The organism is Phaeovulum molybdatiresistens, assembly GCF_023544865.1.
Taxonomy (GTDB): Bacteria; Pseudomonadota; Alphaproteobacteria; order Rhodobacterales; family Rhodobacteraceae; genus Pontitalea.
The window spans coordinates 1-53,842 of sequence record NZ_JAMJFX010000004.1 but is presented as its reverse complement, the minus strand read 5'-3'; the positions used below and the strand labels follow the sequence as shown (position 1 = coordinate 53,842).

The 53,842-nt window shown below is 66.2% G+C and carries 59 protein-coding genes (1 of these 59 cut by a window edge); 31 read left to right on the top strand and 28 right to left on the bottom strand.

From position 1 onward, the window contains the following. A protein-coding gene (gene rpoH / locus MXB90_RS04675) for an RNA polymerase sigma factor RpoH (protein ID WP_250041676.1) crosses the window boundary here: on the top strand, positions 1-222 show its 3' end. The gene continues 678 nt to the left of window position 1, outside the view; 222 of the gene's 900 nt are visible here — the last part of the coding sequence; the start codon falls outside the window, past its left edge; the stop codon is at positions 220-222. Positions 223-447: 225 nt separating this feature from the next. On the opposite strand, the gene MXB90_RS04670 is transcribed toward rpoH, so the two are convergent. Then, positions 448-948, bottom strand: coding sequence for an Lrp/AsnC family transcriptional regulator (locus tag MXB90_RS04670; protein ID WP_250041675.1), 501 nt, complete (start codon positions 946-948; stop codon positions 448-450). A 182-nt stretch (positions 949-1,130) separates the two neighbouring features. On the opposite strand from MXB90_RS04670, the gene trxB reads away from it, so the two are divergent. Together trxB and MXB90_RS04660 are read left to right on the top strand one after the other, a co-directional pair. Next, positions 1,131-2,072: a thioredoxin-disulfide reductase gene (gene trxB / locus MXB90_RS04665; RefSeq protein WP_250041667.1), complete on the top strand. Its 942-nt coding sequence runs from the start codon at positions 1,131-1,133 to the stop codon at positions 2,070-2,072. Positions 2,073-2,174: 102 nt separating this feature from the next. Next, on the top strand, positions 2,175-3,203 hold the full coding sequence (locus tag MXB90_RS04660; protein ID WP_250041665.1) for a Hint domain-containing protein: 1,029 nt from the start codon (positions 2,175-2,177) through the stop codon (positions 3,201-3,203). Positions 3,204-3,298: 95 nt separating this feature from the next. Here MXB90_RS04660 and MXB90_RS04655 read toward each other — a convergent pair whose 3' ends face one another. After that, entirely contained in the window at positions 3,299-3,526 is a 228-nt protein-coding gene (locus MXB90_RS04655; RefSeq protein WP_250041663.1) for a DUF1150 family protein, read from the bottom strand. A gap of 15 nt (positions 3,527-3,541) precedes the next feature. Continuing rightward, complete coding sequence (locus MXB90_RS04650; RefSeq protein WP_250041661.1) at positions 3,542-3,955, bottom strand: Hsp20 family protein; 414 nt, start codon at positions 3,953-3,955, stop codon at positions 3,542-3,544. 237 nt (positions 3,956-4,192) lie between these two features. Between MXB90_RS04650 and MXB90_RS04645 the strand changes: the two genes are divergently transcribed. From MXB90_RS04645 to MXB90_RS04630, 4 genes are all read left to right on the top strand, one after another. Then, on the top strand, positions 4,193-4,411 hold the full coding sequence (locus tag MXB90_RS04645) for a YdcH family protein (protein WP_250041659.1): 219 nt from the start codon (positions 4,193-4,195) through the stop codon (positions 4,409-4,411). Positions 4,412-4,502: 91 nt separating this feature from the next. Further along, entirely contained in the window at positions 4,503-4,988 is a 486-nt protein-coding gene (purE, locus tag MXB90_RS04640) for a 5-(carboxyamino)imidazole ribonucleotide mutase (RefSeq protein WP_250041657.1), read from the top strand. Beyond that, positions 4,981-6,054: a 5-(carboxyamino)imidazole ribonucleotide synthase gene (locus MXB90_RS04635; protein ID WP_250041648.1), complete on the top strand. Its 1,074-nt coding sequence runs from the start codon at positions 4,981-4,983 to the stop codon at positions 6,052-6,054. The genes purE and MXB90_RS04635 overlap by 8 nt, the downstream gene beginning before the upstream one ends. A gap of 40 nt (positions 6,055-6,094) precedes the next feature. Beyond that, positions 6,095-6,544 (top strand): NUDIX domain-containing protein, encoded by a 450-nt coding sequence (locus MXB90_RS04630; RefSeq protein WP_250041646.1) that lies wholly within the window; start codon positions 6,095-6,097, stop codon positions 6,542-6,544. Here the strand turns inward: MXB90_RS04630 and MXB90_RS04625 are convergent, their stop codons facing one another. Beyond that, positions 6,545-7,564: a ribose-phosphate pyrophosphokinase gene (locus MXB90_RS04625; RefSeq protein WP_250041643.1), complete on the bottom strand. Its 1,020-nt coding sequence runs from the start codon at positions 7,562-7,564 to the stop codon at positions 6,545-6,547. 118 nt (positions 7,565-7,682) lie between these two features. Between MXB90_RS04625 and MXB90_RS04620 the strand changes: the two genes are divergently transcribed. Together MXB90_RS04620 and MXB90_RS04615 are read left to right on the top strand one after the other, a co-directional pair. Continuing rightward, positions 7,683-8,294 carry a 2-hydroxychromene-2-carboxylate isomerase gene (locus MXB90_RS04620; protein ID WP_250041632.1) on the top strand — a complete coding sequence of 204 codons (612 nt, stop codon included), beginning with the start codon at positions 7,683-7,685 and terminating at the stop codon, positions 8,292-8,294. Then, positions 8,294-9,088: an alpha/beta fold hydrolase gene (locus MXB90_RS04615; RefSeq protein ID WP_250041630.1), complete on the top strand. Its 795-nt coding sequence runs from the start codon at positions 8,294-8,296 to the stop codon at positions 9,086-9,088. Before MXB90_RS04620 ends, MXB90_RS04615 begins: the two co-directional genes overlap by 1 nt. Positions 9,089-9,231: 143 nt before the next feature. On the opposite strand, the gene MXB90_RS04610 is transcribed toward MXB90_RS04615, so the two are convergent. From MXB90_RS04610 to MXB90_RS04580, 7 genes are all read right to left on the bottom strand, one after another. After that, positions 9,232-10,284, bottom strand: coding sequence for a threonine aldolase family protein (locus MXB90_RS04610; RefSeq protein WP_250041629.1), 1,053 nt, complete (start codon positions 10,282-10,284; stop codon positions 9,232-9,234). Continuing rightward, the gene (locus MXB90_RS04605) at positions 10,281-10,730 is read right to left on the bottom strand and encodes a YcgN family cysteine cluster protein (protein ID WP_250041628.1); all 450 of its coding nucleotides are present in this window, start codon (positions 10,728-10,730) and stop codon (positions 10,281-10,283) included. The genes MXB90_RS04610 and MXB90_RS04605 overlap by 4 nt, the downstream gene beginning before the upstream one ends. A gap of 45 nt (positions 10,731-10,775) precedes the next feature. Further along, positions 10,776-11,699: a bifunctional riboflavin kinase/FAD synthetase gene (locus tag MXB90_RS04600; RefSeq protein ID WP_250041623.1), complete on the bottom strand. Its 924-nt coding sequence runs from the start codon at positions 11,697-11,699 to the stop codon at positions 10,776-10,778. 31 nt (positions 11,700-11,730) lie between these two features. Next, positions 11,731-12,174, bottom strand: coding sequence for a MaoC family dehydratase (locus tag MXB90_RS04595; RefSeq protein WP_250041915.1), 444 nt, complete (start codon positions 12,172-12,174; stop codon positions 11,731-11,733). A gap of 160 nt (positions 12,175-12,334) precedes the next feature. Next, entirely contained in the window at positions 12,335-13,213 is an 879-nt protein-coding gene (locus MXB90_RS04590) for a TIGR01459 family HAD-type hydrolase (protein WP_250041622.1), read from the bottom strand. Between the two features lie 96 nt (positions 13,214-13,309). Further along, the gene (locus MXB90_RS04585) at positions 13,310-14,230 is read right to left on the bottom strand and encodes a manganese-dependent inorganic pyrophosphatase (protein WP_250041614.1); all 921 of its coding nucleotides are present in this window, start codon (positions 14,228-14,230) and stop codon (positions 13,310-13,312) included. Positions 14,231-14,319: 89 nt separating this feature from the next. Beyond that, the gene (locus MXB90_RS04580; RefSeq protein ID WP_250041612.1) at positions 14,320-15,315 is read right to left on the bottom strand and encodes a TraB/GumN family protein; all 996 of its coding nucleotides are present in this window, start codon (positions 15,313-15,315) and stop codon (positions 14,320-14,322) included. Positions 15,316-15,494: 179 nt separating this feature from the next. Here MXB90_RS04580 and MXB90_RS04575 point away from each other — a divergent pair, with 179 nt between their 5' ends. Both MXB90_RS04575 and groL read left to right on the top strand, forming a co-directional pair. After that, positions 15,495-15,782, top strand: coding sequence for a co-chaperone GroES (locus tag MXB90_RS04575; protein WP_250041610.1), 288 nt, complete (start codon positions 15,495-15,497; stop codon positions 15,780-15,782). Positions 15,783-15,836: 54 nt separating this feature from the next. Next, positions 15,837-17,477 (top strand): chaperonin GroEL, encoded by a 1,641-nt coding sequence (groL, locus tag MXB90_RS04570; protein WP_250041607.1) that lies wholly within the window; start codon positions 15,837-15,839, stop codon positions 17,475-17,477. An 88-nt stretch (positions 17,478-17,565) separates the two neighbouring features. On the opposite strand, the gene MXB90_RS04565 is transcribed toward groL, so the two are convergent. From MXB90_RS04565 to MXB90_RS04535, 7 genes are all read right to left on the bottom strand, one after another. Further along, entirely contained in the window at positions 17,566-17,916 is a 351-nt protein-coding gene (locus tag MXB90_RS04565; protein ID WP_250041605.1) for an H-type lectin domain-containing protein, read from the bottom strand. Between the two features lie 100 nt (positions 17,917-18,016). Further along, positions 18,017-18,415 (bottom strand): F0F1 ATP synthase subunit epsilon, encoded by a 399-nt coding sequence (locus MXB90_RS04560; protein WP_250041602.1) that lies wholly within the window; start codon positions 18,413-18,415, stop codon positions 18,017-18,019. 10 nt (positions 18,416-18,425) lie between these two features. Continuing rightward, positions 18,426-19,847: a F0F1 ATP synthase subunit beta gene (atpD, locus tag MXB90_RS04555; protein ID WP_250041600.1), complete on the bottom strand. Its 1,422-nt coding sequence runs from the start codon at positions 19,845-19,847 to the stop codon at positions 18,426-18,428. Between the two features lie 18 nt (positions 19,848-19,865). Continuing rightward, positions 19,866-20,735 (bottom strand): F0F1 ATP synthase subunit gamma, encoded by an 870-nt coding sequence (locus MXB90_RS04550; protein ID WP_250041598.1) that lies wholly within the window; start codon positions 20,733-20,735, stop codon positions 19,866-19,868. A gap of 21 nt (positions 20,736-20,756) precedes the next feature. Further along, a complete protein-coding gene (atpA, locus tag MXB90_RS04545; RefSeq protein ID WP_250041596.1) occupies positions 20,757-22,286 on the bottom strand; it encodes a F0F1 ATP synthase subunit alpha in 1,530 nt (509 codons plus the stop codon). Beyond that, positions 22,286-22,846 carry a F0F1 ATP synthase subunit delta gene (locus tag MXB90_RS04540; RefSeq protein WP_250041594.1) on the bottom strand — a complete coding sequence of 187 codons (561 nt, stop codon included), beginning with the start codon at positions 22,844-22,846 and terminating at the stop codon, positions 22,286-22,288. The genes atpA and MXB90_RS04540 overlap by 1 nt, the downstream gene beginning before the upstream one ends. A 291-nt stretch (positions 22,847-23,137) precedes the next feature. Continuing rightward, entirely contained in the window at positions 23,138-23,896 is a 759-nt protein-coding gene (locus MXB90_RS04535) for a class I SAM-dependent methyltransferase (RefSeq protein WP_250041592.1), read from the bottom strand. A gap of 62 nt (positions 23,897-23,958) precedes the next feature. Here MXB90_RS04535 and gloB point away from each other — a divergent pair, with 62 nt between their 5' ends. From gloB to clpA, 3 genes are all read left to right on the top strand, one after another. Next, positions 23,959-24,726 carry a hydroxyacylglutathione hydrolase gene (gloB, locus tag MXB90_RS04530; protein WP_250041590.1) on the top strand — a complete coding sequence of 256 codons (768 nt, stop codon included), beginning with the start codon at positions 23,959-23,961 and terminating at the stop codon, positions 24,724-24,726. A 7-nt stretch (positions 24,727-24,733) separates the two neighbouring features. After that, positions 24,734-25,936 carry an HPP family protein gene (locus MXB90_RS04525; protein ID WP_250041588.1) on the top strand — a complete coding sequence of 401 codons (1,203 nt, stop codon included), beginning with the start codon at positions 24,734-24,736 and terminating at the stop codon, positions 25,934-25,936. 192 nt (positions 25,937-26,128) lie between these two features. After that, a complete protein-coding gene (gene clpA, locus MXB90_RS04520; RefSeq protein WP_250041586.1) occupies positions 26,129-28,444 on the top strand; it encodes an ATP-dependent Clp protease ATP-binding subunit ClpA in 2,316 nt (771 codons plus the stop codon). A 185-nt stretch (positions 28,445-28,629) separates the two neighbouring features. Here clpA and MXB90_RS04515 read toward each other — a convergent pair whose 3' ends face one another. From MXB90_RS04515 to MXB90_RS04505, 3 genes are all read right to left on the bottom strand, one after another. After that, positions 28,630-30,042: a peptidoglycan -binding protein gene (locus MXB90_RS04515; RefSeq protein WP_250041584.1), complete on the bottom strand. Its 1,413-nt coding sequence runs from the start codon at positions 30,040-30,042 to the stop codon at positions 28,630-28,632. A gap of 3 nt (positions 30,043-30,045) precedes the next feature. Beyond that, on the bottom strand, positions 30,046-31,242 hold the full coding sequence (locus tag MXB90_RS04510) for a biopolymer transporter ExbB (RefSeq protein ID WP_250041582.1): 1,197 nt from the start codon (positions 31,240-31,242) through the stop codon (positions 30,046-30,048). A gap of 63 nt (positions 31,243-31,305) precedes the next feature. Beyond that, complete coding sequence (locus MXB90_RS04505; RefSeq protein WP_250041580.1) at positions 31,306-31,842, bottom strand: gamma-glutamylcyclotransferase; 537 nt, start codon at positions 31,840-31,842, stop codon at positions 31,306-31,308. A gap of 62 nt (positions 31,843-31,904) precedes the next feature. On the opposite strand from MXB90_RS04505, the gene MXB90_RS04500 reads away from it, so the two are divergent. Then, positions 31,905-32,876 carry a DUF2125 domain-containing protein gene (locus MXB90_RS04500; protein ID WP_250041578.1) on the top strand — a complete coding sequence of 324 codons (972 nt, stop codon included), beginning with the start codon at positions 31,905-31,907 and terminating at the stop codon, positions 32,874-32,876. Between the two features lie 3 nt (positions 32,877-32,879). Here the strand turns inward: MXB90_RS04500 and MXB90_RS04495 are convergent, their stop codons facing one another. From MXB90_RS04495 to MXB90_RS04480, 4 genes are all read right to left on the bottom strand, one after another. Further along, complete coding sequence (locus MXB90_RS04495) at positions 32,880-33,812, bottom strand: prephenate/arogenate dehydrogenase family protein (RefSeq protein ID WP_250041576.1); 933 nt, start codon at positions 33,810-33,812, stop codon at positions 32,880-32,882. Then, positions 33,809-34,900 carry a histidinol-phosphate transaminase gene (gene hisC / locus MXB90_RS04490; RefSeq protein ID WP_250041574.1) on the bottom strand — a complete coding sequence of 364 codons (1,092 nt, stop codon included), beginning with the start codon at positions 34,898-34,900 and terminating at the stop codon, positions 33,809-33,811. The genes MXB90_RS04495 and hisC overlap by 4 nt, the downstream gene beginning before the upstream one ends. Positions 34,901-35,040: 140 nt before the next feature. Continuing rightward, the gene (gene rpsD / locus MXB90_RS04485; protein ID WP_250041572.1) at positions 35,041-35,661 is read right to left on the bottom strand and encodes a 30S ribosomal protein S4; all 621 of its coding nucleotides are present in this window, start codon (positions 35,659-35,661) and stop codon (positions 35,041-35,043) included. Between the two features lie 271 nt (positions 35,662-35,932). Further along, complete coding sequence (locus MXB90_RS04480; protein WP_250041569.1) at positions 35,933-36,439, bottom strand: DUF2478 domain-containing protein; 507 nt, start codon at positions 36,437-36,439, stop codon at positions 35,933-35,935. An 83-nt stretch (positions 36,440-36,522) separates the two neighbouring features. Here MXB90_RS04480 and mobA point away from each other — a divergent pair, with 83 nt between their 5' ends. Beyond that, entirely contained in the window at positions 36,523-37,176 is a 654-nt protein-coding gene (gene mobA, locus MXB90_RS04475) for a molybdenum cofactor guanylyltransferase MobA (protein ID WP_250041567.1), read from the top strand. Here the strand turns inward: mobA and MXB90_RS04470 are convergent. Further along, positions 37,173-37,412: a sulfurtransferase TusA family protein gene (locus MXB90_RS04470; RefSeq protein ID WP_250041565.1), complete on the bottom strand. Its 240-nt coding sequence runs from the start codon at positions 37,410-37,412 to the stop codon at positions 37,173-37,175. The genes mobA and MXB90_RS04470 overlap by 4 nt on opposite strands. A 324-nt stretch (positions 37,413-37,736) precedes the next feature. Between MXB90_RS04470 and MXB90_RS04465 the strand changes: the two genes are divergently transcribed. The 8 genes from MXB90_RS04465 to rarD all read left to right on the top strand — a co-directional run bounded on the left by MXB90_RS04465 (position 37,737) and on the right by rarD (position 45,934). Next, positions 37,737-38,876: a TRAP transporter substrate-binding protein gene (locus MXB90_RS04465; protein ID WP_250041563.1), complete on the top strand. Its 1,140-nt coding sequence runs from the start codon at positions 37,737-37,739 to the stop codon at positions 38,874-38,876. 81 nt (positions 38,877-38,957) lie between these two features. Then, on the top strand, positions 38,958-39,548 hold the full coding sequence (locus MXB90_RS04460; RefSeq protein WP_250041561.1) for a TRAP transporter small permease subunit: 591 nt from the start codon (positions 38,958-38,960) through the stop codon (positions 39,546-39,548). Further along, entirely contained in the window at positions 39,545-40,972 is a 1,428-nt protein-coding gene (locus tag MXB90_RS04455) for a TRAP transporter large permease (protein ID WP_250041558.1), read from the top strand. Before MXB90_RS04460 ends, MXB90_RS04455 begins: the two co-directional genes overlap by 4 nt. Continuing rightward, positions 40,953-42,314 (top strand): amidase, encoded by a 1,362-nt coding sequence (locus MXB90_RS04450; RefSeq protein ID WP_250041556.1) that lies wholly within the window; start codon positions 40,953-40,955, stop codon positions 42,312-42,314. Before MXB90_RS04455 ends, MXB90_RS04450 begins: the two co-directional genes overlap by 20 nt. Before the next feature lies 1 nt (position 42,315). Further along, positions 42,316-42,471: a hypothetical protein gene (locus tag MXB90_RS04445; RefSeq protein ID WP_250041555.1), complete on the top strand. Its 156-nt coding sequence runs from the start codon at positions 42,316-42,318 to the stop codon at positions 42,469-42,471. Between the two features lie 186 nt (positions 42,472-42,657). Then, entirely contained in the window at positions 42,658-43,044 is a 387-nt protein-coding gene (locus tag MXB90_RS04440; RefSeq protein ID WP_250041554.1) for a phasin family protein, read from the top strand. Between the two features lie 40 nt (positions 43,045-43,084). Further along, complete coding sequence (locus MXB90_RS04435; RefSeq protein WP_250041553.1) at positions 43,085-44,917, top strand: PHA/PHB synthase family protein; 1,833 nt, start codon at positions 43,085-43,087, stop codon at positions 44,915-44,917. Positions 44,918-45,007: 90 nt separating this feature from the next. Further along, a complete protein-coding gene (rarD, locus tag MXB90_RS04430) occupies positions 45,008-45,934 on the top strand; it encodes an EamA family transporter RarD (RefSeq protein WP_250041552.1) in 927 nt (308 codons plus the stop codon). Positions 45,935-45,938: 4 nt separating this feature from the next. On the opposite strand, the gene MXB90_RS04425 is transcribed toward rarD, so the two are convergent. Further along, on the bottom strand, positions 45,939-46,094 hold the full coding sequence (locus tag MXB90_RS04425) for a hypothetical protein (RefSeq protein WP_250041551.1): 156 nt from the start codon (positions 46,092-46,094) through the stop codon (positions 45,939-45,941). A 135-nt stretch (positions 46,095-46,229) separates the two neighbouring features. Further along, positions 46,230-47,357 carry an aminotransferase class V-fold PLP-dependent enzyme gene (locus MXB90_RS04420; protein ID WP_250041550.1) on the bottom strand — a complete coding sequence of 376 codons (1,128 nt, stop codon included), beginning with the start codon at positions 47,355-47,357 and terminating at the stop codon, positions 46,230-46,232. Positions 47,358-47,516: 159 nt separating this feature from the next. On the opposite strand from MXB90_RS04420, the gene MXB90_RS04415 reads away from it, so the two are divergent. From MXB90_RS04415 to MXB90_RS04385, 7 genes are all read left to right on the top strand, one after another. Next, complete coding sequence (locus MXB90_RS04415; protein WP_250041549.1) at positions 47,517-48,749, top strand: putative DNA modification/repair radical SAM protein; 1,233 nt, start codon at positions 47,517-47,519, stop codon at positions 48,747-48,749. After that, entirely contained in the window at positions 48,749-49,621 is an 873-nt protein-coding gene (locus MXB90_RS04410) for a TIGR03915 family putative DNA repair protein (protein WP_250041547.1), read from the top strand. Before MXB90_RS04415 ends, MXB90_RS04410 begins: the two co-directional genes overlap by 1 nt. 82 nt (positions 49,622-49,703) lie before the next feature. Further along, the gene (locus MXB90_RS04405; RefSeq protein ID WP_250041546.1) at positions 49,704-50,942 is read left to right on the top strand and encodes an FAD-binding domain-containing protein; all 1,239 of its coding nucleotides are present in this window, start codon (positions 49,704-49,706) and stop codon (positions 50,940-50,942) included. Next, entirely contained in the window at positions 50,939-51,289 is a 351-nt protein-coding gene (locus MXB90_RS04400; RefSeq protein ID WP_250041543.1) for a thiol-disulfide oxidoreductase DCC family protein, read from the top strand. Before MXB90_RS04405 ends, MXB90_RS04400 begins: the two co-directional genes overlap by 4 nt. After that, positions 51,286-52,605, top strand: coding sequence for an ABC1 kinase family protein (locus tag MXB90_RS04395; protein WP_250041541.1), 1,320 nt, complete (start codon positions 51,286-51,288; stop codon positions 52,603-52,605). Before MXB90_RS04400 ends, MXB90_RS04395 begins: the two co-directional genes overlap by 4 nt. Positions 52,606-52,787: 182 nt before the next feature. Beyond that, positions 52,788-53,210 carry a MobC family plasmid mobilization relaxosome protein gene (locus MXB90_RS04390; RefSeq protein ID WP_250041539.1) on the top strand — a complete coding sequence of 141 codons (423 nt, stop codon included), beginning with the start codon at positions 52,788-52,790 and terminating at the stop codon, positions 53,208-53,210. Further along, positions 53,207-53,788, top strand: coding sequence for a relaxase/mobilization nuclease domain-containing protein (locus MXB90_RS04385; RefSeq protein ID WP_250041538.1), 582 nt, complete (start codon positions 53,207-53,209; stop codon positions 53,786-53,788). The genes MXB90_RS04390 and MXB90_RS04385 overlap by 4 nt, the downstream gene beginning before the upstream one ends. The last annotated feature ends 54 nt before the right edge of the window (positions 53,789-53,842 follow it).

The following is a 53,842-nucleotide window of genomic DNA, read 5'->3' as shown; positions in this document are numbered from 1 at the left end:
CGGGCCATGCTGGTGGCGGCAATGGACGTGCTGAATGAACGCGAACGCGACATCCTGATGCAACGTCGGCTGCGCGACGAACCGGTCACGCTTGAAGATCTGTCCACGCAATATGACGTCAGCCGCGAACGCATTCGCCAGATCGAGGTGCGCGCCTTCGAAAAGCTGCAGGGCCGGATGCGGGTTCTGGCGCGTGAAAAGGGCATGGTGATCCCGGCCTGATGGGCGCAAGGCCATCGGCGTCGCGGTGAGTTCGGTGGCGCCTTCTTCTTGGCAAAAATACTCCCGCGCGGAGCGCAGACCCGGCGCTGCGCCGGATCATCGGGTGCAAGCGGGGCTCAGCCCCGCACCCCGTGATATTTCTGCAAAGCCGAAGGGGCAGGTGCAGACCCCGGGGCGAAGCCCCACAGCCGAGGGCCCCTAGAGGGGGCGCGCGGCCACCAGCGATCAGGCCAGGCGCGCGATCCGTTCTTCCAGCACGTCGAAGGGCACGCCGGGGTCGTCCTTGGCGCAGCGGATCACCAGGCTGGTCTTGACGCTTGCCACATTCTCAGCCGCCGTCAGCGCCCCGGTCAAAAACGCCTGGAAGGTTGACAGGTCCGGGGCCACGCATTTGAGCACGAAGTCGATTTCGCCATTCAGCATGTGGCATTCGCGCACCAGCGGCCAGGCGCGGCAGCGGGCCTCAAAGGCGGCCAGGTCGGCCTCGGCCTGACTGTGCAGACGCACCATGGCGAAGACCTGCACCTCAAAGCCCAGCTCGCGCGGGTTCACATCGGCATGATAGCCCCGGATAAAGCCCGCCTCTTCCAGCGTGCGCACGCGCCGCAGGCAGGGGGGCGCGGAAATGCCGACGCGCTTGGCCAGTTCGACATTCGTCATCCGGCCATCGGCCTGCAGCTCGGCCAGGATCTTGCGGTCGATCTCGTCAAGCTTGTTGCTGGCCATTCTATCCTCCGGAATTTTGCGAGAACTTATCTGCCCGACCGGGGATGCGCAATATTATTTCGTCAGATGGCGCAGCATCGCAACGCAAGGCCGGCGGCACGGGTCGCCCGAACCGGCCGATCAGGGCTTTTCCCGCCCTGCCCCGGGCCTTATATCCTTGGCCGACACAGAAGGAGGCAGAGATGGCCGAGACGAAAAAGACGAAGGTGCTGATCATCGGGTCGGGTCCCGCGGGCTACACGGCCGCGGTCTATTCGGCACGCGCCATGCTGCAACCGGTGCTTGTGCAAGGCATTCAGCCCGGCGGGCAGCTGACCATCACCACCGAGGTGGAGAACTGGCCGGGCGAAACCCACGTGCAGGGGCCCGATCTGATGGTAAAGATGGAGGAACACGCCCGCGCCATGGGCGCCGAGATCGTGGGCGATCACATTTCAAGCCTGGATCTGTCGCGACGCCCCTTCGTGGCCCAGGGCGACTCGGGTACGCGCTATGAGGCAGAGGCGGTGATCCTGGCCACCGGGGCGCAGGCGAAATGGATCGGCCTGCCGTCGGAAGAGAAGTTCAAGGGCTTCGGCGTTTCGGCCTGTGCGACCTGCGACGGGTTCTTCTACCGCGGCAAGCAGGTGGTGGTGATCGGTGGCGGCAACACCGCCGTGGAAGAGGCGCTGTTCCTGACCAATTTCGCCACCAAGGTCACATTGATCCACCGCCGCGACACGCTGCGCGCCGAAAAGATCATGCAGGACCGCCTGTTCAAGAACCCCAAGGTCGAGGTATTGTGGGACCACACCGTGGAAGAGGTGCTTGGCACCGAAGCGCCGCTGGGCGTGACGGGCGTGCGCGCGCGTCATGTCGACACGGGTGCCGAGACCATCGTGCCCTGCGATGGCTTCTTCGTGGCGATCGGCCATGCCCCTGCCTCGGAACTGGCCAAGGACCAGCTGGAACTGCACAACGGCGGCTATGTAAAGGTTGAGCCGGGATCCACCCGCACCTCGGTCCCCGGTGTCTTTGCCGCGGGCGATCTGACCGACCATGTCTACCGTCAGGCCGTGACCAGCGCCGGCATGGGCTGCATGGCCGCGCTGGATGCGGAACGGTTCCTGGCAGGCGAAGGCTGATCCTGATCCGGGCCGGTTAGCGCGTCGAATCGGCCCGGCATTTCCGGTTTGTTCACTTCTGTTGCGTATCCCGACCAGAACTGGTTGCGGAGCACGACAGCGATGGCAGACACGGAAAGCTGGCTTTGGTATTCGGGCAGCACGCTTTGGCCCGGGTTCACGTTGACATCACAGGACAATCTGGGCGCGAACGGAAATGGCCTGTCCGTTGACCCCTCGACATATACCGCCAGCATCCTGCGCGACGCCAATGATGACGGCATCATCAATGACGCCGATACCGATGACGAAAGCCTCACAACCGTGGACCGCGTGATCATCGGCGGCGTCGAAAAGACCGTTCTTGAAATCGCGCAATATATTAACAGCACGATTGTGATTGATGGCGTGACCTACACCGATGCCCGGCTTGGCGTCTCCCTGTTCACCGATGGCACCTATGCCGCGCGCTTGTTGGACATCAGCATCCCGATTGATGCCAAATATACCAAGGTCAGCAAGATCACGCTGGGGACATTCGACGGGGTCGAATACGTCGGCGCCTATGTGGCCACGTTCGACGCGCCCTTCGTCTGCTTCACCGCGGGTACGCCGATCGATACGGCGCGGGGGCCGGTCCCGATCGAACGGCTGCGTCCGGGGGATCTGGTGGCGACGCTGGATCACGGGCTGCAACCCCTGCGCTGGATCGGCATGCGGCGGGTGCGCGGCGATGGGGTTCATGCCCCCGTGCTGATCCGCGCGGGTGCGTTCGACAATGGGGTCGATATCCGGTTGTCGCCGCAGCACCGCGTGCTGGTGTCGGGCTGGCGGGCGGAATTGTGGTGTGGCACGCCCGAGGTTCTGGTGGCGGCCAAGGATCTGGTAAACGGGTCAGATGTTGTCCGGGCCCCCAGCGATTGGGTCACCTATGTCCATATCCTGTTCGACCGGCACGAAATCGTCGCCTCTGACGGGTTGCTGAGCGAAAGCTTCCACCCCGGGCCCCATTCCGCAACGCTGCTGGATGAAGACACCCGCGCCGAGGTGCTGGCGCTGTTCCCGGAACTGGGCCCAGGCTTTCAGGGCGGCGGCCCAACGGCGCGGATGTGCGCAACCGGGAAAGAGGCGCAGGCAATGATGTCGGCCTGATCGCCGCAATGGGAAGGGAAACAGACGGTCGGGGCCCAGCACCCGATCCCTTGGCGCCCGCAATGCGTTGGGCGGCGGGCCAAGGCAGCCTGACGTCAATGCACGTTGACGGGGGTGCGATCGTTCTGGCGCGCCAGCGCGAAGGCCATCCAGCGGTCCTTGACCAGGGCCAGCCGCTCGCCGCTTTCGTCATGCAGCGCGTAAAGCGTCTGCAGCCCCATGGCTTGGGCACGGATTTCCTCGGACAGGTCAGCCACGGCCACCGGGCGGACATAAACGATCCGCTCGCCGCTTTCGGTCCCGAAATCGAATTTTACATCCATGATGTCACCCCTTTCTCAACTGCGCCGGATCGGGATCCGCTGCACCACCGGCTCGGGCGCCGCGCGCTTGAGGTCGATGTGCAGCAAGCCATTTTCCAGCAGCGCCCCGGCCACCTCGACCCCGTCGGCCAAAACGAAGCTGCGCTGGAAGGCCCGCGCGGCGATGCCGCGATGCAGGAACACGCGGGCAGCACCATCTTCGGCCTGACGCCCGCGAATGACCAAGGCGCGATCTTCCATGGTGATCGCCAGATCAGGTTCGGCAAAGCCCGCAACGGCCAGCGTAATGCGGAAGGCATCCGCGCCGCATTGTTCGATATTGTATGGGGGATAGGCATCCGATCCGCCCTTCGCCGTCCGTTCCACCAGCCGTTCCAGCTGATCGAACCCCAGCAGATGGGGATGCGCGCCAAAGCTAAGTTTCGTCATCTGCAAGCCCTTTTCAAAGCGACATTGCCTTGGGAAGGCCCCGATCATCGGCAGCCCTTGGTGGAAATATGGGCAAGGCCAGGGGCCACTGCAAGGGGGCGTGACCGCGCGCGGGGCAGGAAAATTCCCCCCGCAAGGGCCGGAAATTGCTATACTAAATGAAAGGCCACCCCCATGCGAACGAATCACATGGGACGTTGTGCCTTGTTGCCCTGCCATCCTGTATTGGAACCGCACATGAACGCGCAGATCGAGATGAACCCCGAAGAGGTGCTTCGCGTGAAGCTGGAGGTGTTGCGCCGCGAGCATCGGGATCTGGACGATGCGATCCATGCGCTGACGGTATCAGGGCGTGGCGATCAACTGGCGCTGGTGCGCCTGAAAAAGCAGAAACTGCGGCTGAAAGATGAGATCGCCCGGCTGCAGGATCAGCTGACGCCCGATATCATCGCCTGACGCCCCTTGGGCGGCCACCGTAGGACCGGGCGGGCATTGCGCCCCGCCCCCCCTTGGCTATAGTGCCCCCAAGTTGACCAAGGGGCCGTGCATGGGCGTGAAAGTGGGAATCATCATGGGCAGCCAGTCGGACTGGCCCACGATGCAGGAGGCAGCCGCAATCCTGGATGAGCTGGGCGTCGCCTATGAGGCCAAGATCGTGTCAGCACATCGCACGCCTGACCGGCTTTGGGCCTATGGCAAGGCGGCGGTGGACCGCGGGCTGCAGGTGATCATCGCGGGCGCGGGCGGGGCGGCGCATCTGCCGGGCATGATGGCCTCGAAAACCCGGGTGCCGGTGATCGGTGTGCCGGTGCAGACCCGGGCGCTGTCGGGCGTCGACAGCCTGTATTCCATCGTCCAGATGCCCAAGGGCTATCCGGTCGCCACGATGGCGATCGGCGCGGCGGGGGCGGCCAATGCGGGCCTGATGGCCGCGGGCATCCTGGCGCTGAATGATCCCGCGCTGGCCGCCCGGCTGGATGCCTGGCGCGATGCGCTGTCTGCCTCGATCCCCGATGAGCCGACCGATGGCTGACGCCCTGCCCCCCGGTTCCACCATCGGCATTCTGGGCGGCGGCCAGCTGGGCCGGATGCTGTCGGTCGCTGCCTCGCGCCTTGGGCTTCGGACGCACATCTACGAACCCGCCGCGACCCCCCCTGCCGGCCATGTCGCCGATCGCGTGACCACCGCCGCCTATGACGACACCGTGGCGCTGGCGGAATTCGCGGCCTCGGTCGATGTGATTACCTATGAGTTTGAGAATATCCCCACCGCGGCACTGGATATCCTTGAGGCGACCCGCCCGATCCGCCCGGGCCGGCGCGCGCTGGCCGTCAGCCAGGACCGGATCGCGGAAAAGACCTTCCTGAACGAGATCGGCCTGCCGACCGCGCCCTGGGCCGTGGTCGCCGATGCCGACAGCTTGGCCGCCGCGATCGACCGGATCGGCACGCCCGCGATCCTGAAAACCACGCGGCTGGGCTATGACGGCAAGGGCCAGGCCCGGATCATGACGCCCGCCGATGCGCCCGCAGGTCTGGCGGCGATGGCGGGGGCCGAGGCGATCCTGGAGGGCTTTGTCGACTTCAGCCGCGAAATCTCGGTCATCGCCGCGCGCGGCGTGACGGGTGAGGTCGCCTGTTTCGATCCCGGCGAAAACATCCATCGCGCGGGCATCTTGCACACCACCACGGTGCCCGCCCGCATCACGCCCGCACAGCGCAGCGATGCGGTGCTGATCGCGGCCCGCATCCTGAACGCGCTGGACTATGTGGGCGTGTTGGGGGTGGAACTGTTCGTGACACCGCAGGGCCTTCTGGTCAATGAAATCGCGCCGCGGGTGCATAATTCGGGCCATTGGACCCAGCAGGGCTGCGCCGTGGATCAGTTCGAACAGCACATCCGCGCGGTGGCGGGCTGGCCCTTGGGCGACGGGTCGCGCTTTGCCGATGTGGAAATGACCAATCTGATCGGCGACGACGTGTTGCAGGTGCCGCAGCTGGCGCGCGAAAAGAACCTGTCGATCCATCTGTATGGCAAGGCCGAGGCCAAGCCGGGCCGCAAGATGGGCCATGTGAACCGGGTTCTGACCCGGGGCTGATCCCTCTTGACGGCGCGGGCGCGGGCGTCATCCTGCGCGCATGAAACCGCGCATCCCCCGGATCGGCGTCCGCGCGCTGATCCTGCATGAAAACCGTCTGCTGATCGTCAACGCCTGGCCCGGCGGCAGGCCCGTGCTGTGGTGCGCGCCCGGCGGCGGGGTGCATGCCGGCGCCTCACTGCCCGAAAACCTTGCGCGTGAGGTGCATGAGGAAACCGGCATCGCGATCACGGTGGGCGCGCCCGCGCTGGTCAATGAATTCCACGACCCCGACAGCGGATTTCATCAGATCGAGATCTTTTTTCGCGCGCAGCTGGCCGGGCCGATCCCCGCGCATTGGACCGACCCCGAGGGGATCGTGACCCATCGCCGCTTTGTCACCCGCGACGAACTGGCCCGCCTGCCACACAAGCCAGACAGCCTTGCGCCCGCGGCCTGGGGCGACGCGGGCGCATTGTCTTACGATCCGTTGGAACGCATCCTGCGCTGACTACAGCGCGGAATACATCCCCTCATAGATCGGCATCAGCGTGTCGGTTTCAAACAGCGAGGACACCGAGGTCCCGGACCAGGTGTTCAGGATCGCCTGCGCAAACATCGGCGCGGTCGGCACGATACGGATGTTCGGCGCGGCCTTTACCGCCGCCGTCGGCTCGATCGAATCGGTGATGACCAGAGATTTCATCACCGAATTGCTGACCCGCTCGACCGCCGGGCCCGACAGGACGCCGTGGGTGATATAGCTGTGCACCTCGGTCGCGCCGTTTTCCATCAGCACCTCGGCCGCCTTGCACAGCGTGCCGGCGGTGTCGCAGATGTCATCGACGATGATGCATTTCTTGCCCGCCACATCGCCGATCACCGTCATGCCCGCGACCTCGCCCGCCTTTTCGCGGCGCTTGTCCACGATCGACAGCGGCGCGCCGATGCGCTTGGCCAGTTCACGCGCCCGTGCAACGCCGCCCACGTCGGGCGAAACGACCATCACATCCTCCAGCTGGCCCTTGAAATGGTGCAGGATGTCCAGCGCGAAAATGGGCGAGGCGTAAAGGTTATCCACCGGAATGTCGAAGAAGCCCTGGATCTGCGCGGCATGCAGGTCCAGCGTCAGCACCCGGTCCACCCCCGCCTCGGTCAAAAGGTTCGCCACCAGCTTGGCCGAAATCGGCGTGCGCGCCTTGGCGCGGCGGTCTTGGCGGGCGTAACCGAAATAGGGGATCACCGCGGTGATGCGATCGGCCGAGGAGCGTTTCAGCGCATCGGTGATGATCAGCAGCTCCATCAGGTTGTCATTGGCCGGGTTCGAGGTCGGCTGGATGATGTACATATCCTCGCCGCGGACGTTTTCATAAACCTCGACAAAGATTTCCTGATCGTTGAACCGCTCGACCCGGGCATCGACCAGCCCCACGCTCATACCCCGATGCATGGACATCCGCCGCGCGATCGCGGTGGCCAGCGGGCGGTTCGCATTGCCGGAAATCAGCTTGGGTTCGGTCATGGCAGCCATTGACGGGCATCCTTTGCACGCAGCGCCGGGGCAGATCCGGCGGATTCGGGAAGATTGCGCCTGCCTTAACACCGGGCTAGCTTTCCCGCAAACATCCCAGGCACCAAGGACCGCCCGAATGGCCCATATCGACTATTTTTTCTCGCCCATCTCGCCCTGGTGCTACCTGGCGGGCCTGCGCCTTGAGGAAATCGCCGCCCGGCACGGGGCGACGATCACCTACAAGCCGATCGACATTCTGGCGCTGTTCGACCGGACGGGGGGCACCCGCCCCGCCGCACGCCATCCCAACCGGCTGGCCTATCGCGCCCAGGAACTGACCCGCTGGTCGGATCGGCTTGGCCTGCCGCTGACGCCTGCGCCCGCGCATTTCCCCACCAATCAGGCGCCTGCCGCCTATGCGATCATTGCCGCGCAAAAGGCGGTGGAACAGGGCGGGACGGGCGATCTGGGCGGCCTCGTCCATGCCATCCTGCGCGCCTGCTGGGCCGAGGATCGCAACATCGCCGAGGATGAGGTGATCCGCGACGCCCTCACGGCGAACGGCTTTGACGGTGGCCTCGTCACCTCTGGCCTGTTCACCGGCGCCGAAACCTATGAACGCAACCTGGAAGAGGCGGTGGAACGCGGCGTCTTCGGGGCACCCTTCTACATCGTGCGCGACACCGACCAGCGGTTCTGGGGCCAGGACCGGCTGGATTTCCTGGACGCGCATCTGGGGGGCCTGTGATGCCCGTTGATCTGCGCGCGGGCCAGTCGGTGCATTGGCAGACCTTCGGCACGGGCGATCGCCCCGCGATCGCGGTGCATTGCATGCTGGCATCGGGGCGCTACTGGGGAACGCTCTCCCCCTTCCTGCCGCAGCTGACGATGACCGCCTTCGACCTGCCCGGGCAAGGCAAAAGCGGCCCCTATGACGGCGCCGAGGGCTACCAGAAGCTATGCACCCAGATCCTGGCCAGCTTCATCACACGGCCCGTCGATCTGATCGGCCACAGCTTCGGCGCCACCATCGCCCTTCGGCTGGCCGTGGCCGCCCCCGAGGCGGTGCGCAGCCTGACCCTGATCGAACCGGTCCTGTTCCGCGCGGCAATGGACAGCGCCGAATGGACCCACGAATGCGCCGAACACGACACCCTCAGCCAGTTGCTGGCCAGCGGCGACACGACCGAGGCCGCCCGTCTGTTTGTCGGGCGCTGGGGCGCCAGCGCGTGGCAAGACATGCCGGCGCAGATGCAACAGGGCATGGCGGACCGGATGCACCTGATCGCAGCGGCAAGCCGGGACAATTTCGGCGACACCGGGGACATCCTGCGCGAAGGCGGGCTGGAATCCATCGACGCGCCGGTCATGCTGATGGAAGGCGCCGACAGCCCGCCGATCATCCACCGCGTTCATGAACGACTGGCTGCGCGTTTGGCCGATGTCGCGACCGCGCGCATCCCCGGCGCGGGTCACATGGCACCGATGACCCACGCCGCGCAGGTGGCCGGGCTGATCGCGATGAACCTCGACCGCAGCTAGGGGGGCGCTGCCCCCCCACGCGCGTTCCGCGCTCCCCCCGGGATATTTATGCAAATCCGAAGATGGCCTGCCTTCGGCTTTGTCGAAATATCCCGGGGGGTGAATTGGCACAGCCAAGAGGGGGGCAGCGCCCCCCTGCCCCGCTATCCGTTCAGCCTGGACAAAAAGGCTTCGATCGCCTCGGGTTGCGTGGACCAGGAACAGACCAGACGTGCGGACAAAAGTTCATCCTCGGGGCCGTCGAGCGACTGGTCGAAGGGCCAGAAGTAATAGTTGGCCCCGGCCTCCATTGCGGCACGGTGACAGCGGCGCGGGAAGCGGGCGAAGACGGCATTGGCCTGGGTCGGGTGATCCAGCTGCGCGCCCGGCACCGCCTCGATGCCCGCGGACAGGCGCGCGGCGGCGGCATTGGCGCGGCGCGCCAGGTTCAGCCACAGATCGCCTTCAAGATAGGCCGCCATCTGCGCCGCCAGATAGCGATGCTTGGAAAACAGATGTGCGCCCCGCTTGCGCCGCAGTTCGAACTCCCAGGCGCGGGCGGGATCGAACAGGATCACCGCCTCAACGCCCATGCAGCCGTTCTTGGTGCCGCCAAAGGACAGCACATCGACCCCGGCCTTCCAGGTCAGTTCGGCCGGTGTGCATCTCGCAGTTACCAGCGCATTGGCAAAGCGCGCGCCGTCCATATGGACGGGCAGGCCAAAGTCACGCGCCACCTGGCACAGGGCTGCGACCTCGGGGGCGGTATAGACTGTGCCGGCTTCGGTCGCGTTGGTGATTGACACCAAACCGCGCTGCACGTTGTGAACCCCGGCGCGGCCGGTATGCGCGATCGCCGCGCGCAGGGCATCGGGGCCCATCTTCCCATGCGGGCCATCGACCAGCACCAGTTTCGCGCCCCCGGTATAGAATTCCGGCGCGCCGCATTCGTCTTCCTCGATATGGGCGTTGCGATGGCAGAAGATCGCGCCCCAGGGCGGGGTCAGCGTGGCGCAGGCCAGGGCATTGGCCGCGGTGCCGGTTGCCACCAGATAGACCGCCGCCTCGGGCGCCTCGAACAGATCGCGCAGGCGGTCGCGCACCTGCAGGGTCAGCGCGTCGCTGCCATAGGACGCCACATCGCCCTGGTTTGCCTGCGCCAGCGCCGTCATGATCTGTGGTGCCACGCCAGAGGTGTTGTCAGAGGCGAAATTCATGCCAGATCCTCGATGATGTAATCGTCCCAATCGTCCTCGGTGACCTCGAATTCGGGCACGGTCCAGCCGCGCACCGACATGCCCGCGCGATGGATCGACTCCGGGTCGCCCGAAATCAGGGGGTGCCAGTCTTCCAGCGGCTTGCCTTCAAACCGCAGCCGATAGGCGCAGGTGCGGGGCATCCAGTAGGCGATCTGGGCGATGTTGGCCGGCGTCAGGCGCACGCAATCGGGCACGAACTGGTGGCGGATCTCATACTGGGTGCAGCGACAGGTTTCGCCATCCAGAAGCCGGCAGGCGACCCGGGTGAATTCGACCTCGCCGGTATCTTCATATTCGATCTTGTTGAGACAGCATTTGCCGCAGCCATCGCAAAGCGCCTCCCATTCGGGTGGGGTCAGGCGGTCCAGCGGCAGGGTCCAGAAGTTGGGGCGCAGTTTCGTCATGCCCGCAACCTGACCGATCCGGGCGGAATTGGAAAGCCCCGCCCGTCAGAGCGCGGCCAGGATTTCGCGCGCGCGGGCACAATCGGCCTGCATCTGCGCGATCAGCCCGGGCAGGCCGTCAAAGGTCATCTCGGGGCGCAGGAAATCCACAAGCGCCACCGACAGATGCTGGCCATACAGGTCGCCGGAAAAATCAAACAGATAGGTTTCCAGATTGGGCAGGTTTTCCCCGAACATCGGCCGCACCCCAAGGCTGGCCGCGCCGTGATAGCTGCCGGCATGTTGGCCGGTCAGCACATCGACCTTGACCGCATAGACGCCCAGTTTCGGCAGGTGCAGGCCGGCCACGCTCATGTTGGCGGTGGGAAAGCCCAGGTCGCGGCCGCGCTTTTCGCCATGCAGCACCGCGCCCTCGATCCGGTGCCAATGGCCCAGCATGGCGGCGGCATCGCGCGGACGCCCCTCGGCCAGGGCATTGCGGATCGCGGTCGAGGAGATTTCCAGCCCCGCCACCTGCATCAACGGCGCCACGGTCACGCCAAAGCCAAGGCGCGCGCCCAGATCGCGCAGATCGTCGCCGGTGCCGGTCCGGCCCTTGCCGAAACGGAAATCGGCCCCGACGGTGACATGGGCCACGCCCAGCCCCGTTGCCAGAACGTTGCGGGCGAATTCCTCGGGCGTCATGCCCGACAGGTCGGCATTGAAAGGCAGTTCGAACAGCCGTTCGACCCCCAGCTTTTCCATGCGATGGGCGCGCGCCTCGGGGTTCATCAGGCGAAAGGTCGGGGCGTCGGGGGCAAAGATCTGGCGCGGGTGGGGTTCAAAGGTGACGATGCCCAGCGGCCCTTTGCCGCGGGCCAGATCGATCACCGACTGATGACCCAGATGCACGCCGTCGAAATTGCCCATGGCGACGGATGCGCCGCGCGCAGCCTGCGGAAGGCCCTGCCAGTGGGTATAGGTTTCCATCGTCCCCGCCCTTGCCGGCGGGCACCGCCGGTCAGTCGAACTTGCGCGAGGGCGCCAGAACCAGCGCCTCGCCCTTGAGGACCACCGTATCGCCCACCGCGCAGTGGGTTTCAAGGGTCACACGGCGGCGCGCGTGATCGATCGCGGTCACCTTGACCTCGGCATAGACCACATCGCCGGGGCGGACGGGGGCCATGAATTTCAGGCTTTGGCCCAGATAGACGGTGCCATGACCGGGCAGTTGTTCGCCGATCACCGCCGAGATCAGACCCGCGGTCAGCATGCCGTGGGCAATGCGCCCCTCAAAGATCGTGTCGCGGGCATAGGCGTCATCCAGATGCACCGGGTTGCGATCGGTCGAAACCTCGGCGAACAGTTCGATGTCGCGGTCGGTCACCTCTTTGCGCAGATAGCGCACCATGCCGATTTCGATATCTTCGATGCAGATCGTGCCACGGGGAAAATTGTCGAGCATGGTCATGCGGTCCCTGCCAGAGGTTCATGTTGCGCTGCAGCATAGCACGCACCACAAGGCGGCGCAATGGTCGCGCAATTTATTTGCACGGATGAATTGACACACGCAACAAAATTGCGAGCCCATCCAGCGCGAATCCCCGCCCGACCCGGACGGGCGATCAGCGCAAGGCGCCGATCGTGAAGGTCGGGGCCTGCATCCGGGTGGCCAGCCAGCGCTGCAGAAGATCGGCATCGGGCATGTCGGGATCGGGACCGAATTGACCCGCCGCCAGCCCCGAGGTCACGAAAAGGGAATCAATCCCCTCGCCCGCGGCACCCGCGATATCGGTGTTGATCCCGTCACCCACCGCCAGAATACGCCCGCCATCGCCCGCGCCGATCGTGGCCAGCCTGCGGCGCGCCAGATCGTAGATCGGCGGATGGGGCTTGCCGAAATACAGCGCGGTTCCGCCCATTTCCTCATACAGCGCCGCCAGTGCGCCCGCGCAATAGATACGCTTGTCGCCCATATCCACCACGATGTCGGGATTGGCGCAGAGCATCGGCAGGTTGCGGGTCTTGGCCAGAAGAAATCGGGCGCGGTAATCCTCGGGCACCTCGGTCTGCTCATCAAAGGGGCCGGTGCAGACGATGCCCTCGGCCTCATCCAGGGGAACACGCTCGATTGCCGGGGCATCGGCCCATTCCGCCGGGATGGCGTTGAAAAAGCCCAGGTCCTTTTCCGGGCCAAGGTGCCAGATGCGGCGGCCGACCGCGCCGGCGAACATCGCATCCTGCGCCGCATCGCCAGACGATACGACCAGATCCCAGCAATCGCGCGGCACGCCCATACGATCCAGCGTGGCGGTGACAAAGGCGGCCGGGCGCGGGGCATTGGTCAGCAGCACCACCTTGCCGCCCCGGGCGCGAAAGCCCTGCAGCGCCGCGACCGCCGCCCGAAACGGGGCGACGCCATTGTGCAGGCAGCCCCACAGATCGCAAAACAGCGTGTCATAGGCGGCGGAGATCTGGGAAAGATCGGAAATGATCCGGGTCATCTGGGGTCCTGCGTCAAGGGGAAAGGGCGCCGCCCGTGGGCAGGCGGCGCGACGGCGCGCCGAACGGGGCGGTCTACCCCGCCCGGCGCGCCATGGTCAGAGTTTCAGCGCCGGGATGATCTGCTTTTTCCGGCTCATGATGCCGGGCAGCACGACCGAATCGCCTTCCACCTTGCAGGGGAAGGATGCCTCGGCGATCTGGCGGACCAGATCGTTGGGCACCAACAGCGTGGCTTCTTCGCGCAGGATGTCGACCACGAACAGCAGAACCTGATCGGCGCCGTCCTGGGCCGCGACGGCGGGCATCGCCGCCATCAGGCTGGCCTTGCGGTCCAGGATGACCTTGGGCGCGGTGGTTTCCAGCACGCTGACGCGCAGCTGCTTGCCCGCAACTTCATATTCCTTGCTGTCCATCCGCAGCAGATCCGCCTCCGAGAAGGCCGAGACATCAGATTTCGCGGCAAAAAGTTCCTCGGCATAATCGGGGATGGAAATCCCCAGTTCTTGCGCCAGGGTCTCGGCGACCTCGCGGTCATGGGCGGTGGTGGTGGGGCTGCGGAATTCCAGCGTGTCCGACAGGATGCACGACAGCATCGCGCATTTGATGTTGTCGGGCATCTTCGCGGCATCCGCGCCCATCAGGTCGTACATGATGGTTGCGGTGCAGGCCAGCGGGCGGATGGTGATGTCGATCGGCCCCTTGGTCTTCAGGCCACCGGCAAGCATGTGGTGGTCGATGATCTGGATGACATTGGCGTCGTTGATCGAGGGCGGCAGTTCTGCGGGGTTGTTGGTGTCCACCACGACGCAATCGTCACCCGGCGCCACATCCGCGATGATCTTCGGCTTGGGCAGATCCCAGCGTTTCAGGACAAAGGCGGCTTCGGTATTGGGTTCCCCCAGCAACACGGGTTCGGCCGGGGAACCCTTCACCTCGGTCAGATACCAGGCCCAGATGATGGGCGAGCCGGTGGAATCGGTGTCGGGGGCCTTATGGCCGAAAACCTTGATCGTCATGGGAAACCTCGGGCTGGGTCACGTTTCGCGCGCGTTATAAGCGCTGCGGCGGCGCTTGTCACCCGCTGCCCCCGCCGGGGCATGCCGGATCAAGGCAGGTCCAGCGCGATCCGGTCCAGCGCAAAGCCGCGTTCGGCCAGCAGCGCCAGCAGCCCCCCCTGCCCCGGCAGATGCAGCGCGCCCGCGGCCAGCACCACGGGGCCATTGGCCAGCGCCCCCTCGATCACCGGCAGCCATGACAGGTTGCGCTGTGTCATCAGCAGATCTTCGGTCAACGCCAGCTGCGCCGCCACCGCCGCGGGCGGCAGGCCGGACCGGGTTTCCATCTCATGGCGGGTGAATTCCCAGATCAGACGCGGGGTTTCGTCGAAATAGGCATCAGCCAGGGTGGTTGTATAGTCATCGGCCTGCTCGGCCGTGGCCACCGCCACGCGCAGCATGTCGATCTGATCCTCGGGCGGGATCTGGGCGAACAGGCGCAGAACGGTGTCATGGGGTTCCAGCGCGCGCACCGCCAGCCCCCGCGCCTGCGCGGCGACGATCAACCGGCCGTCCAGCCCCTTGGCCCCGGCGGCGACCTCGGCCATGGCGCAGGGCGACAGGGCCAGCGTCATCGCGACATACCAGGGCTTCATCTTGGCCCCCAGAAACGCCGGAACGCCCCGGTCCGACAGGGCGGCGGCCAGGCGCTGCCAATCCGCTTCGGGCAGGCGTTCGGGCAGCGTCGCGCCGGTTTCGAACATCGCGCCGGGGTTGCGAGCAATCTCGGCGGCAAGGGCGGCCTCTTCCTCCGGCCCGGCCTCAACCAGCAGCGTCCGGGCGCCCTCAAGATGGGGCAGTGCCGCGGCCATAAGCCGGTCATGGCGCGGATCGTCCAGATGATAGGTGCCGATCAGCGTGATCTGCTGCGTGCCGCGCCGGGCCTGCCAGATCAACCCTTCGGCATGGGGCGCAGCATTGGCGGCGGCGCGCAGATCGGCCTGCGTTTCGGCGGGCAAGGCATCAAACAGATTGCGCCCCTCGCAGGCGGCCTGCGCCCCCGGCGCGGCAAGACACAGAATGAAAGCAAGGCAAAACCGCAGCATCGAACGCTCCATAAACCGGGGGCAGACTGCCACGCCCCGCCGTCCCCGCCAAGGCACAGATTTTCGCGCAAGCCCCCGTTGACAGCGCGCGATGCCATGCCTAACTGTTTCGTCGTTGGCACTCGCCACGGGTGAGTGCTAATCGATTTCAAACCTGGAACCTTAGGGAGTGTTACCAGATGGCATTCAAACCGCTTCACGACCGCGTGCTGGTCAAGCGCGTGCAAGGCGACGAAAAGACCAAGGGCGGTCTGATCATCCCCGACAGCGCCAAGGAAAAGCCGGCCGAGGGCGAAGTGATCGCCGTGGGCGAAGGCGCGCGCAAGGATTCGGGCGAGCTGATCCAGCCCTCCGTCAAAGTGGGCGACCGCGTCCTGTTCGGCAAGTGGTCGGGCACCGAGGTCACGCTGGACGGCGAAGAGCTGCTGATCATGAAAGAAGGCGACATCATGGGGATCATCGGCTGATCGCCGATCCCCTGACGCCCACCACAACGAAATTCAAGACAGGAGCAGATCAATATGGCTGCCAAGGACGTTAAATTCGGCACCGACGCCCGCGACCGCATGCTGAAAGGCGTGAACATCCTCGCGGATGCCGTCAAGGTCACGCTGGGCCCGAAAGGCCGCAACGTTGTCATCGAAAAATCCTTCGGCGCACCGCGCATCACCAAGGACGGTGTGTCGGTTGCCAAGGAAATCGAGCTTTCCGACAAGTTCGAGAACATGGGCGCGCAGATGGTGAAGGAAGTCGCTTCCCGCACCAACGATGAGGCCGGCGACGGCACCACCACCGCGACCGTTCTGGCCCAGGCCATCGTGAAAGAAGGCATGAAGGCCGTTGCCGCCGGCATGAACCCGATGGACCTCAAGCGCGGCATCGACCTGGCCACCACCAAGGTCGTCGAGGCGATCAAGGGCGCCGCCCGTCCGGTGAAGGACAGCGACGAAGTCGCCCAGGTCGGCACCATCTCGGCCAACGGCGAAGCTACCATCGGCCGCCAGATCGCTGACGCGATGCAGAAGGTCGGCAACGAGGGTGTGATCACCGTCGAAGAAAACAAGGGGATGGAGACAGAGGTCGAAGTCGTCGAAGGCATGCAGTTCGACCGCGGCTACCTGTCGCCCTACTTCGTGACCAACCCCGACAAGATGATCGCGGATCTGGAAGACTGCCTCATCCTGCTGCACGAAAAGAAACTGTCCTCGCTGCAGCCGATGGTCCCGCTGCTGGAAGCCGTGATCCAGTCGCAAAAGCCGCTGCTGATCATCGCCGAAGACGTGGAAGGCGAAGCGCTGGCGACCCTGGTGGTCAACAAGCTGCGTGGCGGCCTGAAGATTGCCGCCGTGAAGGCGCCGGGCTTCGGTGATCGCCGCAAGGCCATGCTGCAGGACATCGCGATCCTGACCGGCGGCCAGGTGATCTCGGAAGATCTGGGCATGAAGCTGGAAAACGTCGGCATGGACATGCTGGGCCGCGCCAAGAAAGTCTCGATCACCAAGGACAACACCACGATCGTGGACGGCGCCGGCGACAAGGCCGAGATCGAAGCCCGCGTGGCCCAGATCCGCACCCAGATCGAGGAAACCACCAGCGACTACGACCGCGAAAAGCTGCAGGAACGTGTGGCCAAGCTGGCCGGCGGCGTTGCGGTGATCCGCGTCGGCGGCATGACCGAAGTCGAAGTGAAAGAGCGCAAGGACCGCGTCGATGACGCCCTGAACGCGACCCGTGCGGCCGTGCAGGAAGGCATCGTTGTGGGCGGCGGCGTCGCTCTGGTTCAGGCCGGCAAGGTTCTGGAAGGCCTCAATGGCGCCAACCACGACCAGGACGCGGGCATCGCCATCGTCCGTCGCGCGCTGGAAGCGCCGATGCGCCAGATCGCGGAAAACGCGGGTGTCGACGGCGCCGTTGTGGCCGGCAAGATCCGCGAATCCAGCGACCTGGCCTTCGGCTTCAACGCGCAGACCGAAGAATATGGCGACATGTTCAAGTTCGGCGTCATCGACCCGGCCAAGGTCACCCGGACCGCGCTGGAAGATGCAGCCTCGGTCGCGGGCCTCTTGATCACCACCGAAGCGATGGTGGCCGACAAGCCCGAACCCAAGGCCCCCGCTGGCGGCGGCATGCCCGACATGGGCGGCATGGGCGGCATGATGTAATCAGCCCCCGCAAGGGAACGGAAAAGGGCGCCTTCGGGCGCCCTTTTTCATGGGTGCCAGGCGGCGCGGGGCCAGGCGCACCCGCGCGTCAGTCCAGCATCAAGTCATCCGCATGTGCAACCGGGCCGATCGCCAGCCAGTCGGCCCGCACACGCGCCACCCGGCTGTCGCCCCAGGTCCGGAACACAATGTCAAAGCCTTCGCGCGTCACCGCATCGGTCGAAATGTCCATCCGCCCGTTATGCGCGGCGTCAATGTCCCACATCGACAACGACACCTGCACCACCGGCACCCCGCGATAGGCCTCGGCAAAGGCCACGTGGCGGCGCATTTCCCGCGGACCTTGGCCGGTCCACATGACGCCGCCATCCTTGTAATCGGAAAACAGCAGGAGCGACCCCTGCGCGATCCCCAGCCTGTGGCCATCGAATATCTGCATGCGATACCGTCCTGAAATGCGGGACGACTGTAATCGGATGCAAACAAAAGAAAAGCCCCGGATCGCTCCGGGGCTTTCGTCAATCAGTATGGTGCAGGGGTCAGCCCATGATGTGGCCGCCCAGGGCCTCCATGTCCGACAGCAGCTTGGCGGCGGCATCTGCGACGGACGGATGGGCCGCCTCTTTCGCGGCGCGCGCTTCGGCCACCATCTCGGCGTGGATCGCGGCGGTCAGCTCGGCTTTGGGAAGGCTGCGCTCGGCCAGGACGGTCACCGACTCGGCGGTGATGTCGGCAAAGCCGCCCGTCACCGCGAATTCGGCCGTGCCCTCGGCAGAAACCACCGTCAGGATGCCGGGGCGCAGCGTCGTCATGAGGGCCGCATGGCCCGGCATGGCGGTCAGATCGCCCTCGGTGCCCGGAATCCGCACCTCGCGGGCCCGAACGGAAGCAAGCTTCCGTTCCGGCGACACGAGGTCGAATTGCATCGTATCGGCCATGACTGCCTCCTTACGCCGCGTCGGCGGCGAGGCGCTGCGCCTTGGCGATCACTTCGTCAATGCCACCGACCATGTAGAAGGCCGCTTCCGGCAGGTGGTCGTATTCGCCGTTCACCACCGCCTTGAACGAGCGGATGGTATCTTCCAGCGGAACCTGCACACCGTCCGAGCCGGTGAAGACCTTCGCCACGTCGAAGGGCTGCGACAGGAAACGCTGGATCTTGCGGGCGCGGGCCACGGTCAGCTTGTCCTCTTCGGACAGTTCGTCCATCCCGAGGATGGCGATGATGTCCTGAAGCGACTTGTAGCGCTGCAGGATACCCTGCACGGCGCGGGCGGTTTCGTAGTGTTCCTGCCCCACCACCTGCGGGTCAAGGATCCGCGAGGTCGAGTCGAGCGGGTCCACCGCCGGATAGATGCCCAGTTCCGAAATCGCACGCGACAGAACCGTGGTGGCGTCAAGGTGCGCGAACGAGGTCGCCGGCGCCGGGTCGGTCAGGTCGTCGGCCGGAACGTAGATCGCCTGCACCGAGGTGATCGAGCCTGACTTGGTCGAGGTGATGCGTTCCTGCAGCGCGCCCATGTCGGTGGCCAGCGTCGGCTGATAGCCCACGGCGGAGGGGATACGGCCCAGAAGCGCCGACACCTCGGAACCCGCTTGCGTGAAGCGGAAGATGTTGTCGACGAAGAACAGAACGTCGGTGCCCGACTGGTCGCGGAACTGTTCGGCCAGCGTCAGGCCCGACAGCGCCACACGCATACGCGCGCCCGGCGGTTCGTTCATCTGGCCATAGACCAGCGCCACCTTGGACTCTTCCAGATTGTCGGGGACGATAACGCCCGATTCAATCATCTCGTGATACAGGTCGTTGCCTTCACGGGTCCGTTCACCAACACCCGCGAACACCGAGAAGCCCGAGTGCACCTTGGCGATGTTGTTGATCAGTTCCATGATCAGAACGGTCTTGCCCACGCCGGCGCCGCCGAACAGGCCGATCTTGCCGCCCTTGGAATAGGGGGCCAGCAGGTCGATGACCTTGATGCCGGTCACCAGGATTTCCGAGGCCGTCGACTGGGCCGCGAAATCCGGGGCGGGCTGGTGGATGGCGCGGTGTTCCGAGGCCACGACCGGGCCCTTTTCGTCCACCGGCTCGCCGATGACGTTCAGGATGCGGCCCAGCGTCGCGTTACCAACCGGAACCGAGATCGGGGCCCCGGTGTCGGACACGGGGGCGCCACGGACCAGACCCTCGGTCGCGTCCATCGCGATGGCGCGGACGGTATTTTCACCCAGGTGCTGGGCCACTTCAAGCACCAGTTTCTTGCCGTTGTTCTCGGTTTCGAGTGCGTTCAGGATCGCAGGCAGGCCGTCTTCGAACTGCACGTCCACGACGGCGCCGATCACCTGCGTGACTTTGCCTTTGCTTGCCATTGTCTATCTCCGGTTCCGTCAGAGCGCCTCGGCGCCCGAAATGATTTCGATAAGCTCGTTGGTGATCACGGCCTGACGCGAGCGGTTGAACTCGATCGTCAGCTTGTCGATCATTTCGCCCGCGTTGCGCGTCGCGTTGTCCATCGCCGACATCTGCGCCCCGTTGAACGAGGCGTTGTTTTCCAGAAGGGCGGCGAAGATCTGCGTTGCGACACCACGGGGCAGAAGATCGGCCAGGATCGCTTCCTCGCTGGGTTCATAGTCGTAGACCGCGGAAACCGTGGCCTCGCCGTCGAACTCGGCGGGGATGATCTGGCGTGCCGTCGGCACCTGGCTGATCACGCTTTCGAAGCGCGAGAAGAAGATCGTGGCCACGTCAAACTCGCCCGCGTCGAAACGCGCCAGCAGGTCGCGGGCGATCTCTTGCGCATTGGCATAGCCGATGCGCTTGACCTCGGACAGATCGACATGGGCCACAAAGTACTGGCCAAAGTCGCGGCGCAGCGCATCGCGCCCCTTCTTGCCGACGGTCAGGATCTTGACCGTCTTGCCCTGGGCGATCAGCTCAGCGGCGCGCTGCTTGGCCAGCTTGGCGATATTGGCGTTGAAGCCACCGCAAAGCCCGCGTTCGCCGGTCATCACCACCAGCAGGTGGACCCGATCGGAGCCCGTCCCGGCCAGAAGCCGGGGCGCGCTGGTCGAGCCGCCGACCGAGGCGGCAAGCCCGGTCATGACGGCTTCCATACGCTCGGCATAGGGCCGGGCGCTTTCGGCGGCTTCCTGGGCGCGGCGCAATTTTGCGGCCGCGACCATCTGCATCGCCTTGGTGATCTTTCGCGTGTTCTTGACGCTCTGGATCCGGTTCTTAAGGTCCTTAAGGCTGGGCATGTCCCTGTCCTCTCGTGACGCTTACGCGAAGGTCTTGGCGAATTCTTCGATCGCAGCTTTCAACTTGTCTTCGGCCTCGCCCTTGATCTTGGGGTCGTCCTTGGTCAGCCAGTCCAGGATATCGCGGCGGTTGGACCGCAGATAAGCCAGAAGGCCCTGTTCCCAACGGCCCACTTCCTTGACCGGAATGGCATCGAGGAAGCCCTTGGTGCCGGCGAAGATGACGGCCACGATTTCCGCGTTGGTCAGCGGCGAATACTGCGGCTGCTTCATCAGTTCCGTCAGGCGGGCGCCGCGGTTCAGCAGCTTCTGCGTGGCGGCGTCAAGGTCCGAACCGAACTGCGCGAAGGCCGCCATTTCGCGATACTGCGCCAGTTCCAGTTTCACCGGACCCGCGACCGACTTCATCGCATTGGTCTGCGCGGACGAACCCACGCGCGACACCGACAGACCGGTGTTCACGGCCGGGCGGATGCCCTGGTAGAACAGTTCGGTTTCCAGGAAGATCTGGCCGTCGGTGATCGAGATCACGTTGGTCGGGATGAAGGCCGACACGTCGCCACCCTGGGTTTCGATGATCGGCAGCGCGGTCAGCGAGCCCGAGCCGAAATCTTCGTTCAGCTTGGCCGAACGTTCCAGCAGGCGCGAGTGCAGGTAGAACACGTCGCCCGGATAGGCTTCACGCCCCGGCGGACGGCGCAGCAGCAGCGACATCTGGCGGTAGGACACGGCCTGCTTGGACAGGTCATCATAGATGATCAGCGCATGGCGGCCCGAGTCACGGAAATATTCGGCCATCGCGGTACCCGAATAGGGCGCCAGGAACTGCATCGGCGCCGGGTCGGACGCGGTCGCGGCGATGACGGTGGTGTATTCCATCGCGCCGGTTTCTTCCAGCTTCTTCACCAGCTGCGCCACGGTCGAACGCTTCTGGCCGATCGCGACGTAGAAGCAATGCAGCTTGTTCGCCGGGTTCGCGTCGTTATAGACTTTCTGGTTCAGGATCGTGTCCAGCGCGATCGCGGTCTTGCCGGTCTGACGGTCGCCGATGATCAGTTCGCGCTGGCCGCGGCCAACGGGGATCATGGCGTCGACCGATTTCAGGCCGGTGGCCATCGGTTCATGCACCGATTTACGCGGAATGATGCCCGGGGCCTTGACGTCGGCCACGCGACGCTCGGTCGCGGCGATCGGGCCCTTGCCGTCGATCGGGTTGCCAAGGCCATCGACCACGCGGCCCAGCAGCGCCTCGCCAACCGGCACGTCCACGATGGACTGGGTGCGCTTGACGGTGTCGCCTTCCTTGATGTCGCGGTCGGAACCGAAGATCACGACGCCGACGTTGTCGATTTCAAGGTTCAGCGCCATCCCGCGGATACCGCCGGGGAATTCGACCATCTCGCCCGCCTGGACGTTGTCGAGCCCGTGGACGCGGGCGATACCGTCACCAACCGACAGCACGCGGCCGACTTCGGCGACCTGGGCGTCCTGCCCGAAGTTCTTGATCTGCTCTTTGAGGATAGCAGAGATCTCTGCGGCTTGGATTCCCATTATCCGACCTCTTTCATGGCATTCTGGAGAGACGAGAGCTTCGAGGCGACCGAAGTGTCGATCATCTTCGAACCCAGTTTGACGATCATCCCGCCGATGAGCTTTTCATCGACGGACATGTTCAGTTTGACGGTCTTGCCCGTCTGCGCCTTCAGCGCGGCGGCCAGTTTGTCGGCCTGCGCCTTGGTCAGCGCGGTGGCAGAGGTGACCTCGGCGGTCACTTCGCCCTTTTCTTCTGCGATCAGCGCGGCAAGCGCCTTGATCATCGCCGGCAACGCGAAAAGCCGGCGCTTTTGCGCCATCAGCGCAAGGCCATTGGCCAGCGGCGCCGACAGGCCCATCTTGGCCGCCAGCGCGCCGATCGCAGCGCCCTGCTGTTCGCGCGTGTAGACCGGCGAGCTGATCAGATCGGCCAGGTCGGCCGAACCGTCCAGCGCCGCGGCCAGCGCGTCCACATCGGCTTCAAGCGCCTTGAGGCCCTTGGCCTCGCGTGCAAGTTCGAAAACGGCCGTGGCATAGCGCCCGGCGATGGCTGCGGAAATCGAAGCTGGTTCGGACACGTCCACCCTTCCGATGACTTCGCCCCTGTCTTCCCGTGCCGGATGGCGCCGGGCCAGAGGCCCCCCGTGGCGTGCGGTTGCCCGCACGTCTCAATCGGCCCCGCGTGTAGCAGAGCCTCCCCACCCTCGCAACCGTCTTGCACACCAGAAAGTGACCCCATGCGCCGCTTTTTGGCCGCGATCCGGGCGCGCCCGCGCGGGGCCGGGCGGGGGGCGGGAAAAGTCGCGGCGCTAACAGGGCGGGCGGCCCCGTGCCCCCGCGCGTGGGCGGGGGTGATTCACCATAGCCCCTCAGGCTGGATCGGCGACGGGGCGGGCGGCCCCTTCCAGGATCGCCAGCGGCTTGCGCACGGCCGCCGGCAGGCGTGGCCCGCGCGCGGCATGGACCTGCCGGGACACTTCAAGCATCAGCACCCCCGCCGCCAGCAGGCCCGAGACGCGCTGGCCCATGCGTTCCCACATCGGCGCCGAGCGCAACCAGAAGCGACGATCCGACGGCGGGATATACAACGCCGCGGCATGGCGTTCGGGCACGAACCCCGCGCGCCGCGCCTGCGCCTCCAGCTGGCCCATCGTGTAGGGGCGGCCAAAGCCGAACGGCGTGGTTTCGCGCGGCGCCCAAAGCCCGACCCGGTTGGGCACGATCAGCAGCGCCCGCCCCCCCGGGCCCAGAACGCGCCGACATTCCTCCAGCAAAGCCGCCGGATGGTCCGAGGTTTCCAGCCCGTGCATCAGGATCAGCCGGTCCACCATCCCGGTCTCGATCGGCCAGCGGGCCTCTTCGCACAGGACCGAGACATTGGGCATCCCCGCGGGCCAGGGCATCACCCCCTGCTGGCCCGGCATCAGCCCGATCACCCGGCGCGCAGGGTCCAGATAGGGGCGCAGCAGGGGGACGGCAAAGCCGTAGCCCACCACCGTCTGCCCCGCCATTTCCGCCGCTGTCGCAGGCCACAACGCCACGACCCGGTCACGCACCGCCTTTTGCGCCGCGCGGCCAAGCTGCGTGCGATAGTAGAAATTGCGCAGGTCAAGCACATCAAGATGCATTGCGTCGCGGCGTCCCTTGGGCGAAGCTGTCCCCCAACATAAGCAAGCCGATGCAAAAAGCCATGCCCCTGGATCTTGTCACCATTCCCTGCCGCGCGGACAACTATGCCTATATCGTCCATGACGCGGCAACCGACACCACCACGGTGGTCGATGTCCCCGATGCGGTGCCGGTGCTGCGCGCGCTGGATGCGCGGGGCTGGAAGCTAAGCCATATCCTGCTGACCCATCACCACAACGACCATATCGACGGGGTGGCCGCCCTGGCCGCGGCCACCGGCGCGCGGGTGATCGGCGCCGCGGCCGATGCGCACCGCCTGCCCCCCCTGACCGAGGCCGTGGCCCCCGGCGACACGTTGCACATCGGCATGGAATCGGTCGCGGTGATCGACGCGCCGGGCCACACGCTGGGCCATGTCGCCTATCACTTTCCGGATGCGGGGCTGCTGTTCACCGGCGACAGCCTGATGGCCTGGGGCTGCGGCCGCCTGTTCGAGGGCACGCCGGCGCAGATGCATGACACGCTGACCCGTCTGGCCGCGCTGCCCGGCGATACGCTGGTTTGTTCGGGGCATGAATATACCGAGGCCAATGGCCGCTTTGCCCTGTCGCTGGAACCCGATCACCCGGCGCTTTGCGCACGGATGGATCAGGTCCGCGCCGCGCGCGCCGCAGGCCACCCGACGGTGCCGGTGACGCTTGCGCTGGAATGCGCGACAAACCCCTTCCTGCGCGCCGCCGATCCGGCGCTGGCGCGGGCGCTGGGGATGGACGGCGCCGAGCCGCTGGCCGTCTTTACCGAGGCACGCGCCCGCAAGGACCGGTTCTGAGGTCCGGATGCCGGACCCCACAGCCCGCCCCGCAACCGATACCGGGCACCACGACGCTGCCCCCCGCAAGCCAACGCTGCGCGCCTTCGGCCCGCCGATGGGCCGCAGGCCTTGGGTCGATATCGGGCGCACCGCTTTGGGGGCGGGCCTGGGAATTCTGATCGCGGCGCTGATGGTCCACGCCCTGCCCGGGGCGCGCACGACAGGGATCTATCTTGTGTCCTCGCTGGCCTCGACGGCGGTGCTGATCTTCGTGCTGCCCAACAGCCCGCTGGCACAGCCCTGGCCGGCGGTCGTGGGCAATACCGTTTCCGCCCTGGTCTCGGTCGCGGTCCTGCGGCTGGTGCCGCCGCCCTTTGCGGACGGGCTGGCGGTGGCCATTTCCATCGCCGCCATGATGGCGCTGCGCGCGCTGCATCCGCCCGCGGCGGGCATCGCCCTGCTGGCGGTGCTGGAATATGAGGCGGGGCGTCAGCTTGGCTTTTCCTTCGCGCTGATGCCGGTCGCGGCGCTGACGCTGGTTCTGGTGCTGTTGGGCATCGGCTGGCATCAGCTGACGGGCCGGGCCTATCCGCTGCGCCAGCTGCACACCGCGCGCACCGCCCAAGGCCCCGCGCGCCGCGCCGCCCCCCTGCCCCGGGCCGAGCTGGAACGGCTGCTGAGCGAGTTCAACCAGTCCGCCAACCTCGGCCCCGCCGACCTGGCCCGCCTGATCGCCGCCGCCGAGGCCCTCGCCACCCAGGCGCTGTTTTCGGCCACCACCGTCGCCCAGATCATGACGCCCGCGCCGGTCACGATCGGCCCAGACGCGCCACTGTCCGAAATCCTGCGCAAATTCGACCAGACCGGCACCAAAAGCCTGCCCGTCACCGACAGCGAGGGGCGATACCTGGGGCTGGTGGATCTGGCCGCGGTGGTGCGGGAACTGGCGCGCGAACTGGCCACCGCGCGGCGCCGGATCGTGGCGCTGCGCCCCGCCGTCCCCGAGGCCGAGGCCGCGGTGCTGATGTCATCGGATATCGCGCCCGTCGATGCCGCAACCCCCGTCGGCGCCTTGCTGGAACAGCTGTCCGAACGCGCCGCACGGGTGGTTCCGGTCACCTCGGGCGGCCACCTGGTCGGCGTGATCACCCGCACCGATCTGATCGCCCTGCTGCTGGCCCATCGCGGCCCCGCCCCCCTTGCAAAACCGCCGCAAGCCCCCATCTGACGCGCATGGCCTGTGCCCGTTCCCGCGCCGCCCGGTCGTCCGGGCGATCACATTTCCCCCAACAGCCCCCGCCAGACCACCTTTCTGCGAGAAAGGACTTGAAGCCGGCGGATTTCCACCGAAGTTTAACCTTATGGGGGCAAGGATCGGCAACGGGCCGACCCAACCCCTCGACGGATAAAGGAGCACCAGATGCCTTCGTTCTCGACCACTCTCGAACAAGCCATTCATGGTGCACTGGCGCTGGCAAATGCGCGGCGCCATGAACTGGCCACGCTGGAACACCTGCTCTTGGCGCTGATCGACGAACCCGACGCCGCCCGCGTGATGCGGGCCTGCTCGGTCGACCTGGACGACCTGCGCCAGACCCTGACCGAATTCATCGATGATGACCTGTCCACCCTGATCACCGAGATCGAGGGGTCCGAAGCCGTGCCCACCGCCGCCTTCCAGCGCGTGATCCAGCGCGCGGCGATCCATGTGCAATCCTCGGGCCGGACCGAGGTGACGGGCGCCAACGTCCTGGTCGCGATCTTTGCCGAACGCGAATCCAACGCCGCCTTCTTCCTGCAGGAACAGGACATGACGCGCTATGACGCGGTGAATTTTATCGCCCACGGCGTCGCCAAGGACCCCGAATTCGGCGAAGCCCGCCCCGTTCTGGGCGCGGATGAGGAGCAGAAATCCGACCCCAACCCCGCCGAGGCCAAGGAATCGGCGCTGGCGAAATATTGCGTGGACCTGAACGCCAAATCGAAAAAGGGCGACGTCGACCCGCTGATCGGCCGCGAAGCCGAGGTCGAACGCTGCATCCAGGTGCTGTGCCGCCGGCGCAAGAACAACCCGCTGCTGGTGGGCGATCCCGGCGTGGGCAAGACCGCCATCGCCGAAGGCCTCGCGCTCAAGATCACGCGCGGCGAAACCCCCGACATCCTGAAGAAGGCCACGATCTTTTCGCTCGACATGGGCGCGCTGTTGGCCGGCACCCGCTATCGCGGCGATTTCGAAGAACGGCTGAAGGCGGTGGTCAAGGAACTGGAAGACCACCCCGATGCGATCCTGTTCATCGATGAAATCCACACCGTGATCGGCGCGGGCGCCACCTCGGGCGGGGCGATGGATGCCTCGAACCTGCTGAAACCCGCGCTGGCGGGCGGCAAGCTGCGCTGCATGGGGTCAACCACCTACAAGGAATTCCGCCAGCATTTCGAAAAGGACCGCGCGCTCGCCCGCCGGTTCCAGAAAATCGATGTGAACGAACCCTCGGTCGGCGATTCCATCAAGATCCTGATGGGCCTGAAACCCTATTTCGAGGATCATCACGACATCCGCTACACCAATGACGCGATCAAGGCGGCGGTCGAACTGTCGGCGCGCTACATCCACGACCGTAAACTGCCCGACAAGGCAATTGACGTGATCGATGAGGCCGGCGCCGCCCAGCATCTTCTCGCGGAATCCAAACGCCGCAAGACCATCGGCGCCAAGGAAATCGAGGCCGTGGTCGCCAAGATCGCCCGCATCCCGCCGAAAAACGTGTCCAAGGACGATGCCGAGGTGCTGCGCGATCTGGAAAAGACGCTCAAGCGCGTGGTCTTCGGCCAGGACAAGGCGATCGAAACCCTGTCCTCGGCGATCAAGCTGGCACGCGCGGGCCTGCGCGAACCCGAAAAGCCGATCGGCAACTACCTCTTCGCCGGCCCCACCGGCGTCGGCAAGACCGAGGTTGCCAAGCAACTGGCCGATACGCTGGGCGTCGAACTCCTGCGCTTCGACATGTCCGAATACATGGAGAAACATGCGGTCTCCCGCCTGATAGGCGCACCTCCGGGTTATGTCGGCTTCGATCAGGGCGGCATGCTGACCGATGGCGTGGACCAGCATCCGCATTGCGTGCTTCTGCTTGATGAAATCGAAAAGGCCCATCCGGATGTCTACAACATCCTGCTGCAGGTGATGGATCACGGCAAGCTGACCGACCACAACGGTCGGCAGGTGGATTTCCGCAACGTGATCCTGATCATGACGTCGAATGCCGGTGCGGCCGAACAGGCCAAGGCAGCCATCGGTTTTGGCCGCGAACGCCGCGAGGGTGAGGATACCGCCGCGATCGAGCGCACCTTCACGCCGGAATTCCGCAACCGCCTTGACGCTATCGTCAGCTTTGCACCGCTGTCGCGCGATGTGATCCTGCAGGTGGTCGACAAGTTCGTGTTGCAGCTGGAAGCCCAGCTGATCGACCGGAACGTGCATATCGAACTGACCCCCGAAGCGGCAAACTGGCTGGCGGAAAAGGGGTATGACGACCGAATGGGCGCCCGCCCCCTTGGGCGCGTGATCCAGGAGCACATCAAAAAGCCGCTGGCCGAGGAATTGCTGTTCGGCCGCCTTACCAAGGGCGGCGTCGTGCGGGTGGCCGTGAAAGACGATGCGATCACGCTGGATATCGAAGAGCCGCAGAAACCCCGCCTGTCGGGCAGCAAACCGCCGCTGCTGACTGCGGGCTGATCGGCCCGCGCGCGACAGGCAAGGCCGGGGGCTGCCTGCCCCCGGACCCCCGGGGATATTTGGACAAAGCCGAACTCTTATCCCTTCGGATTTGCCCAAATATCCCCGGGGCTGAATTGGCCGAAGGCCAAGAGGGGGCAGACAGCCCCCTGCGACATCGGCCGCGCTGCCTTGCGGCTGGGGCCTTAGCGTTCCGTCAGTTTCAATTCGATGCGCCGGTTTGCGGCACGCGCCTCGGCGGATGTTCCCGCCAGCACGGGACGGTGTTCGCCAAAGCCTGTGGCAGCAAGCCTTTCGGGGGGGAAATCGAAATCGGCGATCATTGCACGCACGACCGACAGGGCGCGCGCCTGGCTTAGTTCCCAATTGTCCGCAAATGCGCCCTGGCCCGACAATGGCGTGTCGTCGGTATGGCCATCCACCCGGATGATCCAGTCGATTTCGGACGGAATCTGGCCCGATAGCGTGTTGAGCATCGTGGCCACCTGCGCGATCTGCGCCCACCCTTCCGGGGACAGATCCGCCGATCCGGGCTCGAACAGCACTTCGGAGGAGAATACGAAGCGGTCGCCCACGACCCTGACGCCTTCGCGCCCTGCCAGGATCTGCGACAGCCGCCCGAAAAATTCGGATCGATAGCGCGCAAGGTCGCGCGCTTCTTCCTCGGCCTTGCGGCGTGCCTCGGCCTCAAGCTCGGCGCGGCGTTTTTGTTCCGCCGCCACCTGTGCCAGCGCCGCGTTCAGCTGGGCGCCCAGGGTTTCCAGCTGAACCTGCGCCTCGGTATCGCGGGCCTTGGCAGCATCCAGAATGCCTTGCAACTCGGCCAACTGTCCCCGCAGGGCCGCGACCTGCTCGTTCAGAAGAGTCACCCGGCGCGCCGCGCTGGCGGACAGTTCCTTCTGATCCGCCAGCGCGGCCTCGGCCACGGCCAGCAAAGCGGCCTGTTTTTCCGCCGCGCCCATCTGTTTGTCGATGTCCAGTTGCAGATCGCGCTTGGCGGCTTCGGCCGCGGCCAGAAGGGTCAAGGTTTCCTCGGCCCGCCGGCGGCTTTCTTCCAGCGCCAGCGTCATCGCCGCCAGTTCATCGCCTGACGCCTGCAGCTTGGCGCGCAACTCCTCGATCGTGGCGCGGTCCAGGCGCAGCTCATCGGCGCGCGCCGTGGCATCCGCGCGCGCGCTGTCACGTTCGGCCAGTGCGGTATCGCGCTGGGTCAGCAGGGCGGCCACCTGCGCCTCAAAGGCGGTGATGCGCTGGCCCGCGGCGTCCAGTTCAGCGGTGCGTTCGTCCAGCCGCGCGCTGAGCGTGGCGATCAGCGCCGCCTGGGCGCTGGCCTCCTGCCGGGCGCCCGCCAGCGAATTTTCCAGGTCTGCTGCGCGCGATTCCTCCAACGCAAGCGCGCGAGCCAGCCCCGCCACCTGTTCCGACAAAGCCGAAAGCTCGTTTTCCTTGGATGAGATCGTTTCACGCAGGACCGATTGCACGACCATGAAGATGGTCAGCACGAACATCAGCACCAGCAAAAGCGCCGTCATCGCGTCGACGAAGCCGGGCCAGATGGTTGCCGAAAAGCGTTGCTGGCCGCGCCGGGCAAGCGCCATGGCCTAGCCCTCCTGCCCCGGGCGGGACGCGCGCTGCGACAAGATCGCCCGCGTCAGTGCCGCGAAATCGTGGCGCAGGTCGGCCATGGTTTCCTGCCGCCCGGCCGAAAGCTCTTCCAGCAGGCGCAACAGCTGCGCGTCGATCGACCGCAGGCGCATCCGCGCCTCGGCCTCGGCTTCGGCGCCGCTACCAAGGCTGTTTTCGATCCGTTCGGCCAGCGCGGCCATGCCAGAGATCATCCGGTCCTGGCCTTCGGCGATGCGCGTCAGCAGCGCGCCGGCATCGGCCTCGGTGCCCAGCTGGTCGGTCAGCTGTTCAACGCCCGCCACCAGATGCCCGATGCGCTGATCCAGCGCGCGCGCGGCCACGTCCGACCCTGCGAACAGCGCGCGCAATTCCTCCATCTGCTCGGCCATGTGGTCCAGCACGGCCACCGCCATGTTCGCCTCGCCCTCGGCATCGGCGCCGGCGAAAGACAGCCGCGTGATCGAGGAAATCCATTCCTCAAGCTCGCGGAAAAAGCGGTTCTGGCCGTGGGTCACGAACAGTTCCAGCAGCCCCACCACCAGCGAGCCCGCCAGCCCCAGCAGCGATGAGGAAAAGGCCGTGCCCATGCCGCCCAGCTGCGCCTCAAGGCCGGTCATCAGCTTGTCGAACACCTCGATCCCGGTTTCGCCTTCCTGGGGCGCAAGCGCGCGAATGGTTTCGACCACCGCCGGGACCGTGGTGGCAAGGCCATAGAACGTCCCCAGAAGGCCAAGGAAAATCAGCAGGTTGGCGACATAGCGCGTGATGTCGCGGGCCTCGTCGATGCGGGTGGCGACCGATTCCAAGATGGACCGGGCCGAGGATGTGGCGATTTCGCGCTGCGCGCTGCGGCTGCCCAGCAGCGCCGCCAGCGGCGCTAGAAGCGACGGCGCGCGGGCCGCGCGCGGGCCGTTGCGGTCGGCGGCGAAGGCTTCGATCCAGCTGACGGATTTGATCAGCTGCACCACCTGCCAGAAACAGGCCAGCACGCCGACCACAAAGACCGCCAGGATCGCCCCGTTCAGCCAGGGGTTCGACAAAAAAATCGGATAGATGCGCGCATAGGCGACCCAGCCGCCCAAGCCCACCAGCCCCAGGACGATCAGCATCATCAGGACCTGACGCACGGGTTGGGAAAATTGCGGCGCGGCCTGCCGGGCGGGGGTGCGCATTCTCTGCCTCTTTGCCTGTTCTTTGGCCGTGAGGATAGGCGCGCTGATGCCCGCTGCCAAGCGTTAACCCAACAGCGTGCGCACCCGTGCCGCCAGCCAGTCCAGATCGGCGTCGGCAATGCCCAGTTCGTGCAGATGCGCCGCCGTGTTGAACAGATACTCGGCATTCGGGCCCCGCCCGCCCACGGCGTGCGCAATGATCCGGGCCTGTTCCTCCAGATCCAGCCCGCCGCAATATTGCCCATGGTCGGGGTCGATCACATAGGTCAGCGCCTGCACCTGCCGGCCATCGGCCAGCCGGATGTCCAGCCGCTGTTCGAGATAAGCGGCCGACACCAATTCGCGTTCGCGCAAGGCGTCCAGAACCGGGTCTTCCTGACCGCGCCGGACGGCAAAGGCCAGCCCCGCGCAGGCCGCCGCGGGGGCCGCATCCAGTGCCAGCACCAGGCCCGGGCGTTCGGGCGTGCCGCGATGGTGCAGCGATCGCATGCAGAACGACCGGTGCCAGCCCGCGGCCCGCGCCAGAACGCGCTCGGCCGGGTCAAAGCCCGGGTTCCAGATCAGCGACCCATAGCCAAAGATCCACAGGGTCTCGGTCATGTGTCTGGCTCTCCTTTCGCGGGGCAGATAAACATCGCGCAGGCGGATTGGAAAGGGATGCAATGCGGCGATTGATCTGGCTGACGGTCACCCTGATGGCGCTTTATGGCGGCTATTGGGTTCTTGGGGCGCAAGCGGTGGAACGGGGCGCCCAGGCCGCGCTTGCGGCGGCGCGGGCCGATGGCCGGGCCGATGCCGCGGCGGTCGATCTGGCGGGGTTCCCGTCGCGCTTTGACCTGACGGTGACCGAGCCGCGGCTGCAAAGCCGCGATGGCCTGCTGGCCTGGTCGGCGCCCGTGGCGCAGATCCTGGCGCTGTCCTATCGCCCGCAAGAGGTGATCCTGTATGCCCCCCGGGAACAGAGCCTGCGGCTGGGCCGGCAGAATTTTGCGCTGATCAACGAAGACATGCGGGCCTCGGCCGCGGTCCGGATCGGCAGCGATCTGGCGCTTGACCGGGCCACCGCCGTTCTGGCCGCCCCCCGCCTGCAGCCCCAGGGCGATGGCCCCGCGCTGGCCGCGCGCGAATTGCGCGCCGCGCTTCGCGCCGGGGACGGGCCCGCCTATGACCTGGGTGTCGAACTGCTGGATCTGGACCTGCCGCCGGAAATGTTGGCCGATGGCCGCCTGCCCGCCCGCATCGCCCGGCTGCATCTGGATGCCGCTTTGGGGCTGACGGCGCCGCTGGACCGCCACGCGCTGGCCCGCCCGCCGATGCTGTCCACGCTGACCCTGCGCAGCGCGACGCTGGATTGGGGCGGCATGGTGCTGAGCGCCGATGGCACGCTGGAGATCACCGCCACCGGCCAGCCCGAAGGCCGCATCCTGCTGCGCACGAGCGATTGGCAAAAGGCGATGGAACTGGCGGTCGAAACGGGCCTGCTGCCGCCGGAACGGCTGCCGATGCTGTTGCTGATCGGCGGGCAGATGGCCAGCCAAAGCGCCGATGGCGCGCTGGAATTGCCGCTGACGTTCCGGCAGGGCCAGATGGCGCTTGGCCCGATGCCGCTTGGCCCCGCCCCCTACCTGCGCTGAACGTCAGGCCTTGGGAACGGGCGGCGCGCCGCGGCCGAAGTCGGGGGCGGCGGTGTCCTGACCGGCCTCGATGATGCCGCGGCGAATCGCGCGGGTGCGGGTGAAATAGTCATGCAGCAACGCCCCGTCGCCCATGCGGATGGCGCGTTGCAGCACGAAAAGTTCCTCGGTGAATCGGCCCAGGATATCCAGCGTCGCGTCCTTGTTGGTCAGGAACACATCGCGCCACATCACCGGGTCCGAGGCCGCGATGCGGGTGAAATCGCGAAAACCGGCGGCGGAATATTTAATGATTTCGGATTCCGTCACGCGGCGCAGGTGATCGGCCACGCCCACCATCGTATAGGCGATCAGGTGCGGCGTGTGCGAGGTGACGGCCAGCACCAGATCGTGATGCTGCGCGTCCATCGTTTCCACATTGGCGCCCATGCCCTGACACAGCCGGGTCAGCCGGTCCACCGCCTGCGGATCGGCCCCATCTTGCGGGGTCAGCAGCCACCAGCGGTTCACGAACAACGTGGCAAAGCCCGACCGGGGCCCGGAATGTTCGGTCCCGGCCAGCGGGTGGCCGGGGATGAAATGGGCATGCGCGGGCATATGCGGGGCCACTGCCTCGATCACCGCCTGCTTGACCGAACCGACATCGGTGACCGTGGCCCCCGGCGCCAGATGCGGCGCGATTTCGGCCGCGATCGCCCCCATCGCGCCCACCGGCACCGCCAGCACCACCAGATCGGCGCCGGCCACCGCCTCGGCCGCGGTGTCGCAAACCCGGTCACAGATGCCGATCTCCAGCGCGGTTTCCCGGCTTTCGGCCGATTTCGCATGGCCGACGATTTCCCCCGCCAGCCCCTTCCAGCGCATCGCATGGGCCATGGACGAGGCGATCAACCCCAGCCCGATCAGCGCCACGCGATTGTAGACACGCGCGCTCATTGCCCGGCGCCTGCCTTGAACTGGCCGATCACATGGGCGACGCGGCGGCACGATGCCTCATCGCCCACGGTGATGCGCAGGCAGTTGGGCAGGCCATAGCCCGCCACGCGCCGCACGATCAGCCCCTGACCCTTGAGAAACTCGTCGCAGGCCACCGCCTCGGCCTCGGAGCCAAAGCGCGCAAGGATGAAATTCGCGGTCGAGGTGTCGGACGGAACGCCCTTTTCGGCCAGCGCCTCGGCCAGCCAGGCACGCAGGCGGGTGTTGTCGTCGCGGCAGCGGTTGACCCAGTCCTGATCGCGCACGGCAGCCTCAGCGGTGTCCAGCTGCGCGCTGGACAGGTTGAAGGGGCCACGGATGCGGTTGAGCACATCGACGATCGCCCGCGGGCCATAGCCCCAGCCGATGCGCAGCCCGCCCAGACCGTAGATCTTGGAAAAGGTCCGCGTCATGAAGACATTGGGCAGGCGCGTCGCCAGATCGGCACCGCCGTCATAGCCCTCGACATATTCGGCATAGGCGCCGTCGATCACCAGAATCGCCTGTTTCGGCAGTGCCAGCGCCAGCCGCTCCAGCTCGGCCAGGCCGATCATCGTGCCGGTCGGATTGTTGGGATTGGCCAGGAACACCAGCTTCGTGCGCTTGTTACACGCCGCCAGGATCGCATCGACATCGGTGGTGCGTTCGCGTTCGGGCACGGACACGGGCTTGCCCCCCGCCGCCATGGTCGAAATGCGATACATCAGAAAGCCGTGTTCGGTGAACACCACCTCATCGCGCGGGCCGACATAGGCCTGGCACAGGAAATGGATGATCTCATCGCTGCCCACACCGCAGATGATGCGCTCCGGGTCCAGCCCATGCACATCGCCGATCGCGCGACGCAGGCTGGCGTGGTCGGTATTGGGGTACCGGTGAAGCTTGTGAACGGCGCGGGCAAAGGCATCCTTGGCCTTGTCCGAGGCACCGAAGGGGTTTTCGTTCGACGACAGCTTGATCGCGTCGGTTACGCCCGCCACCTGCGCGGCCCCGCCTTCATAAAGCGCGATATCCATGATGCCGGGTTGCGGACGGATATGATCGTTCATGGCAGACTCCCCAATTCCAGCGCTTTCTAGCGGGCACGGCGGCGCTTTGCCAGCGGCATCGGTGACGCCAGAACGCAAAAGGCGCAAGCAAAAAGGGCCGGGAAACCCCGGCCCTTCGTATCGCTTGTGACCCGAAAGGATCAGTTCTTCGCGTAGAATTCGACGACCAGGTTCGGTTCCATCACCACCGGATAGGGCACATCGCCCAGCGCCGGGGTGCGCACGAAGGTGGCGGTCATCTTGTTGTGGTCGACTTCCAGATAGTCGGGCACGTCACGTTCGGTCAGGCCGACCGATTCCAGCACGATGGCCAGCTGGCGCGACCGGTCGCGCACCGCGATCACATCGCCTTCCTTCACGCGGAAGGACGCGATGTTCACGCGCTTGCCGTTCACCGTGACATGGCCATGGTTCACGAACTGACGCGCGGCAAAGATGGTCGGGACGAACTTGGCGCGGTAAACGACGGCGTCCAGACGACGCTCCAGCAGACCCACCAGGTTTTCACCGGTGTCGCCCTTGACGCGCTCGGCCTCGGAATAGATGCGGCGGAACTGCTTTTCGGTCAGGTCGCCGTAATAGCCCTTCAGCTTCTGCTTGGCGCGCAGCTGGGTGCCGAAATCCGACAGCTTGTTCTTGCGGCGCTGGCCATGCTGGCCGGGGCCGTATTCACGCTTGTTCACCGGGGACTTGGCGCGGCCCCAGATGTTTTCGCCCATGCGGCGGTCGATCTTGTACTTGGCAGACGTGCGTTTGGTCACGGCTGATCTCCTTCATATGTATCGAAGGGCGTTGTCCTCCTCCGTCCACCCCATCCGCGAGGTTTCGGGCGACAGGTTTCCCCTTGCGGGGTCCACCAACACCAATGAATTGCCCGGCGCGTTGCCGCACCGGGATGGCGGGCTTATACAGCCCCGCGCGCCCCTGTCAACACCGCGCCCCTTCGGATTTGCCCAAATATCCCGGGGGAAACGCGCGGCACGCGCCGTGGGGGCAGCGCCCCCTGGCCCCGGTCGCCGCCCCCACCGGCCCTCAGGTCCGGTGGCACCAGTCCAGCACCGCTGCCACCTCGGCGGGCAGGCTTTCGCCGAACTCACCGGCAAAAGCCTCAAAGGCGGGCAGGTTCTTCGGCGCGACCGCCGTCAGCACCGGGATACCCCGCGCCAGCGCCAGCCCGATCGCGGGGCGCAGACCGCCGCCTTCGGCCTCGGCCTTGCCGAACTTGTTGGCGATCAGCAGCCGCGGCCCGGCGTCAAGCGCCGCCTCGATCAGGCCTGCCGCCTGCGCCAGCGCCGCAGGGTCCAGCCGGCACCCCTGCGACAGTGCCCCCAGATCCTGGCTGATGCGCACGACCGCCTCGGGCCCGGCCCCGGGGCGCAAGAGATGCAGGTCCATTGCAGAACGCGCGCCGGGGCCAAGGCTGACATTCACCTGCACGGCACCGGCCAGCGGCCAGCCGTCGCCCTGCAGCCGCCGCGCCACCGCGGCCAGAAGCCTGTCCGCCGCCCCGCGACCATCTGCGACCACATAGCCCAGCATCCGCCATGCCCCCCGGGCTGTCCGCCCCTTGCCTGTCCGGGGGCCTGCTTACACAATGGCCCGCCACCAGGAAAGGCCACGCCATGCCCACCACCGCCATGCAGGACCGCCCGCCCGCCACCGCACCCCTTGGGGTGATTCTGGCAGGCGGCCAGGCCAGCCGCATGGGCGGTGGGGACAAAGGGCTGCGAATCGTCGCCGGGCGGGCGCTGATCGCGCATGTCATCGACAGGCTTGGCCCGCAGGTGTCGCGAATTGCGATCAATGCCAATGGCGATCCGGCGCGGCTGGCAGGGTTCGGCCTGCCGATCATCGCCGACAGCATTCCCGGCCAGCCCGGGCCGCTGGCCGGGGTTCTGGCGGGGCTGGACTGGGCCGCGGGTCTTGGCGCGACCGCGATCGTCACCGCCGCAGCCGACACGCCCTTTTTCCCGCCCGACCTTGTGGCGCGGCTACAGGCGGCGGCGGGGGCCTCGGGGCTGGCAACGGCGGCCTCGCCCGATGCGCAGGGGCGGCTTCGGCGGCATCCGACCTTCGGGCTTTGGCCGGTGGCGCTACGCACAGATCTGCACGCGGCCATTGCGCAGGGTCAACGCCGGATCGGGCACTGGGCCGAGCTGCAGGGCGCGGGCCTGGCGACCTTTGACAGCATCCCCTTCGACCCGTTCTTCAACATCAACACGCCCGACGATATCGTCACCGCCGAGCGGCTGGCCCGCGCGGCCGAACGGGCCTAGCCGCGCCGGATCAGATAGGCCTGCGCCGGCCCCGCGTCCGAAGTCGACAGCAGGTCATGCCCCGCCTCGGCACAGAAATGCGGCACATCGATCACCGCGGCGGGATCGCTGGCGATCAGCCGCAGCACCTGACCCGGCGCCATGCCCAGAAGCGCCTTGCGCGCCCGCAGCACGGGCAGCGGGCACAAAAGCCCGACCGCGTCGATTTCCCTGTCCCAGATCTGATCCTCGCTCATGCTGTCAGGCCATAGCAGAACCGGCGCGCCCATCCAATGCCCCGCCCAATGCCCCGCAAGGATCGCCGCCGCGCGGGCAGTGTGATTCCCCTGCCCCCGCCAGGCGTGCGCCAAGCCTGCGGAAAGGCGCGACAAACCGGCGCAAGTTGCCTATACTAAAAGACAGGTGTGCAACAACGACACGGTCCACGGGCCAACTTGTGCAAGATTGTTGCGCCCCTTCGAGACGTTTTTTCTTGAATTGCCGAAATCGGCCAGTAAACCTTACCAATATTGCGAAAATGCTGGTAACGGCAGTTCCGCATCCATTTCTGGGAGGAAATCATGACGACCACGAAAACCCCGGCGCCGGTGTCGCGCCGTTCTTTCCTGACCAAGGGCGCGCTGGCTGGCGGCGTCGCGGCGACGGGCGCACTGGCCGCCCCCGCGGTTCTGGCGCAGGCGCCGCTTGTGATGAAGATGCAGACCTCGTGGCCTGCCTCGGACATCTGGATGGACATGGCGCGCGAATACACCACCCGGGTCGAGGAAATGTCGGGGGGCCGGCTCAAGGTCGACCTGCTGCCCGCGGGTGCGGTCGTGGGCGCCTTCCAGGTGATGGACGCCTGCCATGACGGCGTGATCGACGCGGCGCACAGCGTTTCGGCCTATTGGTATGGCAAGCACAAGGCGGCGTCCTTCTTTGGCACCGGCCCGGTGTTCGGCGGCTCGTCGCCGGCGATGCTGGCCTGGTTCTATCAGGGCGGCGGGGCGGAACTGTACCGCGAACTGACCCAGGACGTGCTGGGTCTGAACGTGGTGGGCATGATGGGCATGCCGATGCCCGCGCAGCCGTTTGGCTGGTTCAAGAACCCGATCAACGGCGTGGCCGACATCCAGGGCTTCAAATACCGCACCGTGGGCCTGGCGGCGGACCTGCTGCAGTCGATGGGCATGTCGGTCGCCCAGCTTCCGGGCGGCGAGATCGTGCCGGCGATGGAACGCGGCGTGATCGATGCATTCGAATTCAACAACCCCTCGTCCGACCGCCGCTTTGGCGCGCAGGACGTGGCCAAGAACTACTACCTGGCGTCGTATCACCAGGCCGCGGAAGCCTTTGAATTCATCTTCAACAAGGACTTCTACGACGATCTGGACCCCGATCTGCAGGCGATCGTGAAATACGCGGTCGAGGCTTCGGCGACGTCGAACCTGGCGCTGGCGATGAAGGAATATTCCAGCGACCTGCAGGGCCTGCAGGCGGACAACGGCGTGACCGTCTATCGGACCCCGAAAGAGATCATGGCCGCCCAGCTGGAAGCCTGGGACAAGCTGATCGCGGATCTGGAAGGCGATCCGATGAACAAGAAGATCATGGAAAGCCAGCGCGCCTGGGCCGAGAAGGTCGGCTACTACGAACTGATGGGCGCCCCGGATTATTCGCTTGCCTACGAACACTACTTCCCGGGCAAACTGAAACTCTGATCCGGGCGTCTTCGGCCTGGGTGACCCGGGGGCGCGCAACGCCCCCGGGATTTTTGATCGCAACGGAAGGATCTTCCCACCATGATTGCCTTCATCGACTTTGCCGACCGGCTGTCGGCATGGTTCGGCCGCTCCTTCGGGTGGCTGATTCTGCTGATGACGCTCGGGACCGCCTATGAGGTCGTGATGCGTTACCTGTTCAACGCGCCGACGCCCTGGTCCTATGACCTGTCCTACATCGGATATGGGGCGCTGTTCATGATGGGCGGCGCCTACACGCTGTCGCTGGGCGGCCATGTGCGCGGCGACTTTCTGTATCGCACCTGGAGCGCGCGGACCCAGGCCACGATGGACCTGGTGCTTTACATCTTCTTCTTCTTCCCCGGCGTGCTGGCGCTGATCTTTTCGGGCTACAAATACGCCAGCCGGTCCTGGGGCTATGGCGAGGTCAGCGTGAACAGCCCCGCCGGCATCCCGATCTATCAGCTCAAGGCGGTGCTGGTCGCATCCGGTATCCTGCTGGCGATCCAGGGGCTTGCCCAGGTGATGCGCTGCCTGATCTGCATCCGCACCGGCCAGTGGCTCAAGGCTGAGGCCGACGTGAAGGAAACCGAGGAACTGCTGATCGAGCAGGCCCATGCCCATGACGCCGCGACAGGAGAAAGCAAGTGACCGATCCGCAAATTGCCCTGATGATGCTGGGGCTGTTCATCCTGATCGTCTTTCTGGGCTTCCCGATCGCCTTCACGCTGATGGCGATGGGCATCTTCTTTGGCTATTACGCCTATTTCGACGCGGGCCGGATGTGGCGCGCCTTCAACCGCCTGGGCGAGGACGCCAGCTGGTGGGACAGCACAAGACTGTGGATCGAGGGGTTCTTCAACAACCGCATCTTCGATTTGTTCATCAACCAGTCCTATACAGTGATGTCGAATGAGGTGCTGACCGCGATCCCGCTGTTCCTGTTCATGGGCTACATCGTCGAACGCGCCAACATCGTCGACCGGCTGTTCGGCACGCTGGCGGTGGCCGCGCGCAACATTCCCGGCTCGCTGGGGGTTGCGGCGCTGATCACCTGCGCGCTGTTCGCCACGGCCACCGGCATCGTCGGCGCGGTGGTGACGCTGATGGGTCTGCTGGCCCTGCCGCAGATGCTCAAGGTGCGCTATGACCATTCCTTCGCCTCGGGCATCATCTGCGCGGGCGGCACACTGGGCATCCTGATCCCGCCGTCGATCATGCTGATCGTCTATGCGGCATCGTCGGGGGTGTCGATCGTGCGGCTTTATGCGGGCGCGCTGCTGCCGGGCCTGACGCTGGTCGGCCTGTATCTGGCCTACATCATCGGTCGCGCGATCCTGACCCCGAAGGTGGCCCCGCGCCCGACCGAAGAGGAACTTCCCAGCGTTCCCCTGCTGAAGGTGCTGTGGCTTCTGGCGACGTCCTTCCTGCCGCTGGCGGCGCTGATCCTGGCGGTTCTGGGCTCGATCATCTTCGGCCTTGCCACGCCCACCGAAGCCGCCGCAATCGGCGCGCTGGGGGGCATGGTTCTGGCCATCGCCTACCGCGCGATGACCTTTCAGCGGCTGCGCGAAAGCGTCTATCTGACGGTGCGCACCACGGCCATGGTGTGCTGGCTGTTCATCGGCTCCTACACCTTCTCGGCGGTGTTCAGCTATCTGGGCGGCGAGCAGGTGATTTCGGAATTCGTGCAAGGCCTGGAAATGGAGCCCTGGCAGTTCCTGATCGTGGCGCAGCTGATCATCTTCATCCTTGGCTGGCCGCTGGAATGGTCCGAGATCATCATCATCTTCGTGCCGATCTTCCTGCCTCTGCTGCCGCATTTCGGGATCGACCCGCTGTTCTTCGGCGTTCTGGTGGCGCTGAACCTGCAGACCTCGTTCCTGACACCACCGATGGCGATGTCGGCCTACTATCTGAAGGGCATCGCGCCCCCGACGATCAAGCTGACCGAGATCTTCGCGGGTTCGCTGCCCTATGTGGGGATGGTCTTCCTGTGCATGGCGATGCTGTATCTGTATCCGCAGATCGTCTTCTACCTGCCCGATTACTTCTATGGCGCGGCAAGTCGCTGAGATGGGGGTGCTGTCGCTTCCCCTGATCGAGCTGCGCGACCGGCTGGCCTCGGGGGCGCTGCGCGTCCCCGAGGTGGCCCGCGCCTGCCTTGACCGCATCCGCGCGGTGGAACCCGGTGTGCAGGCCTGGGCCTGGCTGGACGAAGACCACATCATGGCCGAGGCCAACCGCCTGGAAGGCCTGCGCCGCGCCGGGGCCCCGATCGGGCCCCTGCATGGGCTGCCGGTGGCGTTGAAGGACGTCATCGACACCCGCGCCATCCCGACCGAAAACGGCTGTGCGCTGGACCGTGGCCGCGTGCCCGAACGCGATGCGGCCCTTGTGGCGCAGCTGAAGGCGGCAGGCGCGCTGATCATGGGCAAGACCGTGACCACCGAACTGGCCTTCCTGCACCCGGGCAAGACCCGCAATCCGCACAACCCCGCGCATACGCCGGGCGGATCCTCGCAAGGGTCGGCGGCGGCGGTGGCGGCGGGCATGGTGCCGCTGGCGGTGGGCACGCAGACCGGCGGATCGGTGATCCGCCCGGCCAGCTATTGCGGCGTCGTCGGCTTCAAGCCCAGCTTCGGGCGCATCCCGCGCAGCGGTGTGCTGATGCAATCGCCCACGCTGGACACCATCGGCGTCTTCGCGCGTGAGGTTGAGGGCGCGGCGCTTCTGGCCGAGGTTCTGTTCGGCCATGACCCGGCCGATCCGGCCACCGAACCGCTGGCGCCGCCGCGGCTTCTGGACACCGCGCGCGCCCAGCCCCCCGTCACGCCCAGCTTTGCCTTCGTCCGGCTGCCGGGCTTCGATGCGGCCCATCCCGAAATGCAGGACGCGCTGGCGGAACTGACCGGCCTTCTGGGCGATCAGGTCTTTGAGGCCCCCCTGCCCCGCGCCTTTGACGATGCCGCAGCCTTGCGCGAACGCATCAACTTTGCCGAAATGGCCAAGTGCTATTACGCCTACGAACGGCGCGGCTGGGACCAGCTGTCCGCCGAAACCCGCGACGCGATGGAACAGGGCCGCGCGATTTCGGCGCGCGACTATCTGGCCGCGCTGGATTGGCGCGACATCTTCAATGCCGCGCTTGAGGAAATCTTTGCGCGTTGCGATGCGATCCTGTGCCCCGCCGCCCCCGGCCCCGCCCCCGAGGGGCTTGGCTCGACCGGCAGTTCCATCTTCAACGGGATCTGGACCCTGACCGGGTCGCCCGCCATCACCCTGCCGCTGTTCACCGCCGAAAACGGCCTGCCGATGGGGCTTCAGCTTGTCGGCCGGCGCGGCGATGACGCGCGGCTTTTGCGCACCGCGGCCTGGCTATCGCGCCATGTCGCCACCCTTTCGACGGAGACCTGACATGATTGACCGTCTTATGGCGCTTGTCGCCTTTCTGATCTTTGCGGGCTTTTTGGGAATCATCCTGATGCATGTGCCGCGCCTTGACCTTGGCATCGCCATCGGCGCGACGCTTGTCCTGGCGGGATGGGATTTCTTCGGCAAGAAACACGTCTGAAACGCCCGTTTTTCCAGCGCCACGACCACGTTTTCGCCACATCTGGCGGCGCTGGTCGTGGCATCTTGCCGCGACCTTGTCATGAAAGCTTCGGCTTTCAGGCGGATCATGCTATGATATTGGTTTATTAGGTCGGACTTGTTCGACGCAAACCTGCAGGTCTGTCACAAGGAAAGGTTTCCCCCCATGAGCAAAGCGAAGACGAATGGCCCCGCCCTGGGGTGCATGACGCCGCCCGTTGACCCCGCGCACATGGGCGACATGATGACTTCGGTCATGCGCGCGCAGGCCAAGATGGTGGATGCGCTGCTGCGCCAGAACATCGAAACGCTGGATTTCCTGAAAACCCGCTACGAAAAGGACCGCGCCATGCTGGCCGCCCTGACCGAGGCCAAGGATCCCAGCACGATGATGGCGGTCTGGACCGGGTTCTGGTCGAATGCGGCCTCGGACTACACAAATGAGGCGGGCAAGCTCAGCTCATTCGCGGCGGCCACGACCGAACAGATGATCGAGGGCCTGACCGAAGAGGCCCGCGCGATGGCCGGCGGCGCGCCGCGCCGGGGGGCCTGAGCCCGGACGGGCGCGGGCGATCACCCTGAAGGAAGATGCGATGAAGGATGCCGACGTCCCCCTGACGCCGCAAATGACGGCGGCGCCCTTGCGGCGCGCTGCCGAAGACGCCACCCCCTGCCCCGAAGCCGAGGCCGAAAAACTGGCCGCCGAGGCCGCCTTTCGCAGCCTGGACCGGCATGTCCATGCCCATCTGGGCACGGCGGTGGGCGGGCTTTCGGTGATTGGCCTGGCGCAGGCCTGGGCCGATTGGGCGGCGCATCTGGCCATTTCGCCGGGCAAGCAGATGGAGCTGGTCTGGAAGGGCTGGCGCAAGTGGCACCGGCTGAACACCGCGCTGTGGTCGGGGCTGACCGGGCATGACCCCGACGACGCCTGTATCGAGCCGCTGCCCCAGGACCGCCGCTTCAGCGCGCCCCAATGGCAGCGCATGCCCTATCGCGCGATCTGGCAATCCTTCCTGCTGACGCAGCAATGGTGGCACAATGCCACCACCGGCATTCCCGGCGTGTCGCGCGACAATGAACGGCTGGTGGAATTCTACAGCCGCCAGTTTCTGGACATGCTGTCGCCGTCGAACTTTCTGGCGACCAATCCGCAGCTGATGGACCGCACGGTGAAAGAGGGCGGGCAGAACCTGATCCGCGGGCTTGCCGCCTGGGCCGAGGATGCCGCGCGCGCGCTGACAGGGGACGCCACGCCGCGCCCGCTGGATTTCCTGCCCGGCCGTGATGTGGCGCTGACGCCGGGCAAGGTGGTCTATCGCAACGCGCTGATGGAACTGATCCAATACGCCCCCACAACCCCCACCGTGCAGGCCGTGCCGATCCTGATCGTGCCGGCGTGGATCATGAAATACTACATCCTCGACTTGTCGCCCGAAAATTCACTGATCCGGTGGCTGGTGGCGCAGGGTTTCACGGTGTTCTGCATTTCCTGGAAGAACCCCGAGGCCGAGGATCGTGATTTCGGCTTTGACGATTATCGAACGCTGGGGGTGATGGCCGCGCTGGACATCGCCTGCGCGATCACCGGCGCGCCGCGGGTGCATGGGCTTGGCTATTGCCTGGGGGGCACGTTGTTGTCGGTGACGGCGGCGGCGATGGCGCGCGATGGCGATGACCGGCTGGCCAGCCTGTCGCTTCTGGCAGCCCAGGTCGATTTCTCGGAAGCGGGCGAATTGTCGATGTTCACATCCGAACCGCAGATCGCGCTGATCGAGGACATGATGTGGGAGGATGGCTATCTGGATCAGCGCCGGATGGCCGGGGCCTTCAACATGCTGCGGTCGCAGGATCTGATCTGGTCGCGGATAACGCGCGCCTATCTGATGGGCGAACGCGACCACCCCACCGATCTTGGCAGCTGGAGCGCGGATGCCACGCGCATGCCCTATCGGATGCATTCGGACTATCTGCGCCGGCTGTTCCTGCGCAACGATCTGTCGGCGGGGCGCTTCACGGCGGGCGGGCAGCCGGTCTATCTGGCCGATATCCGCGTGCCGATCTTTGCCGTCGCGACCGAGCATGACCACATCGCGCCCTGGAAATCGGTCTACAAGCTGACGCATCTGGTGCATGGCGCGCTGAACTTTGCGCTGGTGTCGGGCGGGCACAACACCGGCATCGTGGCCCCGCCCGGCAACCCCAAGGCGCATTTCCGGCTGCTGGAACATCGGCCCGAATCCAACCACCGCGACCCCGAGGTCTGGGCGCGCGAACATCCCGCAACGCCCGGATCGTGGTGGCAGGCCTGGTGCGACTGGCTTGTGCCGCAATCGGGCGGACAGGTCGCGCCGCCGCAGATGGGCAAACCCGACACGGGCGGCAAGGGTCTGGGCAAGGCGCCGGGGCGCTATGTGCTGGCGCGCTAGCCGACTTGCGCGCCCGCCCCGGCGTCAGGGATGGCCTTTGCCCAGCGATTGGGCTAGCGCTAACCCCGGCGGCAAGCGACGGGGGCAGCCATGCGCAACGAAGACACGCTGAAGGGGTTTGCCCTGGCGGCCACGGCCTATGTGCTGTGGGGGTTCATGCCGATCTACATGAAGGCGCTGGCGCATGTCCCCGCGACCGAGGTGCTGGTGCATCGGGTGATCTGGTCGGTGCCGGTGGCGGGGGTGGTCCTGCTGGCGATGGGGCGCACGGGCGATCTGCGCGCAGCGCTGCGCAGCCCGCGAACCATCGGCATGGCGGCGGTGACGGCGGCGCTGGTCTCGGTCAACTGGGGGATCTATGTCTGGGCGATCAGCGTGGGCCAGACGCTGGATGCCGCGCTTGGCTATTACATCAACCCCTTGTTCAGTGTGCTTCTGGGTGCGGTGCTGCTGCGTGAACGTCTGGGGGCGGCGCAGATGGTGGCGATCGGGCTGGCCTTTGCGGCGGTGGCGCTGCTGACCATCGGCACGGGGCGGCTACCGGTGGTGGCGATCGGCCTGACGCTGAGCTGGGGGATCTATGCCTATTGCAAGAAGATGCTGCCGATCGGCCCGAACCAGGGGTTCCTGCTGGAGGTGCTGTTGCTTTTGCCCTTTGCGCTGGCCTGGCTGGGCTGGCTGACGCTGCGGGGGGAAAGCCATTTCCTGGCCGGAAACGGCACCGATACGGCGCTGTTGCTGGGCTGCGGGATCGTGACGGCGGTGCCGCTGCTGTTCTATGCCAACGGGGCCAAGCTGCTGCGGCTGTCGACGATCGGGGTGTTGCAATACATCGTGCCGACTATGGTGTTCTTTGTCGCGGTTTTCCTGTTTGACGAACCCTTCGACCGCATCCGGCTGTTTGCCTTTGCGATGATCTGGACGGCGCTGGTGCTATATACCGGCGCGATGTTGCGCGGCGCGCAGAACCGCCGCGCCGCGCGCAGCGGCACCCAGACGCCCGGCGACACGGCCTGACCGCCTAGCCAAAAACCGCCCACAGGATCAGCGCCCACAGCCCCGCGCCAAGCGCAAGGGCCACCGCAACCCACCAGCCTGACGGCAGCCGTCGACCCGACGCGGGGGCGCGGCCGCGCGTTGCCGCCGGTGCCGGTCTGGCCTTGGTGTGATGTCGCATGCCGCCTCCGGGGCTGTGATCGGCGCGGGGCGCGGGCAAAGATGCCCGGACCCCACGCACGCCAGCATAATCGCCGGGCCCGCTTTGGAAAAGGTTAACGCGCCCTGCCCCGGTGGGACCCGCCCCGGACGCCGCCTAAAGCACCGCGTCCAGCGCCGTGGCAAGGCGGGCCACCGTGGCCTGAACATCGGTCAGCTTGTCCAGGCCGAACAGGCCGATGCGGAAGGTGCGGAAATCGCCCCCCTCGCCCAGCTGCAAAGGGACACCGGCGGCGATCTGCAGGCCTTGCGCGGCGAATTTCCGACCGTTCTGAATATCGGGATCGTCGGTATAGCTGACCACCACCCCCGGCGCGGCAAAGCCGGGCGCCGCGACCGAGGCCACCCCCTTGGCCGCCAGCATCGCGCGCACGGTATTGCCCAGATCCCATTGCGCCGCCTTCATCTGCGCAAACCCCTGCGCCTCGGTTTCCGCCATCGCATCGCGCAGCCCCACCAGCGCATCGGTGGGCATGGTGGCATGATAGGCATGGCCCCCGCCTTCATAGGCCGCCATGATCGCGCGCCATTTCTTCAGGTCCAGCGCGAAGGAATTCGAGGCCGTTTCCTCCAGCCGCGCGGCGGCGCGGGGCGACAGCATCACCATCCCCGCCGAGGGCGAGGCCGACCAGCCCTTTTGCGGCGCGGAAATCAGCACATCGACGCCCGTGTCGCGCATGTCGACCCAGACACAGCCCGAGGCGATGCAATCGAGCACCATCAGCGCGCCCACCTCATGCGCGGCGGCGGCCATCGCGGCGATATAGTCATCGGGCAGGATCAGACCGGCGGCGGTTTCGACATGGGGGGCAAAGACCACATCGGGGCGCGCCTCGCGGATCTTGGCCACGACCTCTTCGACGGGGGGCGGGGCATAGGGCGCGCGCGGGTCATTGCCAGCCGGTCGCGCCATGACCACGGTGGTTTCGGCGGCGAACCCGCCCGTCTCAAGGATCTGGCTCCAGCGGTAGGAAAACCAGCCGTTGCGCAGGATCAGCGCATGGCGGCCGACGGCAAACTGGCGTGCGACCGATTCCATCGCATAACTGCCCCCGCCCGGCACCAGCGCCACCGCCTCGGCGCTATAGACCTCGCGCAGCATGGCGGAAATGTCGCGCATCACACCCTGGAACCGGGCCGACATGTGGTTCAGCGATCGGTCGGTGAACACCACCGAGAATTCGGCCAGACCATCGGGATCGACATCGGGGCGCAAGCCGGGCATTTGGGTTCTCCTTCAATTGTCTGGCCGACAGCTTAGGGCCGCGGGCCGGGTCAGGGCCAGAAAAATCGTTCCCCCGCGCCCAATCGCCGCGCAGGCCAGAAGGGCCAGGCATTCATCGCGCCGATTGACGAACATTTGGGGAACATCTATCCTGCACACATGGCAAAGATGACCCTTTCAGACAAGCTCGCCATCCTGTCGGACGCCGCGAAATATGACGCATCCTGCGCGTCTTCGGGGGGTGAGCGGCGCAACGCGCGCGGCGGCGGTGTCGGCTCATCAGGGGGCAGCGGCATCTGTCATGCCTATACGCCGGATGGGCGCTGCATCTCGCTTCTGAAGATCCTGATGACGAATTTCTGCATCTTCGATTGCGCCTATTGCATCAACCGGGTGTCATCAAACGTGCAGCGCGCGCGCTTTTCCGTCGAAGAGGTGGTGTCCCTGACGCTGGAATTCTATCGGCGCAATTACATCGAAGGGCTGTTCCTGTCCTCGGGCATCATCCGTTCGCCCGACCAGACGATGGCCGATATGGTCCGCATCGCCCGCACCCTACGTCAGGATCACGGCTTCAAGGGCTATATCCATCTGAAAACTATCCCCGATGCCGCGGCGGATCTGATCCATGAGGCCGGGCTTTATGCCGACCGTCTGTCGATCAACGTCGAACTGCCGCGTGATGACAGTGTGCGCCAGCTGGCCCCCGAGAAGCGCCCCGAAACCATCCGCGGCGCCATGGCCCAGGTTCGCCGCGAATCCGAGGCCGCGCAGGACCGGTCGCACAGCGGCAAACGGCCCCGCCGCTTTGCCCCCGCCGGGCAAAGCACGCAGATGATCATCGGCGCGGATGGCACCGATGACGTGACGATCCTGTCCACCGCGACGCGGCTTTACACCGGCTACAAGCTGCGGCGGGTCTATTATTCGGCATTCTCGCCGATCCCCGATGCCTCGGCGGCGCTGCCGCTGATCCAGCCGCCCTTGCTGCGCGAACACCGCCTGTATCAGGCCGATTGGCTGTTGCGGTTTTACGGCTTCACCACCGAGGAAATCGCATCGGGCGCGCAGGCCGGGCATCTGGATCTGGATCTGGACCCGAAACTGGCCTGGGCCTTGCAGAACCGCGGCCTGTTTCCGCTGGATGTGAACCGCGCCAGCCGTGAAATGCTGTTGCGCGTGCCGGGCTTTGGCACCCGGACGGTGGACCGGATCCTTGCAGCCCGCCGGTCGCGGGCGCTGCGCCATGAGGATCTGGCGCGCATGGGGGCGCTGATGAAAAAGGCCCGCCCCTTCATCACCCTGCCCGGCTGGAGCCCCGGCGCGCTGACCGACAGCGCCGATCTGCGCGCGCGCTTTGCGCGCGCGCCTGAACAGTTGCGGCTGCTGTGATGTTTGCCGTCACCCTGCCCCCGCGCGGCACATTCGACGCCTGGCGCGTGGCCGCGCGGCGTGCGATTTCACACCGGATCGCGCCAGACCGGATCGACTGGTCCGGCGGGGGCGGGCTGTTCGCCGCGGCCCCGCTGCCCGAAACGCCCGGCCCCCATCAGGCCCGGGTGAGCGAGGCGTTCATCGGCCTGGCCCGGTCGGTGATCTGGCATTCCGCGCCCGACCGCTTTGCGCTGCTGTATCAGGCGCTGTGGCGGCTGGACCGGCATCAGGGCGATCCGCTTTCGCAGGCCGATCCGCTGGGGCGCAGGCTGAACCTGATGGCGAAGTCGGTGGGGCGCGACATTCACAAGATGCATGCCTTCATCCGGTTCCGTGAATGCCCGGCCGACGGCCCGCGCCGGCGCTTTGCGGCCTGGTTCGAACCCGAACACAACACGCTGGAACCCGGGTGCCGGCTGTTCGTACAGCGCTTTACTGATATGGACTGGCTGATCGCCACGCCCGCCCTGACGGCGCGGTTTGAAAACGGGCGGCTGGACTTTGCCCCTGGGGGCCCGCGCCCCGACCTGCCCGAAGACGCGGCCGAGGCGCTTTGGGCCACCTATTTCACCAATATCTTCAACCCCGCGCGGATCAAGCTGGATGCGATGCGGTCGGAAATGCCGCGCAAATACTGGAAGAACCTGCCCGAAACCCGGCTGATCCCGGACATGCTGAAGGATGCCGAGGCGCGGGTGGAACGCATGCGCGCCGCGGGCAGCACCGCGCCCCGCCCGGGCGCGGCACGGGTATCGGCGCGCTACCGCGCGCAGCTGGCGCAGGACGGTGGCGGGGGCACGGGGGGCGGGGTCACGGGGCGCGACGCCTGATCGCTTGCCTTCGCCCGCGCGCGATTTACCTAGCCCGCTAGGGCCACAGGCGGGGCCGCCCCCGGCCAGCGATGGGTAACAGATGCAGCACGACCTTTCGACCGTTTCGGACGCCCCAGCGGGGCAACCGCCAGAAGATCCCTTCCCCGTCACGCGCGCCGCCGCGCTGGCCCGGCTGGGCGCGTTCCTGCCCCATGCCGGGGCGGATTACGCGCGGCTGCGCAATTTCGACCGGGGCGCGGGTCAGCACCAACATGTCTCACGCCTGTCGGCGGCGCTGCGCCGGCGCGTCCTGTCCGAGGCCGAGGTGGCGCGCGCCGTTCTGGACCGCCACGGCCTGCGCGCGGCCGAAAAATTCATCAGCGAGGTGTTCTGGCGCAGCTACTGGAAAGGCTGGCTGGAACAGCGCCCCGCGGTATGGCAGGGCTATCTGAGCGCGCTGAAACAGGCCCGGCGCGAGCTTGCGGCCAGCCCCGATCTGGCCCGGCGCTACGACGCGGCCTGCGCCGGGCGCACCGGCATCGACTGCTTTGACCATTGGGCGCGTGAACTGCGCGAGACCGGCTATCTGCACAACTGGACGCGGATGCAATTCGCCTCGATCTGGGTGTTCACGCTGGGGCTGCGCTGGGAACTGGGCGCCGATCTGACGCTGCGGCAGTTCATCGACGCGGACCCGGCGTCTAACACGCTGTCCTGGCGGTGGGTGGCGGGGCTGCATACGGCGGGCAAGGCCTATCTGGCCGATCCCGAGCGGATACATGTGATGACGGGGGGGCGGTTTTCGCCCAAGGGGCTGGCGCGGGTGGCGACGATCCCGGCCGACAGCATCGCGGTGCCGCAGGCCGCAGGGGCGCCGCGCGCGCCTATCGCGCCGGACCCCGCGCAGCCCACGCTACTGCTGCTGACGGCCGAGGATCTGTCGCTGGAAACCGAACCCGCGCTTGCGGGGCTGGACATTCGGGCCGTGGCGGCGCTGGGGACGGATGCGGATGGGCCCGATGGTCGCGCGATCGCGGATGGGCTGGCACGCGCGGGGGCGCATTGGCGATGCCCGGTGCTTGGCGGTCTTGCGGCGCCCGCGGTGATCGCGCAGGCGCGCGCGGCGGGGTGCCGCCAGATCGTGACCGCCTACGCCCCGGTGGGCCCGGTCGCTGACCGGATCGCGACGCTTCGCCCCCTGGCCGAAGCGCAGGGCCTGCGGCTGGCCGAACATCTGCGCGACTGGGATAGGCGCGCCTGGCCGCATTGCCGCAAGGGGTTTTTCGCGCTGAAGGAAAAGATCCCCGCGCTGCTTGGCGCAATGGGGGCGCGGGAATGACCGCCCCCCGCGTCACGGTCTGGTATGACGGCGCCTGCCCGCTGTGCGCGCGCGAAATCGCGCTGATGCGGCGGCTGGACCGGCGCGGCGCGATCCGTTTTGTCGATGCCTGCGATCCGGCCAGCCCCTGCCCGCTGGACAGGGCGCAGATTATGGCGCGGTTTCACGCCGCCGAAGGGGGGCGGCTTGTGTCCGGGGCGGCAGCCTTTGCCGCGATGTGGCGCGCGATCCCGGTGCTGCGTCCCTTGGGCATCGTGGCAGGCTGGCCGGGGGTGCGACTGCTGTTTGAGGCGGCTTATCGGCTGTTCCTGCGCCTGCGCCCCCGGTTGCAAAGGGCGCTGCAATGACCGATCGGTCCCGCCGCGTTCCCCAGGCCCGGATCGCACGGTTGGCGGCCTTCGGGCAGATGGCCGGCGGCATCGCGGCGGGCGTGCTGGGCGAAGGCGCGCGCCGCCTGGCGCGGGGCGAGCGTCCGCAGCTGTCGGACCTGCTGCTGACCCCGGCCAATGCGCGGCGCGTCACCGAACAGCTGTCGCGCCTGCGCGGGGCGGCGATGAAGCTGGGCCAGATGCTGTCGATGGATGCGGGCGACGTTCTGCCGCCCGAGTTGACGGAAATCTTGGCCCGGCTGCGCGATGCGGCCCATGTCATGCCCCCCGCGCAGCTTGACCGGGTGCTGGCGGCGCAATGGGGGCCCGACTGGCGGCGCCGCTTTGCCCGGTTCGACCCGCGCCCGCTGGCCGCGGCCTCGATCGGGCAGGTGCATCGCGCGGTGCTGCCCTCGGGGCGGGTGCTGGCGGTCAAGGTGCAATATCCCGGCGTCGCGGCCAGCATCGATGCCGATATCGACAATGTTGCAACCCTGCTGCGCCTGTCTGGGCTGCTGCCCGAAGGGCTGGATGTCGGCGCGGTTCTGGCCGAGGCCAAGCGCCAGCTGCATGAAGAGGCCGATTACCTGCGTGAGGCCGAACAGATGCGCCGCTATGGCGCGCTTCTGGCGGGCGATGACCGCTTTGTCGTGCCCCGCCCTGAAGACACGCTGTTGCGCCCCGGCATCCTGCCGATGGATTTCATCCCCGGCGCGCCCATCGACCATCTGGCCCAGGCCCCGCAAGGCGCGCGCGATGCGGCGATGTCGGCCCTGCTGGATCTGGTTCTGCGCGAATTGTTCGATTTCGGCTTCATGCAGACCGATCCCAATTTCGCCAATTACCGCTGGCAGGCCGACAGCGGCCGGATCGTGCTGCTGGATTTCGGCGCCGCGCGACCGATTCCCCCCGCCACGGCGCAGGCCTATCGCCGCCTGCTGCGCGCGGGCCTTGAGGAGAATCGCCCCGCCCTGCACGACGCGCTGATCGCGATCGGCTTCGTCTCACCCACCCTGCACAGCCGGCATGGCGCCACGCTGGAGACGCTGACCGACATTGTCCTGCGCCATGTCGGCACAAGCCGAACCGCCCCGGGGATGTTCGATTTCGCCGATCGCAGCTTTGTCGGCGCGCTGCGTGACGGCGCCCGCCCGATCCTGGCCGACCGCGCCAGCTGGCACATTCCCCCGGCGGATACGCTGTTTGTGCAACGCAAGATCAGCGGCACGGCGCTGCTGTGCGTACGCATGGGCGCGCGTTTGCCCCTGATCGACATGGCCGAACGCTTCGCCTGAACCGCGCGGGGTCCGCATTGGACCAAACAGAACCGCCCCCGCAAACAATGCGCGGGAACCGTCTTGAATTTGGGGATTTCTGGTGCGCCTAGAGGGAGATAGTTTGAACTCCCTCATTACCGCCCTTGAGGAGTGGGAACGCTATCTCGCACGTTTAGACTCTCCGAGTCTGAGGTGCGAACATGACAAATTCGCGCCATAAATTCAATAAGATAGCCAAAGGTGAGGCAGAGAAGCCGAAGTATCCGCCGCCGTTCTCGCTGCGCCTGACCTATGAGGAACGGGCGCGGCTGGATGCCGAACGGGGCGATCAGTCGCTCGGCGCCTATATCCGCGAGCGGCTGTTCGGCGATGATGCTGCACCGCGCAAGCGGCGCGGCAACAGCCCCGTGCAGGACAAGGAAGCCCTTGGCCGCGTGATGGGTGCGCTCGGCCAGTCGCGCCTGTCTGCCAATCTGAACCAGCTCGCCAAGGCGGTGCACACGGGCTCCCTGCCCGTCACGCCAGAGACGGAAGCGGATTTGAGAGAGGCCTGCCGCGAAGTCTCGGAAATCCGTGATGCTCTCATGCGGGCGCTCGGCAAGATGCCAGGCGGTGCGCCGTGATCCTGAAAGCCAAAGAGCGCGGCAACGCTCCGCAGCTCGCTCGCTATCTGCTGGCGATGCGGGATAACGATCATGTCGAGTTGCATGAAGTGCGCGGCTTCATCAGCGATGATCTGGTCGAAGCCTTGGGCGAAGCCGATGCCATCGCGCGGGGAACGCGCTGTCAAAAGTACCTGTTCTCGATGAGTTTCAATCCGCCGCAAGGCGCGAATGCGTCCATCGAGGACTTCGAGAAGGCCATCGAGCAAGTCGAAGCCAAGCTCGGGCTGGAAGGCCAGCCCCGCGCCATCGCCTTCCACGAAAAGGACGGACGGCGACATGCTCATGCCGTCTGGTCGCGGATCGACAACGAGCGGATGCGGGCAATCAACCTGCCGCACTTCAAGATCAAGCTGCGTGACGTGTCGCGCCAACTCTACTTAAAGCACGGCTGGGCGATGCCGCGCGGCCTGGAAGACCGCAGCCTGCGCGATCCTTTCACCTTCACGCGGGAAGAATGGCAACAAGCGCAGCGGGCTGGTCTCGACGCGAAAGAATTGAAGGCTGGCCTGCTACCGGTTTCGTGGACAGCAGGTTAAGCTAGCATAGCGCGTGCCTCGAACTCCATGGGGCTGATGTAGCCCAGTTTCGAA

What these genes read in the sequence shown, in the direction of transcription:
- MXB90_RS04670 (WP_250041675.1), bottom strand. Translation starts at nt 948, where the DNA reads ATGGCCAGCAACAAGCTTGACGAGATCGACCGCAAGATCCTGGCCGAG.
- trxB (WP_250041667.1), top strand. Translation starts at nt 1,131, where the DNA reads ATGGCCGAGACGAAAAAGACGAAGGTGCTGATCATCGGGTCGGGTCCC.
- MXB90_RS04660 (WP_250041665.1), top strand. Translation starts at nt 2,175, where the DNA reads ATGGCAGACACGGAAAGCTGGCTTTGGTATTCGGGCAGCACGCTTTGG.
- MXB90_RS04655 (WP_250041663.1), bottom strand. Translation starts at nt 3,526, where the DNA reads ATGGATGTAAAATTCGATTTCGGGACCGAAAGCGGCGAGCGGATCGTT.
- MXB90_RS04650 (WP_250041661.1), bottom strand. Translation starts at nt 3,955, where the DNA reads ATGACGAAACTTAGCTTTGGCGCGCATCCCCATCTGCTGGGGTTCGAT.
- MXB90_RS04645 (WP_250041659.1), top strand. Translation starts at nt 4,193, where the DNA reads ATGAACGCGCAGATCGAGATGAACCCCGAAGAGGTGCTTCGCGTGAAG.
- purE (WP_250041657.1), top strand. Translation starts at nt 4,503, where the DNA reads ATGGGCGTGAAAGTGGGAATCATCATGGGCAGCCAGTCGGACTGGCCC.
- MXB90_RS04635 (WP_250041648.1), top strand. Translation starts at nt 4,981, where the DNA reads ATGGCTGACGCCCTGCCCCCCGGTTCCACCATCGGCATTCTGGGCGGC.
- MXB90_RS04630 (WP_250041646.1), top strand. Translation starts at nt 6,095, where the DNA reads ATGAAACCGCGCATCCCCCGGATCGGCGTCCGCGCGCTGATCCTGCAT.
- MXB90_RS04625 (WP_250041643.1), bottom strand. Translation starts at nt 7,564, where the DNA reads ATGGCTGCCATGACCGAACCCAAGCTGATTTCCGGCAATGCGAACCGC.
- MXB90_RS04620 (WP_250041632.1), top strand. Translation starts at nt 7,683, where the DNA reads ATGGCCCATATCGACTATTTTTTCTCGCCCATCTCGCCCTGGTGCTAC.
- MXB90_RS04615 (WP_250041630.1), top strand. Translation starts at nt 8,294, where the DNA reads ATGCCCGTTGATCTGCGCGCGGGCCAGTCGGTGCATTGGCAGACCTTC.
- MXB90_RS04610 (WP_250041629.1), bottom strand. Translation starts at nt 10,284, where the DNA reads ATGAATTTCGCCTCTGACAACACCTCTGGCGTGGCACCACAGATCATG.
- MXB90_RS04605 (WP_250041628.1), bottom strand. Translation starts at nt 10,730, where the DNA reads ATGACGAAACTGCGCCCCAACTTCTGGACCCTGCCGCTGGACCGCCTG.
- MXB90_RS04600 (WP_250041623.1), bottom strand. Translation starts at nt 11,699, where the DNA reads ATGGAAACCTATACCCACTGGCAGGGCCTTCCGCAGGCTGCGCGCGGC.
- MXB90_RS04595 (WP_250041915.1), bottom strand. Translation starts at nt 12,174, where the DNA reads ATGCTCGACAATTTTCCCCGTGGCACGATCTGCATCGAAGATATCGAA.
- MXB90_RS04590 (WP_250041622.1), bottom strand. Translation starts at nt 13,213, where the DNA reads ATGACCCGGATCATTTCCGATCTTTCCCAGATCTCCGCCGCCTATGAC.
- MXB90_RS04585 (WP_250041614.1), bottom strand. Translation starts at nt 14,230, where the DNA reads ATGACGATCAAGGTTTTCGGCCATAAGGCCCCCGACACCGATTCCACC.
- MXB90_RS04580 (WP_250041612.1), bottom strand. Translation starts at nt 15,315, where the DNA reads ATGCTGCGGTTTTGCCTTGCTTTCATTCTGTGTCTTGCCGCGCCGGGG.
- MXB90_RS04575 (WP_250041610.1), top strand. Translation starts at nt 15,495, where the DNA reads ATGGCATTCAAACCGCTTCACGACCGCGTGCTGGTCAAGCGCGTGCAA.
- groL (WP_250041607.1), top strand. Translation starts at nt 15,837, where the DNA reads ATGGCTGCCAAGGACGTTAAATTCGGCACCGACGCCCGCGACCGCATG.
- MXB90_RS04565 (WP_250041605.1), bottom strand. Translation starts at nt 17,916, where the DNA reads ATGCAGATATTCGATGGCCACAGGCTGGGGATCGCGCAGGGGTCGCTC.
- MXB90_RS04560 (WP_250041602.1), bottom strand. Translation starts at nt 18,415, where the DNA reads ATGGCCGATACGATGCAATTCGACCTCGTGTCGCCGGAACGGAAGCTT.
- atpD (WP_250041600.1), bottom strand. Translation starts at nt 19,847, where the DNA reads ATGGCAAGCAAAGGCAAAGTCACGCAGGTGATCGGCGCCGTCGTGGAC.
- MXB90_RS04550 (WP_250041598.1), bottom strand. Translation starts at nt 20,735, where the DNA reads ATGCCCAGCCTTAAGGACCTTAAGAACCGGATCCAGAGCGTCAAGAAC.
- atpA (WP_250041596.1), bottom strand. Translation starts at nt 22,286, where the DNA reads ATGGGAATCCAAGCCGCAGAGATCTCTGCTATCCTCAAAGAGCAGATC.
- MXB90_RS04535 (WP_250041592.1), bottom strand. Translation starts at nt 23,896, where the DNA reads ATGCATCTTGATGTGCTTGACCTGCGCAATTTCTACTATCGCACGCAG.
- gloB (WP_250041590.1), top strand. Translation starts at nt 23,959, where the DNA reads ATGCCCCTGGATCTTGTCACCATTCCCTGCCGCGCGGACAACTATGCC.
- MXB90_RS04525 (WP_250041588.1), top strand. Translation starts at nt 24,734, where the DNA reads ATGCCGGACCCCACAGCCCGCCCCGCAACCGATACCGGGCACCACGAC.
- clpA (WP_250041586.1), top strand. Translation starts at nt 26,129, where the DNA reads ATGCCTTCGTTCTCGACCACTCTCGAACAAGCCATTCATGGTGCACTG.
- MXB90_RS04515 (WP_250041584.1), bottom strand. Translation starts at nt 30,042, where the DNA reads ATGGCGCTTGCCCGGCGCGGCCAGCAACGCTTTTCGGCAACCATCTGG.
- MXB90_RS04510 (WP_250041582.1), bottom strand. Translation starts at nt 31,242, where the DNA reads ATGCGCACCCCCGCCCGGCAGGCCGCGCCGCAATTTTCCCAACCCGTG.
- MXB90_RS04505 (WP_250041580.1), bottom strand. Translation starts at nt 31,842, where the DNA reads ATGACCGAGACCCTGTGGATCTTTGGCTATGGGTCGCTGATCTGGAAC.
- MXB90_RS04500 (WP_250041578.1), top strand. Translation starts at nt 31,905, where the DNA reads ATGCGGCGATTGATCTGGCTGACGGTCACCCTGATGGCGCTTTATGGC.
- MXB90_RS04495 (WP_250041576.1), bottom strand. Translation starts at nt 33,812, where the DNA reads ATGAGCGCGCGTGTCTACAATCGCGTGGCGCTGATCGGGCTGGGGTTG.
- hisC (WP_250041574.1), bottom strand. Translation starts at nt 34,900, where the DNA reads ATGAACGATCATATCCGTCCGCAACCCGGCATCATGGATATCGCGCTT.
- MXB90_RS04480 (WP_250041569.1), bottom strand. Translation starts at nt 36,439, where the DNA reads ATGCTGGGCTATGTGGTCGCAGATGGTCGCGGGGCGGCGGACAGGCTT.
- mobA (WP_250041567.1), top strand. Translation starts at nt 36,523, where the DNA reads ATGCCCACCACCGCCATGCAGGACCGCCCGCCCGCCACCGCACCCCTT.
- MXB90_RS04470 (WP_250041565.1), bottom strand. Translation starts at nt 37,412, where the DNA reads ATGAGCGAGGATCAGATCTGGGACAGGGAAATCGACGCGGTCGGGCTT.
- MXB90_RS04465 (WP_250041563.1), top strand. Translation starts at nt 37,737, where the DNA reads ATGACGACCACGAAAACCCCGGCGCCGGTGTCGCGCCGTTCTTTCCTG.
- MXB90_RS04460 (WP_250041561.1), top strand. Translation starts at nt 38,958, where the DNA reads ATGATTGCCTTCATCGACTTTGCCGACCGGCTGTCGGCATGGTTCGGC.
- MXB90_RS04450 (WP_250041556.1), top strand. Translation starts at nt 40,953, where the DNA reads ATGGCGCGGCAAGTCGCTGAGATGGGGGTGCTGTCGCTTCCCCTGATC.
- MXB90_RS04445 (WP_250041555.1), top strand. Translation starts at nt 42,316, where the DNA reads ATGATTGACCGTCTTATGGCGCTTGTCGCCTTTCTGATCTTTGCGGGC.
- MXB90_RS04440 (WP_250041554.1), top strand. Translation starts at nt 42,658, where the DNA reads ATGAGCAAAGCGAAGACGAATGGCCCCGCCCTGGGGTGCATGACGCCG.
- MXB90_RS04435 (WP_250041553.1), top strand. Translation starts at nt 43,085, where the DNA reads ATGAAGGATGCCGACGTCCCCCTGACGCCGCAAATGACGGCGGCGCCC.
- rarD (WP_250041552.1), top strand. Translation starts at nt 45,008, where the DNA reads ATGCGCAACGAAGACACGCTGAAGGGGTTTGCCCTGGCGGCCACGGCC.
- MXB90_RS04425 (WP_250041551.1), bottom strand. Translation starts at nt 46,094, where the DNA reads ATGCGACATCACACCAAGGCCAGACCGGCACCGGCGGCAACGCGCGGC.
- MXB90_RS04420 (WP_250041550.1), bottom strand. Translation starts at nt 47,357, where the DNA reads ATGCCCGGCTTGCGCCCCGATGTCGATCCCGATGGTCTGGCCGAATTC.
- MXB90_RS04415 (WP_250041549.1), top strand. Translation starts at nt 47,517, where the DNA reads ATGGCAAAGATGACCCTTTCAGACAAGCTCGCCATCCTGTCGGACGCC.
- MXB90_RS04410 (WP_250041547.1), top strand. Translation starts at nt 48,749, where the DNA reads ATGTTTGCCGTCACCCTGCCCCCGCGCGGCACATTCGACGCCTGGCGC.
- MXB90_RS04405 (WP_250041546.1), top strand. Translation starts at nt 49,704, where the DNA reads ATGCAGCACGACCTTTCGACCGTTTCGGACGCCCCAGCGGGGCAACCG.
- MXB90_RS04400 (WP_250041543.1), top strand. Translation starts at nt 50,939, where the DNA reads ATGACCGCCCCCCGCGTCACGGTCTGGTATGACGGCGCCTGCCCGCTG.
- MXB90_RS04395 (WP_250041541.1), top strand. Translation starts at nt 51,286, where the DNA reads ATGACCGATCGGTCCCGCCGCGTTCCCCAGGCCCGGATCGCACGGTTG.
- MXB90_RS04390 (WP_250041539.1), top strand. Translation starts at nt 52,788, where the DNA reads ATGACAAATTCGCGCCATAAATTCAATAAGATAGCCAAAGGTGAGGCA.